Genomic DNA, 54,197 nt, shown 5'->3' with positions numbered 1-54,197 from the left:
TACGATTTGAAACTGTACCACTTTTCGCTTAAATCATTACTCTTTCCGCAACGCCAAAATATCTATTATCCATTACCCGAGCGTAAAAAGTGTGATATCTAATTATGCCGATCCTACTTATATTCTCAGTTTAGTTCTAATTCCCGAATCTGTGCACAAAGCTCAAACACCTTGCTATCTTAATGAGAAGTTTTTAACCAGATGTGATATTATTTAACCACTCGGCGATCGCTGCATTTACCAACTGTGGAAGTTCTGCTAACACCAAATGTCCTGCATCTGCAAAGTGCAAGTGTGCCCCATTGTTAAAATGCGCAGCTAATTCATCGCCCATTTTGGCAGTAAACATCGGGTCTTTCCCCGCAGTTATCACTAATGCTGGAATGTGCAATTGAGGTAATTGATGACGGTGAAAAAAGTTATAATCCCAAAAGATTTCTAACGCTGTGTATGAATCGAAGTTAGTTGGTGCTGGGTTTTCGGCAAAAAACTGCTGAATGACACGATGGCGATATGAGCTAGAAACAAAGTTACTTAGTGTTTGTACTCCATGAAAGTGGTAAAGATATCTACCACCCCAAGCCATAAATTTCATCAATAGAATTTCCCACAAAGGAGCGAGGTTATGCGTACCACCCGCGATCGCAATCATACCGCTGACTGGTTCGTACTGTGCATATTCTAAACCAATGGGAACTCCATAGCTATGGCAACATAATACCGGAGAATTGATATCAAAATGGTGTAATAAACGCTTTAAATCGCGGCAATGACGTCCAACAGAATAGCGTGAATACGTACTCGATTGTCCGTGTCCACCCAAATCATACGCGAGAACTTGCCAACCTTGACGAAGCGCAAACTCGTATTGCGATCGCCAGTTAAAACGATTTCCCAACCCTCCATGGAGAAAAACAAAAGTTGGGTTAGCTCCTCGATTAAAGCAAACTTGCAAATCAACTCCACAACGCAGATGAATTTTTTCACCAGCTAAAGCGTCCACAGAAGTGTCACCCATTCGACAATCCTCAGTGATAGAAATCGCAATCAGAATGCGACACAATACATTCAGTTCTGCTTGTGAGTGTATAAAAGTGGCGTGTCAGTACTGTGTCAACTTGATAGATATTTTGTACAAACAAACAAGTTGGTGCTTCCACCGTGTTGCAATATGCGATTTATGAACAATATCAAACCCAAGCTAAGTGTGTTGTTTGGCTTAATAGTAGCAGCTATAGCACTTTGGGCGATCGCTAACGAACTGCGCGCATATAATTACCGTGATGTCTTGCATAGTCTAGCAACAATTCCGATGCGTCGCTTACGGCTTGGGATTGGATTAACCGCGTTAGGTTATCTGACGATGACAGGTTACGATGTGCTGGCACTGCGTTACATTCACTTATCGCTTGCTTACCCAAAAGTTGCTTTTACTTCGTTTATTAGTTACGCGGCTAGTAATACGATTGGTTTTGCGCTGCTTACAGGTAGCGCGGTACGTTATCGGTTCTATTCCAAGTGGGGATTATCATTGCAAGCAATTGCTCAAATCGTTGCTTTTGTCAATTTTAGTTTTTGGTTAGGAATATTGAGCGTTGGTGGTATTGCGTTTGTGTTGCATACATTTGCAATTCCTGCACAGTTGAATTTACCGTGGTTTTCCGTGCGTCCCTTGGGGATAATTTTCCTGCTACTGATTGCTAGTTATCTGTTGGGAAGTTGGCTTAACAGGCGATCTCTGAGCGTGCGCGGACATCAATTTCGCTTTCCGTCTTTATCGCTTGCGATCGCTCAAATCGGCCTTTCTAGCTTAGACTGGAGTTTGGCTGCGGCGGTTGTTTATAGCCTGCTTCCGACTGCGGTATCGTATCCAGAGTTTCTTGGAATCTACTTACTCGCAATGACTGCAGGCGTGATCAGCAATATTCCTGGAGGATTAGGAGTCTTTGAAAGTGTGATTGTGTTGATTCTTGCACCGCAAGTTTCCGCCGCTGCTGTATTAGGATCGCTGTTAGTGTATCGTGCCGTGTACTATTTGTTACCTTTAGCGGTAGCAATTATATTGTTCGGAGTTTATGAGGTCAGAATGCGATTTCAGCATTCTTAATCAGCAATTTCTTCAACTAACAACCACTTACCTGCATAATTTAAGCGTCCGTATACGCTAATCTGTTTAGCATGAGTGTAATTTTGCAATTGTTGATCGATATGCGATCGCAACGTCACTAACACCCAACTACCGCAAGATTCCGTAGGTGAATCAATTAAAATGGTATAATTTTGTATATTATGTCTGTAAAAAGTTCCCGAAAAGTTGGTTGTGGTATCTGGCGGCATATCTTGATACACAACACACGGACAATTACCATCAATTGGGTATTTCTCTGGATTATCTAAGTAATATTTTTGCCAATATAACCACTCAGGATGTTGTGGTGGAAGATTAAATAAAGGAGCGATCGCCGCTTTTTCGACAAGTAATGCTTCTTGTAAAGTTCTCACAGCTAAATCGCGGGGTTGACACCTCTGTTCCACGCACAAAGCAGCCGCCATACCCGCCGCTTGTCCAATTCCCATGACAACAGGTTGTAAGCGAGTCGCTCCGTTGGCAATATGCGATACAGAAATATTCTTTTCACACACCATTAATCCATCAATAGTTGCAGGAATCAAACAACCGTAAGGAATTGTAAACGGTGTTCCCGTCCAACGCCCGCCCCAACGCAATGATTTTGGCGCAAGCGGAAACTCAAAGCCTGGATAATGGTGATCGTTAGGGTAGTTACCGAAGGCGATCGCATCAGGTTTTAAAGCGGCAACTTGTCCTGTTGGTATTGGTAAGATATCTTGTTCGCATAAAGTCTCTAACCCGATAACACGGCGACTTTCTCGGTAGTAAGGATGCATCGCCAAACCTGTATCAAAAACATCCGCCAAACCATAACGGCGACTCATTTGCGATTGAATAAAATAAGCGAAATTTTGACTATGCCAAAAACACTCTTGCAGAAACTCGTTTCGCTTTGTTTCTGAGGTAATTAAACGTTCTACTTCTACACCGTAATCGTTACCATGAACGGGCCAGTTAATCATAAATCGATTTTCTGGCAAGCGCCCGTAGTTTAAAAATTGCTCTACACTGTAGTTTTCCCACGCACGAGTAAACTTTGATGCATCGTAATTCGGTGCGGGTGCAATTTCTGGTGCTATATCTGTACCATAATCTTGCATAACGATAACCCAAGTCGGTGCTTGAACGGGGTATTGTGCAGTTAAAGCGTTAGGTTCTACTGGCGCACTTAGTTCGTTCCACGCTGACTGAAATTCCCAACCCCAGCGATAAGGAACATCCGCTAAAGCAAGGAGATCTCCCAATTCGGTAGCATCGAGAGTTATTTTTGCTGTCACTGCGAACTTACGAAAACGAATGCCAGTAATACAACCGCCTTGGCGATAAACTTCTAAAGGAACGTCGCCACGAATCCAATGCAGATTGGGTAATGCTTGCACCCACTCTGCAAAAATCCGCGCCCCGATACGAGGATCGTAGCTGAAAAAACTTACCCAACTATTATCTAATCCTCCAGGTTGTCGCAGCTGTAAATCCTTTAAGAACGCACCCCAAAGACCTGTTTGAAAGGATTCTAACTCATTACCATCCGGTGCACATACCCCAGCCGATGTCAACATTCCGCCTAACCAGGGAAATTCACTCACTAAGATTGTTTTTGCACCGCGTCGCGCTGAAGCGATCGCCGCAACGGTTCCACCCGTACTACCCCCAACCACCAACACATCTGCTGTTAATATTTGCATTGCTATTTCGGATATTGCGTTTATGTATTACAATCGGCGACAACAACTCTACACGCGATTTCACACAAATTATCATGTTAAGCTACAACGTTCCAACAGATGTAGTTGTACACTCTCAGCAGCTAAATCATACACCCACAGCCAAGCTTGTCAGTCCTAAAGGAGAAGAAATTCTTGTTTCCGAATCGACTTATCAAGTCTTACGCCAAGTCATCGAAGCGATAAAAGCAGGTCGAGCGATTACGATAGCTTCTCAAGAGCAAGAATTGACAACGCAACAAGCCGCAGATCTGCTCAATGTTTCACGACCATATCTTATCAAACTCTTAGAACAAGGAGAAATTCCACATATCAAAGTCGGAACGCATCGTCGGGTACGGTTTCAAGATTTAATGCAATATAAGGAACAGCGAGACAGTAAGCGCCGAAAAGCCATGAAACAATTAACTCAATTTTTACAAGATGAGGGATTTTACGACGCAAAGATGATTGAAGCTCAACACCCATTAGTGCTTCAGCTGATTCAGCAGCAGTCTGAAGATTTAAAGAATCCGCCAGTAAGTTAAGTATTGATGAACTCCTGGTAAAACTATACAAGTAAGTACCTAACTTTGTAAGCCAAGTACGACTAACACTACAAAGTATTGATTGATGAATTATGAACTGCTCAGTCATGTTAAATCTAAAATCATCGAGTGGTGAAGCGAAATGAAAGCACAGGTGTATCGCGGTGTCAAGCAGCTAAGTTACGAAGAGTTGCCAATACCGACTCTCGAAGCTGATGAAGTGTTGGTACGAGTGCGCGTTGTCGGTTTGTGTCAATCGGATATTAAAAAAATTCTTTATCCTTTACATGAACCGCCGCGCATTTTTGGACATGAAACAGCAGGAGTCATTGCCGCAATTGGAAAAGATGTGAAAAACTGGCAAGTAGGAACTCGCGTCGTTGTGATGCACCACATTCCTTGTATGCGCTGCGGCTACTGTCTCAACGACAATTTCTCAATGTGTGATGTGTATAAAAACATTTGTACAACAGCGGGATTTGCACCCAGCGGTGGTGGTTTTGCTGAGTACGTTAAGGTTCCTGGTCATATTGTACGTAACGGTGGGTTAATTCCGATTCCAGAACATGTGAGTTTTGAAATCGCTAGTTTTGTCGAACCAACGAATTGCTGTCTCAAAGCGGTGAAAAAAGCTCAAATTGCCCCAGGACAAACTGTATTGGTGGCAGGTGCAGGACCAATTGGGTTAATGTTTATTATGTTGGTAAAGTATTTTGGCGCGCGGGCGATCGCAACTGACTTACTTCCTTCCCGAATTGCCAAAGCCTTAAGTGTTGGTGCCCAAGCTGCGTTTGACGCACGTGATGCAGATTTAGTCGCAAAAATTCATGCGATGACCGAGAGGATGGGTGTTGATACGACACTCCTTGCAGTTCCTAGCGAAAAAGCTTTTTTTCAAGCTTTAGACTGTACGCGCAAAGGTGGTAAAGTTCTATTCTTTGCAGAATTCGCTGAGGAAGTTGAAATTCCCTTAAATCCAAATATTCTTTACCGTCGCGAAATTGACTTGATCGGTAGCTACAGTTCCTCGTTTCGGTTGCAAAGTCTCGCTGCAGATATTGTGTTCAATTCGCGCATCGATGTCGCTGCTTTGATTAGCGATCGCTTTCCTTTACAAGAATTATCGGCGGCGGTAGAACGCGCGATCGCTCCTACTCAAGAGACTTACAAAATCTTGATTTATCCCCAAGGCGATGATTGACGACTACACTAATTTTTCACCCAAAGTTCTTCCATTAGGAGTATAGTTGAATTTGTGCAATCTATTATGTCAGGTGATATCAACCCACCAAGGGTAGAAAACTGCTTCATCTGATCAACTACTTTCTTCATCTGATCAACTATGGATTCTTCTACTCCTACGCGTGGGCAAATTGAACGTGCTTTGTCACAGCGAATTCAGGCACTATATCGCAATCAATTGGAGCATCAACCGAGCCGCATATCTTGCCAAATTTTTGATGAAAAGGTGGCGATTATTTTAGAAGATTCTATTACGCAACCTGAGCAACTTCTCGTAAATACTGGTCAAGAAGAATTAGCTCAAGAAGTTCGTTCCGAGATTGATGAGGCGTTAAAGCCGCAAATTCAATCAATCATAGAAGAAGTCGTTGGAGTGGGTGTTGTCGATCTACTAAGTAATGCAAAACTCGATACAGGTCGTACTGCTACTGTAGCGATCTTGGCAGAAACACCAAAACTTCGTAATATGTCTTAAATTATACATTATCAACTGTCCACTGTATTACCTTGTTATAAAAACATTCATTAACCAAGACAGCGGCGAATTGTTGCTTCTAGTTCTTCAATAATATAGGGCTTCTTGATGTATTCCTTACATCCTGCACGCAAAAAGCGTTGCTGATCTTCTTCTCTTGCCATTGCTGTCACCGCCACAATAGGAATTTCCATTGTTTCTGGGTTTTGTTTTAAGCGCGATACTACCTCAATTCCATCCAAATCGGGCAGCATCATATCTAATAAAATCAAGTTTGGTTGATAATTTTGTGCCATGATCACTGCTGTTTGACCATCAGTTGCCGTAATGTGAGAACACTCAATCAATATGAGTAACTGTGCCAATAGCTGCAAATTGTCTTCATTGTCATCTACAGCTAAGACTAACGGTTGTCTTAGCTGATCCTGCTGAGGACTATTAGAAGAACTTTGCAAATTCATATTCATACTTAGGAGAAGCCGCAAAAGCGTATGACTAATTTTTGTAGCCGTTGCGGCGAGGCATTCCCCAAGTGGTGCATAAAACAGCACTTGCAATGGACTGGCTCGCAGTCTATCCACCAATTTCGCAATGGTCTGTTGTTGGCGGAGAACATAGCAACCTAGTAAAAGGACTATATAGTCTTTCTAATTTTACAATATTGTTATAAATAAATACATCTTTAGACAGAAAAATTTACGACTCTAGATAGATTGACATTGCCTCAAAAGCCACATTATTAAATGATGTCTTAGATTTCTATCACTCGATGCAATTATCTGTCTTTAGGCTGTTTGAGTATGCGAATAGAATTTGATAATTTATTGAGGCGTTATTCCTATTAATATATCTTTCTTAATTGATAAGTTTATGGAGGAAAATATTCCCACCAATTGCATTCAGCTAGAGGCGATTTTAGCGCAACAGATTCAGGCTTTATATTTTAATCTGCTAGGACATTTACCTGAAAAAGTTGTCTGCAATTTATCAAACCAAAATTTAACTGTTATAGTTGAACATCCAACAACTCCACCTGAAAGGCTCCTTTTAGAAAATCGTAAAAACGATTTAGCGCAAGAAGTTGGTTGGAATTTATATAAAGCTATTGAACCACAACTCAAACAATTAATCGAGGAAGTTCTTGACGTCTCTGCAGTAGATATGCTTGGCAGTTCTAATATCGACTCGGATCGGACTAGTATCATTGTCGTTTTAGCTGCTAAGCCAGTTTAACCACAACTAAGCTGTGGCGGCGGTGAAGCACAAGTAGCGGAAAATCAGATCTTCTAAGTCGTCTAGCATATAGGGCTTAGTGAGGTAACCGTCGCAACCAGCCGCCATGACGCGATCGCAATCTTCTTCTTTTGCTAGCGCTGTCACTGCAATCACAGGGATATCTTGAGTTTGCGGATTTCTTCTCAAATGATATAACACTTCGACGCCATTCAAATCTGGTAGCAAAATATCCAATAGAATTAAATTCGGCTGATACAGCTGCGCTAATGATAAAGCCGTTTTACCATCTGTGGCAGTCATGCACGATAAATTACTACCTTTTACTACTTCAGTTACTAAATATAAGCTATCTTCGTCGTCATCAACTGCGAGAACCAGTGGCTGATTCACTATCTGTTTGTTGCTTGTTAAGAGTACTTCCAACTTTACTACTCCCTAAACGGAAGGTCTTCAATCTATGAGGCAGTCCTCACAAAATCACGTTTGAGGCACTCCCTAAGCGGCGAGAGACGGCGCTTACAGTGGACTGGCTCGTAGATAACTAACCCACTCATTTACATTCTGTGCATGGGGTCGAGTGAAAAGCGGGACAAGCTAACACGATTTGAATTTATTTTGTCTTCTTTAGTTCAGTTTAGACTGAATCGATGTCTAAAATGAGAATCCCTTAAACTTATGCAACATAATAAACTGTTGCACTAAAGTTCTTACACGTGAACAGATACAAGGATTTTGAGTTACATAATTTCCTACCTTTACAACTTGTTACTCTATTTAATATTTTTTTAATATCTTACCCGCTACTAAACATTTTGGCAACCGTAAAAGCATAAGTTTGAAATATCTTATATGTAGGCTGCGATCACCACTTGATAATGGTTACGCTCGATACATTAGGCAAATTTACTCAGAAATAATCAATGAGCTTTTACACGATCTTTTTATAATTAAGATGACAAAAAAAAGCGATAATTTAATCAGAAAAAGCGATTATGGGAGCAAAATAAAAATTTTCTGTAATGAATTTATCAAAGAGGTCAGGTAATGGGTATCGCTACAATTAATCCCGCAACAGGGGAAACGCTGAAAACGTTTCAGCCGCTGACCGATGCCGAAATTGCAGATAGACTGAAGCAAGCACAAACAGCCTTTGAGCAGTATCGTTGGTTGTCAATTGCCGAGCGATCGCATTATATGCAGGCTGCGGCAGAGATTCTAGAACAACACAAAGCGGAATACGCGAAGTTAATAACCCTAGAGATGGGGAAACCGTTACAAAGCGCGATCGCCGAAGTTGAAAAATGCGCGTTGGTATGTCGCTATTACGCAGAACACGCCGCCGAGTTTCTCGCAGATGTCGCAGTTAAAACAGACGCAAGTCAGAGTTTCATCCGCTATCAACCGTTAGGAATCATTTTAGCAGTTATGCCGTGGAATTTTCCCTTTTGGCAAGTTTTTCGGTTTGCAGCACCCGCGTTGATGGCAGGAAACGTAGGCGTACTCAAACACGCGTCTAACGTACCGCAGTGCGCATTAGCCATTGAAGATATTATCCAACGTGCGGGTTTTCCCCTAGGAGTTTTTCAAACGTTGTTAGTAGGCGCTGACAAAGTACCCGCGTTGATTGAAGATGAACGCGTCAAAGCCGCAACGTTAACCGGAAGCGAACCCGCAGGCGCAAGTTTAGCCGCCCATGCTGGCAAACAAATAAAGAAAACGGTACTCGAATTAGGCGGTAGCGATCCCTTTATTGTGTTAGCAAGTGCTGACATTGAAACAGCTGCGACAACGGCTACTACCGCAAGAATGCTTAATAATGGTCAATCGTGTATTGCTGCTAAACGATTTATCGTTGAAGATGCGATCGCCGACAAATTTGAGAAATTATTGATAGAACACTTTCAAGCGCTCAAAGTGGGCGATCCGATGCATCCTGATACCCATATTGGACCATTGGCAACGCCAGGAATTTTGCAAGATTTAGATCAGCAAGTGCAAAATTGTATTGAAAGTGGCGCAAAAGTTCTCGTAGGGGGAAAACCGTTATCGCGTCCAGGAAACTACTATCCACCAACGATTTTAAGCGAGATCTCTGCGGGTTCGGCGGCATACAACGAAGAATTTTTTGGGCCAGTGGCACTTTTATTTCGCGTTTCCGATATCGACGCAGCGATTCAACTTGCCAATAATACGCCGTTTGGGTTGGGTGCTAGTGCTTGGACTAGCGACGCACACCAACGGGATCGCCTAATTTCCGAATTAGACGCTGGTGCAGTTTTTATTAATGATTTAGTGAAATCCGATCCGCGTATGCCCTTTGGTGGAATTAAACGTTCCGGCTATGGTAGAGAATTGGGCATTCAAGGTATCCATGAGTTTGTCAATGTTAAAACAGTGTGGGTAAGGTAGGAGCGAGGGGTGAGAGGCTAGGGATGAGTTTTGAGTTAAAGACTTTCTTAGTTTCCCTGTTCTCAAATTTGTCCCCTGATCCCCATCCTCTGACCTCTTTCTAAGGAGAAATGTATGAATACAGCAGAATTATTAGTGCAATGCCTAGAAAACGAAGGCGTGCGCTACGTTTTTGGCTTGCCAGGAGAAGAGAATTTACACGTCCTCGAAGCGCTGAAAAATTCTTCAATCCAATTTATCACAACGCGGCACGAACAAGGTGCAGCGTTTATGGCAGACGTCTACGGACGCTTAACTGGAAAAGCGGGAGTGTGTCTTTCGACATTAGGTCCTGGGGCGACGAATTTGATGACAGGAGTTGCTGACGCGAATTTAGATGGTGCGCCCTTGGTAGCAATTACAGGACAAGTGGGAACGGATCAAATGCACATCGAAGCCCACCAGTATTTAGATTTAGTGGCAATGTTCGCCCCTGTAACAAAGTGGAATACGCAAATTGTTCGTCCTAGTAATACACCCGAAATTGTCCGGAAAGCTTTTAAGCGATCGCAAAGTGAAAAACCTGGTGCGGTTCATATTGATTTACCAGAAAATATTGCCGCAATGCCCGCTACAGGTAATCCTTTAAAGACGGACAAATTAGAAAGAACATACGCGGCGTTTCATAGTATTACTGAGGCAGCAACAGCGATTTCCAATGCACATAACCCGATTATTCTCGTTGGTAACGGCGCGATTCGTGCTGATGCAAGTGAAGCTGTCACTGAGTTTGCTACACAACTAAATATTCCGGTTGCTAATACTTTTATGGGGAAAGGCGTGATTCCTTATAAGCACCCACTAGCACTATGGTCAGTGGGTTTGCAACAACGCGATTATATTAATTGTGGTTTTGATAATACTGATTTAGTTATTGCAATTGGCTATGATTTAATCGAGTATTCCCCGAAAAAATGGAATCCTGATGGTAAAATCCCAATTGTTCATATTGGTGAAACTCCCGCAGAAATTGATAGTAGTTATATTCCTCTGGTTGAAGTTGTTGGCGATATTTCGGATTCGTTATACGAAATTTTAAAACGCGCAGACCGCGACGATAAACCCGATCCTTATGCCTTAGAATTACGCGCAGATATCCGCGCTGATTACGAACAATATGCTAACGATGATGGCTTTCCAATTAAACCCCAAAAACTCATCTATGACTTGCGCCAAGTGATGGGACCGGAAGATGTTGTGATTTCAGATGTCGGGGCGCATAAGATGTGGATTGCACGACATTATCATTGCGATCGCCCAAATACGTGTTTAATTTCTAATGGCTTTGCGGCGATGGGAATCGCCATTCCTGGCGCGGTAGCGGCGAAACTTATTTATCCTCATCGCAAAATTGTTGCAGCGACAGGTGATGGTGGTTTTATGATGAACTGCCAAGAGTTAGAAACTGCTTTGCGCGTTGGTACGCCATTTGTCACTTTAATTTTTAATGACGGTGGTTATGGCTTAATTGAATGGAAGCAGCGCAATCAATTTGGCAGTTCTTCTTTTGTCCATTTTGGTAATCCTGATTTTGTAAAATTAGCGGAAAGCATGGGACTCAAAGGCTATCGCGTTGAAGCGACAATTGATTTTATTCCTATTTTGAAAACAGCGTTGGCGCAAGATGTTCCGGCGGTGATTGATTGTCCTGTTGACTATCAAGAAAATTATCGCTTTACGCAACGCGCGGGAGAATTGAATTGTATTGTGTAAATTGAATTTTTTGTAATCACTAAAAAGTTAAATTTGTTACTGATTGTTTAACTCAGCGAGTGTCTTAATCAGAAAGCGTACAAGTTACAATCTGATAAAGGAGACTCCATTGAACTTACTGAGTAAAAAAATCACAGCTGTTTTAACTAGTACATATATTTCAGCTGTTTTTACTCCAACAGTAGCAAGCATATCAAGTCTCTCAGTGACATCTGTCGCAAATGCAGCTAGACCAACAACCATGTCTACCAATGGCATGGTTACAACTCCACACTACCATGCTTCTCAAGCTGCCCTCGAAGTGCTTAAAAGCGGTGGTAATGCAGTAGATGCGGCCATCGCTGCAGCTTCGACTTTAGCTGTCGTCTATCCGCATATGAATAGCATTGGCGGCGACAATTTCTGGCTAGTTTATAACGCCAAAACCAATGAACTAAGGGCGCTCAATGCTAGTGGTCGTGCAGGAGAAAAAGTCACAATTGCATTTTATCAAAAACAGGGTTACGAAAAGATTCCCTCTAGAGGATACTTAGCAGCAAATACCGTACCTGGAGTGGTTTCAGGGTGGCAAGAAGCCTATAATTATGCTCAAAAGACGATGGATAATTCTCTGCCTTGGAATCAGCTATTTACTGCTGCTATTAGTTATGCCGAATCAGGTGTTCCCGTAACGCCAAGTCAAGAAATTTGGACAAAGCGAAATATTGATGAAAAAGATCAAGAATTTCGTGCATTACAACGTTTTCCAGCTTTTCGCCAGACGTATTTAAAAGCTAATGGAGAAGTTTATCAAGCTGGAGAAATCTTTAGACAACCACAACTTGCACAAACTTTAAAGCTTATTGCAAGTCAAGGAGCAGATGTATTTTATCGAGGTGAAATTGCTCAGCGCATTGTCACCGATCTCCAAAAAAATGGTGGACTTTTAACGTTGCAAGATTTTGCGCAGCACACTTCCGACTGGGTTAAACCAATCTCTACAAATTATCGTGGATATCAAGCTTATAATTTCCCTCCCCCTACTCAAGGAATAGCCTCACTATCAATTCTCAATATCCTGAACAACTTTGATTTGCGAAAAATTGGAGAAGGAACAGCAGACTACTATCACCTCATTGTTGAAGCTACCAAACAAGCTTTTGCCGATCGCGATAAATATGTTACTGACCCTGCATTTGTGAAGATCCCTGTTGATTCGCTGTTATCCGTAAACCACGGTAGACAATTAGCAGCCCGAATCAATATGAATCAAACGTTAAAAGAAGCAAAGCCGCTCGATCCTAAAGGCGATACTGTGTGGTTAGGAGTCGTAGATAAAGATGGAAATGCTGTTTCTTTAATTCAAAGTATTTATCATGATTTCGGTTCAGGAATTGTTGCTGGAAATACTGGAGTATTATTGCAGAATCGTGGTAGTTTCTTCTCGTTAGATAAGAACCACATTAATCGTTTAGAACCAAGAAAACGGACTTTTCACACTTTAAATCCAGCAATGCTATTTAGAAATGGAAAACCATATTTAATATATGGCACAATGGGCGGTGAAGGTCAACCACAAACCCAAGCAGCATTAGTAACTCGTATTGTTGATTACGGCTTTAGTGTTCAAGAGGCAATTGATGCACCAAGATGGTTACATGGACGTACTTGGGGAGCATCTTCTAATGACCTAAAAATTGAAGGACGAGTTCCAGAAAATGTGACTGCGGAATTAGCTAAACGCGGGCATCCTGTGAATGTGGTTGATGATTATACTGACACAATGGGACACGCTGGCGCTATTTTGGTTGATCCGACAACGAACGTACTACATGGTGGGGCTGATTCTAGAGGTGATGGATCAGCCGTAGGCTACTAACACGATTTGGCTTCTAGAATAATTTGGGGTAGAGTGAGCATTGTTCACTCTACTTTTTCATATTAACTAGCTACATAACTCGTAGGCTTTCTTATCTTGTAATTTTGGGAACTTTGAAGTTGAAGTTCGCTCGTTGTGGGAAATTTAGAGGGCGATCGCAGCACAGAGTCAACTTTAGCGCTACTTTTTTTGAATGAGATACTTTTAATGCATAAACTAAAGATGTGCTTTCTTGTATGGTTTTGTCAGAATTAATAAGGAGGATAAGTGTGTCTGACAACAAAGAACTAGACGTTATCGATGCAACGTCACCCGTAAGTGATGCAACTAAAGAGATTTTCGTTGAAATCTTACTCAATGGCGGTTTTCGCTACCAAATTAAAGTTAAATCGGATAATCCATTACTGCGTAGCTTGATTGCGGCTTTTTTGGCGCGAACTCAGGGAAAACAAGATAGCTATTTATTCCAAATTCCCATTGACGAAAATAAATCAAGCCTCTGCTTTACCAGCGATCATCTTGTCGGACTAGTGACACAACCGCCAATCTTACTACGCAGAAAGCAAGAGTTCGACACTGAGTAATTTTGCGGTACATACTATCGCGGGCGTAGGAAATGTCATCAAGTTCCGCTGATGTGGCAGACTAATAAGCTAAAGATAGCTCGTGCTGATTGCCAATTACTTGATGCAAATTGCCACTTGGAACGTTAATTCAATTCGGACTCGCCAAGAACACGTTGTTGCTTGGTTACAGCAAAATTCCGTTGATGTGTTGTGTTTGCAAGAAACCAAAGTTGTCGATGCAGATTTTCCGCGATCGCCTTTTGAACAACTTGGCTATCATGTCTATGCTTCTGGACAAAAATCATACAATGGTGTGGCAATTCTCAGTCGTTCGCCGTTAACAGATGTCAGTACAGGATTTACACCAATATTAGGCGAGGCGATCGCCGACTTATCCGAACTTGATGCGCAAAAACGTCTGATTACGGGGGTAATAGCAAATGTGCGGATTGTGAATCTTTATGTCCCAAATGGCGCAGCAGTTGGTAGTGATAAGTATGAATATAAATTGCGGTGGTTGCAAGTTTTACGCGAATACCTGCGATCGCTTTTAGTTTTATCCGCTAACATTTGTATCTGTGGTGACTTTAATATTGCACTCGAAGACCGCGATCTACACGATCCCGCAATTCTTACAGGGCACATTATGGCATCAGAACTTGAGCGACAAGCACTGCGTGAAATCGTAGAATTAGGCTTTAGCGATGCTTTTCGTAAATTTACTTCTGAAGCAGGACACTACAGCTGGTGGGACTATCGCGGTGGCGCTTTTCGCCGTAACCTAGGTTGGAGAATTGACCATCATTATCTCACGCAGGATCTATACAAACAAGTAAAAAGCTGCTTTATTGATATCACTCCCCGAAAGTTACCAAAACCAAGCGATCATGCTCCTGTTGTTGTCGAATTTTAGCTTTTAAACTTGGCATTAGGAATTATTGGCGACTATCTAATATCAAACTTCAGGGACAATGCTGCTATGTTTCTAGTCACAGGTGCAACAGGACAAATTGGGCGGAGAGTAGTCAGATTGCTGCGACAGCAGGAATTACCTGTACGCGCTTTTGTTCGGCTTAATTCTCGCTATGGAGAGTTGGAACACCGAGGCGCAGAAATTTTTATTGGTGATTTGCGCCAAGAAAAGGATATTCACAAAGCTTGTCAAGGAGTGCAGTACATCATTAGTACGCATGGTTCGGATGGCGATGCTTTAGCACTAGATTACCGCGCCAACATCGAATTAATTGACCACGCGCAAGCACAACAGGTGCGACACTTTGTCTTTATTTCGGTATTGGGTGCAGATCGTGGCTATGAAGATGCTCCCACATTCAAAGCCAAACGCGCAGTCGAACAATATCTCCAAGCGAGTGGTTTGAATTATACGATTTTTCGCCCTGCTGGATTATCATCGAATCTGCTATCACTTGCTGAACGATTTCGCCAAACACGAATGTATTTATTGATAGGCGATCCCAAAAATCGTACTTCAATTGTCAGTACAGACGATTTAGCGCAAATGGTGGTGAAGTCGGTTTCGGTTGGCGGCGCAAAAAACCAAATCTTACCCGTAGGAGGACCAGAAATTTTACAGCGTGAAGACGTTCCCCACATTTTTGGTCGCGTTTTTAATCAAGAACCAATCATTATTAATCCACCCTTATTTGTTATCGATGGTTTTCGTACTGTATTAGGGTTACTAAATCCTCCAGTTCAGAAGACTTTAGGAACTTTTCGCACTTTGCTTGCTAATGAGTTTTTCTGTACGCATGATGAAATTGCACACCTAGAGTCAGTGTTTAATTTGAAATTAGAAACTTTAGAGAGTTTTCTCCGCCGCTATTTGGCGGTTTAGGTTAATCAGTGTGTAAACGTAATTAAATGGGTAACGAGAAAGCATTTAGCAATTCCCTCATAAGCTAATCGCTACTGATTACCATTTACCAATGACCAACTTTTTAGTGATGTTCATTTTTACCCACTTACTGAGTAGATACAAATGACATTTTCAAACGCGATACACTCGCTTAGTGCGATAGTCTTAGCTGGTGGGAAAAGTTCGCGGATGGGCGAAGATAAAGCTTTGCTACCAGTCCAAGGAGTCCCACTGTTAAAACGCGTGTGTGATGTCGCTAGCAGCTTATGCAATTTAGTTTACATTATCACGCCTACACCTGAGAAATATCAACACTTATCTCTGAACAATTGCCAATTTGTGCGTGAAGTTCCACTTTCGCAAGAAAATCTAAGTACACCAACTTCAACCAAGGTCACTTTACCTTTACCACATGGTCCATTAGTTGGTTTTGCGCAAGGACTTGCGGTGGTGCAAACCGATTGGGTATTATTACTTGCTTGCGATTTACCAAAACTGCAAATAGAGGTACTGCAAAATTGGGTAGAAGAGTTAGAAAATGTTCCTGAAGATGCGATCGCTGCTTTACCGTGTCACGACAAGGGTTGGGACCCGTTGTGTGGCTTCTACCCCCGTAGTTGTTTCCCTGTATTGAATGCTTTTATTACCCAAGGCGGGCGGTCGTTTCAATCTTGGCTTGCACAACACCCCGTACACATTTTATCGTTACCAAGTACAGAAATGCTTTTCAACTGCAATACACCTGAGGATTTGGCTTTGGTAGATGATACTCGCTAACAAGAAATTAGGAGTGGTCAAATTGCCCCAACTAGCGTTTATCCCTGACCTCTGCTATCAATTAACGGTTTGGGTTTAGCAATTCCGTATCCTTGCGCATAATCTACGGGCAATTTTCGCAGCTTTTCTTGAATAGCTTCGTTTTCAACAAATTCTGCGATTGTTTGTAGTTCCATGACTGTCGCAATGCGGCTAATTGCTTCTACCATACTGTAGGCGATCGCATCTTGGACAATATCTTTTACTAAAGAACCATCAATCTTTAGGTAATCAACTGGTAAGCTTTTTAAATACGCAAACGAAGACATTCCGCTTCCAAAATCATCTAAGGCAAAATAGCATCCAAGATTTTTCAGTTTTTGAATAAATCCCACTGCTTGACTTAAATTAGCGATCGCTAATGTTTCGGTTATTTCAAAACAAATACTTGATGGTGGAATTTGATAGTATGCAAATTGAGCTTGCACAAAATCAACAAAACTGTCATCATTGATACTTGCACCCGAAAGATTCACCGCGTAAATTGTATTCTCTTCGGCTTGCGATCGTGCTAGGTGTGCAAACAACGTAGAAATTACCCAACGATCAATCAGATGCATTAAGTTATAACGTTCAGCCGCTGGAATGAAAGCCATTGGCGGGACAATTTGACCATTCTCATCTTTTAAACGCAATAGAATTTCGTAATGTTGTTGATGGTTTTCCCCGATTAATGAGGCAATTTCTTGATAAAATAAACAGAAGCGATTTTCTTCCAATGCTTTAGGAATTTGCGATACCCATTGCATCTCGCCTCGTTGCTGGGCTATTTCGCGATCGTTCTGTCGATAAACATTAATTCGATTGCGCCCTTTATTTTTCGCTGCATAACAAGCCGCATCCGCAGCGCTTAAAACGCTACCTAAGTCAGGAGTATCTGCATTAATAGCAACAAGCCCAATACTCGCACTAACTGAAAAAACTTTCTCTTTCCATACAAATGGGAAATCATTCAGTTGTTGTCGTAGGGCTTCGGTAATTCGAGTAGCTTGTTCCAAAGAACATTGATAAAAAATGATGCCAAACTCATCGCCGCCTAAACGTGCTAAAATATCCGTTTTACGTAATCGATTTTGAAATAAAGTACTGACTTGGCGTAGCAAGTGATCTCCCGCTACATGACCACAAGTATCATTAATAATTTTAAATTGATCGACATCTAAATAACACAATACATGGTTTATACCTTTATTTTTTGCACTATTTAAAGCATTTACCAAACATTGCTCAAATTCGCGACGATTGACTAGCCCAGTTAGCGAATCATGACTTGCTTGCCAAGATAGACGTTGTTCGCTTTCGCGCAGGGCTATCTCAACTTTCTTACGGTCAGTAATATTTCTTACTACAATACAAAAAGCATCTTTTTCGTTATAAAAAATTTGAATTGCACTTGCTTCAACATCAACTAAAGAACCATCCTGGCGCTGATATTTGTATTCGCGCGTGACATTATGGTCTTTTGCTAAAATTTGTTGAAGATCGGTATCAATCTGCTCGCGATCGCCAACTATAATATCATACAGTGTAAGTTGTAAAATTTCATTTTCACTATAATCCAATAAAGCTTGTAACGCTACATTGGCTTCTAGTATAATTTTACTTTGGGCATCTACTAAAAAAATACCTTCAAAAGCTTGCGTTACAACTGCGCGATAACGTTCTTCGCGTTCTTGTCGTTCAAATCTTAATAAAATTAAGCGGTCTAATAAGGGTAATGTTACGCCAGTAAAAATGAATCCAATTAACACTAATAATACTAAAAGATAGTGTAAACTGTTAACGCCTTGCTGGTAGATCGTGCGAGATTTATCTGTACGTAAAATTGCTACAGGCTTATTGTCGATATCTGTCAGTAGAATATAACCAGCAATTAGGCGATCGCTAAGGGGGCGAATAAAAACTCTTTGCGTTGGCGAGAGTGATGCTAAAGCTATCTGAAAATCTGGCGGTAGTGTCTGACTTAGGCTATGTAATGTGAGGTTTAAACGGCTTTTTTTCGCTAAGGTTGCAATTTTTGTTGTATCAAGATAGCGCCCAAAGATTAATGTTCCGCGAATTGGTTCTTCACCTTTACTATTGATAACCGGTCGCGAAGCAATCAGCATTGGGCCTTGAGGTAGAGCAACGACTCCCGATATACTACTATTAACGTTAGAGTGTTGTAACAAGTGCTGGTGACTTGCAATATACTGATTTAATGTTTTTGGTATGCCTATTTTTTGATTTGTTGTTAAATCAAATTCTGCGCTATAAACAATGTGATTTTTAGAATTAAGAAAGACTGCGGCGTTAATCTGAACATTTTGGATTGATTCTGGAGTGATATTAACTTCAATGTATTCTCTATTACTATCTTGCACGAATTGATACGTGTCATCCCACATTGCCCAGTCGGTTACGCGTAGGCTAAAATCTGCCTGCGATTGCGCAAAAGTATCTAAAAATCCTTCAACGTTTTGGTAGGTATCTTCAATTTCAACATTCTCCAAGCTTCTCAGTAAAATAGTGGCGGCAGTAGCATATAATACAGTTGCTAAAGTTGTGATCGCACTACAAAATAAGATTCTTGCTTGCCACCGTAAACTACAAGATTTACGTTGTACAGGCTTATTTAAGCCACTCTTGTTATCATCTGCCCGTTTTGCTTGCGTCCCTAATTGATTCAAACAATTTTTCGATTGAGGACTTGAATTCGCTTGTGTTGTCGAGGAATGCCAGCGAGAAGAGGACATGATATAAACTCAGTTTCTCTACTTTAGAGTTGAAAGCTGAAAATTGCTTGTTCTTACTGTTCCCGTAAAATTACTAATACACACTTTGAATAAGTATTTTTTATATGAAATACATAGTTAATAAAGTGAGCTAGTATTTTTCACTGATTAACCGTAAGTTTACTGAGAAAACCTCTTACAGATTTCATCTCTAAGCACGTTTTTTTATTCAGCTACGAAAAATATAACTAATGAGAGATGCCAATCTTCAGTAAATACTGTAAGCTAATAATCGAATAAATCAAGGCAATTTTAAGGAGATAATTATGAGTATTGAAAACCGCGCCGAAGCTGTTGCTAAAAATGTAGAAGGCAAGCTTCAAGAAGCTGTCAGTGAAATTACGGGTAGTACAAAAGATAAAGCTGAAGGTCAAGCAAAGCAAGAAAAAGCCGCAGCAATGCACGCAATCGAAGACGCTAAAGATGCGGTAAAGGATACGATGTAATTCGATTACAAATAAAAAATTGTATCCAGCAGACATTTCGCTTGCTGGATTTTGTTATTTGGATGCTGTACTACAAATTTAAAGGTTGCAAGCGATCGCCAATCGCGATTGTACCGCTAGTAATGACTTTGGCAAGAACTCCTGTTTGCTTGTGATGAAAATGCTGTTGTAGTAAAGAAAGTAGTTGTAAATCTTGCTGTCCTGTTTTAGGATTTACATTAATATTTAAACAGCGATTGATTGGGGCAGTCACTTCGATTTGTGCAGAACCTATTTGAAAATGTTGTCCTATCCAATCAAATTCTGTCCAGGCTGGTATACCTTCAAAGACAATATTAGGACGAAAACGTTTTACCTCTACTTGCTGTTTAGCGATGTCGCTGAGTTGGTCTAACGTTGCTTGATTGATGAGTGATATGTGTACTGTATTGCGATCTGGGTAGCGCGTTTTTCCATCGTTTTCACCAACTAACCGTAACGGTGATTTCACATCAGTTGCAAGATAGCCAGTAAAAAATGAACTGATTAAGTTGCGTTCATCCAAATTATTTGTTTTAGCTGCGAGTAATTCGCTATCTTTGTGCTTAATCGTTAATAATGTACTTTGAAAATCGTAGTGACAACTCAAAGCGGCTAATGCAGGAAGATCGCATTGCATTGCAAAATTACGCTTATGCATCCACGGAACAACATAATCGGAAGATGCAGAATTATCATACATCAATGCAAAAGCGCGATCGCCAATGACACCATGTCCCGCTTGCAAGTTCACCTGAGTTTCAGCTTGCGGCGTTAGCCCTTTGACTGGATGAACGAATAACTCTGTAATAATACTTGACATTTTGCTTTTACAAAACTTTATAAAGAATACTTTATATAAATCTCTATCCCACTACTCTTAACAGAGTACTGCTAAACCGTGTAAGCTTAATTTCGACTTCAAGAACTATAGTGGAGGGTCTCAATGAAGCGATCGTGGTTGCAAAGAATAAAACTGCGGCAGATTGTTACTGTTTTTCTCGTTGCATTGACGTTTATGGTGAGTACAGCGATGCAAGTACAAGCTGAACCTGTGACACCAGAAGCGACTGCGTATCAAGTTGACCGTGTAGATAGTCAGGGACGTCCTAAAGCTGAAAAACTAAAAGAAGAGGCTGAAAAAGCCGAAAAACTTTTAGAAGAAGAAGGCTACAAATCAGCAACTAAAACTGCGGCGGAAAAAGCCCAAGATAATAACAAAGGTTTCTTTGAAAATGTCAAAGAGAAACTTAACCTCGATGAACCAATTGACCCTGGTACAAAGCAAGCTGCTGAACAACTTAAAGAAGCTGTCACTGGAGATTAATCGCGTTATCTGTGGCTAAATTTTAGGATCTTATATATTTTATATTGGTAGTAGTCTGAATTTTCATCAGGGCTACTACCTTATTTTTTTAATTCATAATTTGGCATGAAAATTAATTTTAATGATTTAAGTAATCAACTTATAGAAGCAACGTCAATCGAGCTTGCAAAAAGTATTAAAATTCAAGCGATCGCCACTCCATTTGCCCAAGCAATTACTACAGCTTATGTTCAAAAAGGTCACGGTGGTCAACCCATTTTACTTATGCATGGCTTTGATAGTTCTGTTCTAGAATTCCGGCGTTTACTACCGTTATTAGCAGTTAAAAATGAAACTTGGGCTGTTGATTTATTAGGGTTTGGCTTTACTGAAAGAATTGAAAATTTAGCTTTAAGTCCGAATACGATTAAAACACATCTACATTGTTTCTGGGAAGCTTTAATTGCTCAACCTGTAATTTTAGTGGGTGCGTCGATGGGGGGTGCAGCCGCGATTGATTTTACGCTGACTTACCCAGAAGTTGTGCAAAAATTAGTCTTGATAGATAGTGCAGGCTTTAGTGCTGGTTTTGCAATGGGAAAACTGATGTTTCCTCCGTTTGATCGACTTGCAACCGAGTTTTTACGCAATCCTAAAGTTCGTAATAGTATTAGTCGGGCAGCGTATAAAAACAAAAATTTAGCTTCAGTTGACGCACAATTATGTGCAGCACTACATTTAAATATGCCAGGATGGAATCAAGCTTTAATTGCTTTTACAAAAAGTGGTGGTTACACTTCTTTTAAAGATAAATTAGCGCAAATCGAGCAACCAACGCTGATTTTGTGGGGAGAAGACGATCGCATTTTAGGAATTAAAGATGCTGATAAATTTCAGCAGGCGATTTCTGATAGTAAACTTGTTTGGATTAAAGACTGCGGTCATGTACCGCATCTCGAACAACCCCAAATTGCTGCTGAATATATTCTTAGATTTTGTCAATCTGAATAATTATGATGTCAGCTTTGCGAATGAATTCGCGCCTAGATAGACAAAGCCCACCTCCGTGTACTAGCTAGAAGACAAAGTTTATTAATTACTAACCATGTCGCAAATAGTTAGCCGGACTATGGAAGAACTATTTACCCTTAAGGAATTGTTATTACAAGGTGAGATCAAAGGCGCATTAGCAATTATTGAAGAACTCGAAGAAATAAGCCGTGATGATAAAATTAGTGCTATTAGCAGTTATGCAGTTATCCTTTTGATTCATCCTATCAAACAATACGCTGAAAACCGTTCTACGCGCTTGTGGGAAGTGTCAATTCGTAATTCCATTCGGATAATTCAAAAAAAGAATAAACGTCGTCAAGCAGGCAGTTATTACCTACCACCAGAAGATTTACGTATTGCTTTAGAAGAAGCTTATCCAGAAGCAATTGACCGCGCTGCGTTAGAAGTTGAACAAGGACGCTAACAACCGGATGAATTAACCCGAAAAGTCAATCAAGAAGAGATTTTACAGCAAGCAATGACGCTTATATTAACTCAAGATTTATGATTTTTTGCTTAAAAGATTAACAATTGTTGCTAACAATTTAGCAGGTTCGACGGGTTTTGCTAAATGTCGGTTGAATCCAGCGGCGATCGCAGCTTGTTGATCGGTTTCGCCTGCATAAGCTGTTAGCGTGATCGCGAGTATCGCTCCTCCTTGATCCGGTGGTAAAGTTCTAATTTGCCGCATTAATGTATAGCCATCAACATTAGGCATTCCGATATCGCTAATTAGAAGCTGATATTGCGGTAACTTTTCTAAAACTTCGCTTGCTGATGCAGCAGCAGTGACTTGCGCACCGTATTGTTCTAGAGTTACAACGAGTAACTCGCGCATATCTGCTTCGTCATCAACGATTAAGGCGCGTATTCCCAATAGTGGTAAATCAGAGTTCTGGTAATGAATGCGATCGCCTGAATTTTCATCAACAATTTCAGATTCGGGAAGTGGTAGTGTAACGCTAAACGTTGCGCCTTTACTTTCGCCTTGACTATCAGCTTTCACTGTACCGCCGTGTAATTCGACTAAATGACGGACAATGGCAAGTCCTAATCCTAATCCACCAAATTTTCGCGTAATACTACTATCAGCTTGGCGGAAGTAATCAAACACGTGAGGAAGAAATTCTGGTGCAATTCCTTTACCAGTGTCGCTAACTTGAATTTGCACAGAAGAAGATGCTAATTTTTCCAACTTGACCTCTACGTGCCCGCCATGAGGAGTAAACTTGACTGCATTCGTGAGCAGATTCCACACAATTTGCTGTAACCGTGCTGCATCTCCAGCGATCTGAAATTCAGAATAACGCGCGGAATCTTCAATAATCAGTTGTAAGTGAATCGCTTTTTCCTCCGCTGTGAGTCGTACCGTTTCCAGGGCGGCTTCGGCAATTGTCACTAAGTTGACTTGCGTAATATTTAAACTCAGCTTACCGCGTAAAATGCGCGAGATATCTAGTAAATCTTCAATGAGGCGTGTTTGTAATTGGGCGTTGCGCTCGATTGTTTGTAAAGCCTTGCGCGTTGTATTTTCATCAAATTGACGAGTGAGAAGAAGTTTTGCCCAACCCAAAATCGGATTGAGAGGCGATCGCAATTCGTGTGAGAGTACCGCTAGAAATTCATCTTTAATGCGATTCGCGGCTTCGGCTTGCGATCTTGCTGTACGTTCGCGTTCGACGGCGCGATCACGTTCTTCTAAAGCAATTTTTTGATCGTGGATATCAGTACACGAACCAAACCAGCGAATAATTTGTCCCGTGTCATCGTGTAAAGGAAACGCCCTACCCAAAAACCAGCGGTATTCGCCATCAAAGCGGCGCAAGCGATATTCAATTTCGTAATTTTTCCCTGTTTGCAAAGACTTATGCCAAACTTCCCAACTGCGTTGTTGATCGTCAGGATGCAAGACATGATTCCAGCCAGCACCTTTCGTTTCTTCCAACGTCAAACCTGTGTAATCGTACCAGCGTTGGTTGTAGTATTCATGGTAGCCATCAGGGAGTGTTGTCCAAAATAATTGTGGCATTGTATCTGCCAGCATCCGATAATTTAGTTCGCTTTCGCGGAGTGCAACTTCTGTATGTTTGCGATCGCTGATATCCAGATTCACGCCAATCATGCGGATTAGTTGACCAAGACTGTTGTAGAAAAAGCGACTTTTCGCCGCAATCCAGCGGATTTCCCCCGTTTGGGCGTGAAAAATCCGAAAATCGCCTTGCCACTCTTCGTCGCGAGTTTGCATTTTCTTTTGCCAACTTTGCTCAATCTGTACAATATCTTCTGGGTGAACCTGTTGTCGCCAGTGTTCGTAGGTACCGCCAAAACTACCAGGAGTTAACCCATAGAGAATTTCTAGCTGTTGTGTCCAAACAATATCTCCATTTACAGTGTCCCAAACAAAAACACCAATTTGCCCTGCTTGTTGTGACAGTTGCAACCAATCTTGACTTTTCGCTAAAGATTCTTCAGCTTGACGGCGTTCGGTAATATCGCGACTGACAACAAGTACCGATTCAACTGAACCGTCTGGTGCAAACTCTGGAATGAATATCGAGTAAAAGTACCATGTTTTAGAAGCAAGAGGAAAGTTAAATTCTAATATTTGTTGCTTGCTTGTCTTCAAAACTTCGGTGATCACATTTTTCCAATTCTGAGTATACATTTCTGGCATCCCGATTTCAGCATTGGTTTTGCCGATAAATTGGTGCGTAGGAATACCCGTAATTCGTTCAGCAGCTGGACTAATATAAAGATAGCGAAAGTCGTTGCTGTAGCGGCAAATCACATCAGGAGTATTCGACAAAATTGTTGTTAGCTGTGTTTCGCGTTCTGCGAGTGCAGCTGCTTGTTGCTTGCGTTGCGTAATTTCCTGAACAACAATATTGATCCCTAGAATGCGATCGTTAATATCGCGTAGTGGGTAGTAACTCACTAGCCAATCGCGCTCAATTCCTGGCTGCGCTGGGGTAGTACCACGTACTTCAGCATCTAAAATCGGTACTCCCGTTTGAAGTACTTGCGCAAACAACTTTGCTTGCACTTCACCTATTTCGGGTAAAAGTTCCTCAACAGATTTACCGATATGTTCTGCTGCTGGAATACCATTAATTTCTGCTAGGCGATCGTTGACACGTACATAGCATAGATTTGTATCTAAAAAGCAAAGTCCAACCGGCGCAGAGGTGTAAATTGCTTCAATTTCTTTAAGTTGTTGTTGTACTGTTTCCTCACTTTGATCTAACGCTTCTTCGGTTTGCTTGCGTTCATCAATATTTTCGAGAAGCATCATTCCTGCGACAATTTCCTGCTGTTCATTACGCACAGGTACGATTTGCACAGCGTAAACATGACTGCAAAAAACCATTTCGGTAATGAATTCTTGTCCTGCAAGCGTTGCACGATACAACGGCTCAATTTCTGCACAAGTTTTTGGCGGTAATACATCCCAAATCGTTTTACCTTCCAATGTTTCTTGATTAAAGCCCATGCTGGCTATTTCTTGACCCTCGCATAGCTCGTAACGTAAATTATCGTCAAATAAGAAGACAGCTGCTTTGGGGAGATTGCGTGCTAGAGTGCGATAGAGTGTCGTATCTTTAATGGACTTTATCAAAGTAAGTTCGCGGGCGATCGCATAAAATAATCCTGGTTCTGCCTCAAAACAAACAGTCCATCCTAACTTTTTGTATGAACTGTCACGACAAAGGTAGCGATTCTCAAAGTAACGTGTACGTTGATCGCTTGTTTGAATTTGAGCGATCGCCGCCTTTGTCACAGCACGATCTTCAGGATGAACCAATTCTATAAATTTTTGCTCTAGCAGTTCCCCATTTGCATACCCCAATGTCTTATTAAAAGCTGGATTTACCTGTTTAAAAATCCCATCCTTGCTAATGACACACAGTGAATCTAGAGAAAGTTCAAAGAAAACTGCTGTATCTACAGCTACAGAACTTTCCTGTTCGCTTGCTTGATTTTGCTGTGTTGATGGGACAGGCTGCATTCTGCCGAATTGTCCTTTAGAGTCAATGGATACTTAGTATAGCGATCTTAAATCATTATTTCTTTTTTAGGTATTTTCCGATTTGTTTTTTCAAAGCCTGACAACTTCAATAAGTTTGCGACCTATGATTTTATTAGCTTCACTTATATAAACAGACTATTTGCAACTATAGAAAATGCCATATTAAAGGATAGCGATACGGCTTATTTACATTTTTCACTGCATAAATAGTAGCAATCAATGGCATAATAAAGCTGATAATAGCAAGGAAAAAGAGCAAGAAAACACCAATACCTTCTACTAAGATAAGTATTGAGCTAATAACACCACAAATAATTATATTAATCGTAAAGTTGATGGCTTCTTTAGCATTGCCGCGCACAATTGAGTCATGAGTTGCTAGCAAAATTACAATCGGGACAAGAACTGGAATGACAACAGCGTTAAGCATCAAAGCAGCGTGACTTAATCCAGAAAGAAGTTTTCTTTTATCGGTGTCATTCATAATATTTTAAGGCGCTCAGTTTTAGGATATTTGTTTAGATAAATCTTGCTCCAGTCGCTCTAATAAAGTATTAACATCAGTTGCTAATTGGGCGTAACAAATAGGTGGTGCAGGCTCTGGTTCATAATGTATTAGCTTAAGTTGTTCGCTACCGATGCCAATAATTAAAACTTCTTTTTCAGGTTGATGATTATCAACAATACCTAGAATTTCTTGAATTTGATTTTCTACATTATCATTTAAAGTTTCAATTGCTGACTTTGGACAATAGACAAAATGCGGTTGTGGCTTTAAATTAATTCCTAACGTTCCTTGACTATCGCCATTTTCTAGCCATAATCCCCAAGACAAAGCTGCGAGTTCTTGCTGATTGACCTTGGCAAATTGATCTAGTTGACGTCGCCAAGTGTTTTCTTGAGAATGAGGTCGAGGGCTACCAAAAAACATAAGCAATTCAAAATTTAAAGACTGGTAATAAGAGCAAATCTGGTTAATTATTGATGATACAAGTGATAAGTGATTAGTGACTAGCAACTAACCACTAGCAACGGTTAAACCTGATTGTACCCGCCAAAGGCTCGCATAGATTCCTTGTTGGGCAACGAGTTGTTCGTGAGTACCTTTCTCAACTAGTTTGCCGTATTCCATAACGTAGATGCAATCCGCATTACGCACAGTAGATAGCCGATGCGCGATCGCAATCGTTGTACGATTCATCGTAATTTTCTCAAGTGATCGTTGAATGGCAGCTTCAGTTTCATTATCAACTGCGGAAGTTGCTTCATCCAAAATCAAAATTGGAGGATTTTTCAGAACCGCGCGGGCGATCGCAATTCTTTGCCTTTGTCCTCCCGATAACTTTTGTCCGCGTTCGCCAACGATGGTATCGTAATCTTGAGGAAGTTGCATAATAAACTCATGTGCTTCTGCAATGGTAGCAGCATGGACAATTTCGGCTGGTGTTGCGTCAAAACTACCATAGGCAATATTTTCGGCAACTGTGCCGTGAAACAAAAACACATCTTGGCTAACCAAACCAATTGCGCGACGCAAATCGTCAAATCTCAAATCGCGTAACTCAATACCATCAAGCGTAATACTCCCCGATTGCACTTCATACAACCGCAATAAGAGTTTTACCAAAGTACTTTTACCCGAACCTGTAGAACCGACAATTGCGACCGTTTTTCCCGCCGGAACCGACAACGATAAGTTTTCAATAACCGGATCGTGTCCATTATTATAAGCAAAGGTAACATGGTGCAATTCAATCTCACCCCGTACCTTCTCCACACGAAGCGATACATTTCCAGTATGAATCGCCACTGGAGTATCGAGTAAATTCATCACGCGACTTGTGGAAGCCATCGCGCGTTGATACTGATCAAACGTCTCGCCTAATCGCGTTAAAGGCCATAATAACCGCTGAATCAAAAATACCAATACGCTGTAAGTTCCAACAGTGATTGTCCCTTGCACCGCTGCCAAACCACCATAAAGTAACAATGCGATAAAACCTGCCAAAATAATCATGCGAATCAGTGGTACAAACGCCGCAGAAAGTGCGATTGCCTTTCTATTACTTTGACGATAAGCATGACTTTCTTCTTGTACCCGTTGGGCTTCGTAGTCTTCTGCAACAAAGCTTTTAATTGTCAACATTCCTGACAAATTATTTGAAAGACGCGAATTGAGAAAACCCACTTTCTCACGCACATCTGCATAACGCGGCGCTAACAATCGTTGAAATGCCACCGAACCCCAAAGAATAAATGGCATAGGAAGCATTGCCATCCAAGCTACACTTGGGGCCATAATAAAGAAAGCACCCGCAATCACAACTACCGTTGTTGTAACTTGAATTAAATCATTCGCACCAATATCTAAAAAGCGTTCTAACTGGTTGATATCATCACTCAAGATTGACATCAAACCGCCTGTACTGCGTTCTTCAAAATAAGCTAATTCTAATTCTTGTAAATGTTGATAAGTATCTAAACGTAAATCGTGTTGAATTGTTTGAGCTAAATTTCGCCATTGTCGGGAATGAGCATATTCAAAAAGCGACTCAAAAATCCAAAGAATAACAGTTAGAATGGAAAGAACAATAAATTGTGCATAAACATCTTGTACACCCCAACGAGCAATGATTGAATCTTGCTGATTGACAACAACATCAACGGCAATACCAATTAAAGCAGGTGGTGCTAAATCAAATACTTTATTTAACACTGAATACAGCGATGCCAACCAAATTTGACCGCGATATTGACGAGTGTATTCGAGTAAGCGATAGAGAGGATAGGGACGATGATTTCTTTTACTGTACTTTTGTTTCGACACTAAACCCACCTTGCTAGTACACAGATTAATTTGATAATTTATTCTTAAATTATTACGTATTGCCTGATTAACTCGGCTTTGCTGCTCTTTTAACTATGCGGTTTATTTCTTCTTACCAAAGCCAATTGAGAAGAACACTAAAAAATCATGCTAACGGTTGATTGCCATTCGCATCAAACACCCCCAAAATTGTCATGCCTTTACTTTAAAAGAGCATCTTTTTTGCACAAATGTCCTCATTCTTGCTGTACGGTGCTAACGGCTACACTGGAGAACTCATCACGCGATTAGCAGTACAAAAAGCGCTAACGCCAATTCTTGCAGGGCGTAATCCTCAAAAAATAGCACCATTAGCGACCGAATTAGGCTTAGAGTATCGTACATTCACCCTAGAAGATACCGCCGCTGTTGACGAAGCGTTAGCTGATGTACCAGTTGTTTTAAACTGTGCAGGTCCTTTTTCGCAAACAGCAAAACCTCTCGTTGCCGGATGTTTACGCACAAAGACGCATTATCTAGATATTACCGGAGAAGTTGCTGTATTTGAAGCGATCGCCTCTCAAACTTTCCCAGCCCAAGCCGCAGAGGTTATGCTACTTCCTGGTGTCGGTTTTGATGTTGTTCCTTCTGATTGTCTCGCTGCGCATCTCAAAACTCGACTTCCCAACGCAACACAACTCACCCTTGCATTTCAAGCACTAGGCAAAATTTCACGCGGAACAGCAACAACAATGGTCGAAGCCCAAGGTAAAGGTGGTTTAGTACGTCGTAATGGAGTTCTCACTTCTGTTCCCGCAGCCTGGAACACGCGAACAATTGATTTTGGTAAAGGCGTAGTTACCGCTGTAACAATTCCCTGGGGAGATGTATCTACTGCTTTTTACAGTACAGGTATTCCTAACATTGAAGTTTACGCCGCCTTTCCCACCCCGGTGCGCATCGGAATGGTTGCAACGCGCTATCTCGGTGGATTACTAAGCCTACCACCCGTGCAAAACCTACAAAAACGTTTGATTCAAAATCAGTTACCAGGACCTAGTGAAATAGAACGCACTCAAGGAGCAAGTATACTGTGGGGAGAAGTTACAGACGACGCTGGTAAAACTGCAACATCACGTCTGCAATGTCCTGAAGGTTACACGTTAACAACAATGACAGCCGTAGAAGTTGTTTCGAGAGTTCTTGCAGGACAATTTTACCCTGGATTTCAAACACCATCGCTAGTTTATGGTGCAGACTTCATTTTAGATTTTGAGGGAGTTGTGCGTGAAGATTTAAATTAACTTGGTAATTGGTAATTGGTAATTAACTCAACAATCAAAACTTATTTTTTAGCTTATTTAATACTCGCTGGATTCTTAGTTGTACTATACGTGTAGTTGTTAAGTCCTGAATATTACTAGATAAGTGTTTTTTACAATTAAAAAACTCATTGATATCCTCTAAAATAGTTTGCAAGCGTTTTAGAATATTTTCAGTTCGATATTCTGCAAAAAATGATTCAGGTAGTGTAACTGCTGCTGATGTTCCTATTACTTTTAAAATCCTTTTAATATCATAATCTTGCGCATAACCAGCAATCTTATAGCAGTTGAAACCTGGATCTAAGTAATCAGAAAGCCCACCATTGATACTAGAGAAAACTTGACAACCACACGCCATAGCTTCCATTGGTTGCAGTCCAAATCCTTCGCTAACACCTTGTGTTGCCCAATATTCAGCCGAGTCGTAAAGATAAACCTTAGCACAATTGAACAGTCTTGCTAAATCTTCTACATAAGAATCAACAACAACAACATTACATTGTTTTTTTAAAGCGGGAATTAATTGTTGTAAGAGATAATACGAAGATTTTCTTGCTTGAACTAAGACATCAATATCGCGTTCGAGGTGTAAATTCTGAAATTCATCAGATATTTGATTGGGTAAATAGTAAATTAACGAATTCGGTGCATATTGTCCCCAATACCCCATCGTGTTACGACTAACAGTAATAATTGGAATACTTGCAGGTAAGTTGAATCCGTAACCTGTACTATGAGCATGATAAACAACGTTATAAGCTGCTAGTTTACGCGCAAGTTTTGGAACATCAAATCCCCAACTAATCACAAAAATCACATCATCTAAGTTTTTTTGTAATAAATCATCGAGAAACAGCGTATCTTTTTCCTTTTGGCGGTATGTGACAACTTCTGCATGACACACCTGCTTTACCAAGTGCAAGGTTTTTAACTCTGCCCAAAGTCCACCACACGCAAATTTATCACCTGTCCCTGGAACCAAAAAATAAAGCTTTCTCATATCCTTCCTCACCTCTCACCTCTCACCTCTCGCCCCTCTATGATAATTGGCAGTAAGCTATTCTACGGTATTCAAGGCGATTCTACATGGCAACGATTAACGATAACTATCTCAAACTTAAAGCAGGCTACCTATTTCCAGAAATTGCCCGACGGGTGAATGCTTTTGCTGACGCGAATCCAGAAGCTAATATTATTCGATTGGGGATTGGAGATGTTACTGAACCATTACCACAAGCGTGTCGTAATGCAATGATCAAAGCGGTGGAAGAAATGGGCGATCGCGCGACGTTTAAAGGCTACGGTCCGGAACAAGGTTATGCTTGGTTAAGGGAAAAAATTGCTAAGCATGACTTTCAAGCACGCGGATGTGACATCGATGCTTCAGAAATTTTTATCTCGGACGGTTCTAAGTGCGATACAGGCAATATTCTCGATATTTTTGGTGATGATAATGCGATCGCTGTCACCGATCCCGTTTATCCTGTGTACGTAGATACCAATGTTATGGCAGGGCATACGGGTGAAATTAATGATAAAGGCGAATATGCAGGTTTAGTCTATCTGCCAATTACCGCAGACAATAACTTTACTGCTGAAATTCCCACGCAAAAAGTTGATTTAATTTATCTGTGCTTCCCCAATAACCCTACAGGTGCAACCGCGACGAAAGAACACCTCAAATCCTGGGTAGACTACGCCAAGGCGCATAACTCAATTATCTTCTTTGATGCCGCCTACGAAGCTTATATCACCGATCCAGAATTACCGCATTCGATTTATGAAATTGACGGGGCGCGAGATTGTGCGATCGAATTTCGTTCTTTTTCTAAAAATGCAGGTTTTACAGGAACTCGTTGTGCATTAACAGTTGTTCCCAGAACACTCACCGCCAAAGCTGCGGATGGTTCGGATGTAGAATTGTGGAAACTGTGGAACCGCCGTCAATCGACAAAGTTCAATGGGGTTTCTTATATCGTGCAACGCGGTGCGGAAGCGGTATATTCTGATGCAGGACAAGCGCAAATTAAAGCCTTGGTAAGCTTTTATCTCGAAAATGCTAAAATTATCCGCGAACAACTCACCGCCGCTGGAATCGCCGTGTATGGTGGTGTAAATGCGCCTTATGTTTGGTTACAAACACCGAATAATCTTTCAAGTTGGGATTTCTTTGATAAATTGCTGCATACTTGCAATGTAGTCGGAACTCCTGGTTCGGGTTTTGGTGCAGCAGGTGAAGGGTATTTCCGTATTTCTGCATTCAATAGTCGCGAGAATGTCGAAGAAGCTATGAAGCGGATTACTGAGAAGTTTAAAGTCTAAGATTTCTCGGTTTTTAAATGACAATTAGGGTAGATTAGTCTACCCTATTGACTAATTCTTATTTTTTATTGGCCTGTAGAAGCTCAATTTCGTTTTGTACACAAATCTGTTTGTATTTCACCATAAGCACGGCGATCGCGCTTACTCTTTACAGCAATTGTGTGGATGCGATTGATCGACATCCCAGGCGATGGGGTTCATTTGGATATAATGACGTACCTTTGGCACAGATGATTTATCGCGAATAATGCGTTCGTAATAATTGTGTTGCCAAACAGGGGTTTTGGGGGCATTACGGATAATGTTGATGCGTTTGGTGGCGGCAGATTTGAATGAACCAACGATGGTGGGTAATGATCCTGGAATTGGTTTGCCGAATTTACCCTGGTAGGGACATGGCAATGCTACCGTCATCGGATATTGCCATGTCCCTACCGTTATTGGTTATCATCAAAATTCCATGAACGTGATTGGGCATTACCACAAATGCATCTAATTGAACCCTGGGAAAATGTTGCGGGATTTGTTGCCAACATTCTGCTACAATTTGTCCATACGCATTTAACTCCATGACCCCGTTTCTAATTACTCCAAACAAACATCTTCGTTGATGTGTACAGATTGTAATGAAATAGGCACCTGCTGAAGAGTAATCGTATCCTTTGAGGCGAATCGATCGGCGATGGTGTTTTTCAGGATCGTATTTCATGCAATGACTAGCTAAATCTTTATAGATTCAGATTGCCCAAGCATTGTAAAATACTAACTGCAAATCAATTTCCAAGGAGATTAAGCTGATTTGTGGCGATCGCACCTTACCTTCACAATTCTCTACCTATTTAGGGTTTAAGAAATGTGCAAGTATCCTTTACCCTAAGTTAATATACTTACTCTTAGGAGGTGCGCGATGCCCATACCAAAGAGAAATGAGGATGAAGCTAATGAAATTGATGTTGATGCAGGGACTCTCCTTGTTATTGTGTCTGCATTAATTTTCATACCTCTTTTGCTGGTTGGTTTTTTCTCTCAATAAGCTTGCAGTTTGGAATTGATAGATAAAATGAGATACAGGCGAAGATGCTTTTACGCCTGTATTCAACCTGTGAATCTTAATTTGGCAAAACTTGCCGTAAAGCCCCTAAAAGTTGGTCGACGCTTTCTTTGCGGCTATTAATGCCCATCAATCCTACACGCCAAACTTTACCAGCTAATTCACCCAAACCACCGCCAATCTCAATATTGTACTCATTTAATAACTGTCGAGCCACTGCCTTACCATCAACACCTTCGGGAATACACACAGTCGTAAGAGTGGGTAATCGAAACTCGCGTTCGACGTGTAGCTTTAGTCCTAGATCTTCTAATCCTTCCCAGAGGTACTCAACATTTTTTTGATGGCGTTGCCAACAGTTTGCTAATCCTTCTTCGGCAACTAAACGCAAAGCCTCCCGCAAGGCGTAGTATAAATTAATCGGCGCAGTGTGGTGATAAAAGCGTTCTTGACCCCAATACTTACTCAACAAGGTCATATCGAGATACCAGTTTGCTACCTTATTCTGACGCTGCTGCAACTTCTCCATTGCCCTTGCACTCATTGTAAAAGGCGAAGCCCCTGGCGGACATCCTAAACCTTTCTGGCTACAACTATACGCGAGGTCAACACCCCAAGCATCTAAAAAAATTGGTACGCCACCAAGACTTGTGACAGTATCTACGAGTAATAAACAGTTGAACTCGCGACACAACTCGCCAACGCCTTCTAAAGGTTGCCTTGCACCTGTAGATGTTTCGGCATGAACGAGTGCTAAAATTGCTGGGCGATACGTTTCTACAGCAGTTCGCAATTCTTCTAAGGAGAAAACTTGTCCCCAAGGTTTGGTTATTGTGCGGACATCTGCACCATAGCGCCCTGCCATATCGACCAAACGATTGCCAAAATAACCACTGACACCGATTAAAACGACATCACCAGGTTCTACTGAATTTGCAATTGTGGCTTCCATCGCCGCAGTTCCCGTTCCACTGATCGCGATCGTCAAGGGATTTTCTGTTTGCCACACATAACGTAGTAGCGACTGAATTTCATCCATCAGCGCCAAAAAGGTGGGATCGAGATGTCCTACAGGCTTTTTATTCATCGCTTGCAACACATCAGGATGCGCGTTTGATGGTCCTGGTCCTAATAGCAGGCGATTCGGCATCTCTAAGGGGGCAAGTTGCAGACGCTGCTTGTCGTTGATTGAAATCGTTTGTGTCATTATTTGGTATCAGCCTATACTGCAATTAATTTAATCAATAAATAAAAGTCTAAACTGAGCAGGAAGCAAAACGTTATACAATCTGTAATTCAACCCATCTTAGTGTCAGTAGTTAGTGGTTAGTGAACTAGACAATACTTATTTATAAAGTTAAAAATACCAACAGATTTCTTGTATGAATCACAAACGCCTCTGACTGAAGTCAGGGGGTATTTAAGCAAAGTGTACTTTCTTACACTGAAGCAAGACTTTTATCAATAAGTTCACATTGGTAGATTGTCTGATGTTGCTGAAGCTGAATAGGAGTATGATTTGTTCCCTTATCTCAATTCTGGGGGAATCAAATTTTTCAAAGTCCCTCACTTGTAGGGGATTTAGGAAACTTATACAAGTGCGGTTGCTTAACGATTCATACATTGATTCAGCGATGCCAGATTGTCTTTTGTTTGGCTGCGAATTTATTCGTCAAGCATTCATGCAGGAGGTTTAATTACCAGTTACCAATTACCTATCATCTTTGTGTGACCAACTTTTTTGCGACTATGTGGTTCTAAAAGACTCACTTCAGGACCACAAGGAATAATGCCACCAGGATTGAGGGGAAATAAATTACCGTAGTAGTCTTGCTTGACTGCTTCTATATCACACGTTTCAGCCACGCCTGGTAACTGATACAAGTCGCGCAAGTAAGGTCCTAGATTGGGATAATCTTGAATTCGGCGACGGTTGCACTTAAATAAACCGTGGTAAACGACATCAAAGCGAAACAATGTTGTAAATAGACGCACATCCGCGAGGGATACACTTTCACCACAAAGATATCGATTTGAATCTAATGCGGTATCAATTTCATTCAGGGTAGCAAATAGCTCATTGCACGCTTGTTCATAAGCTTCCTGCGTTTGTGCAAAACCACAACGGTACACGCCGTTATTAACTGCATGATAAATTTTCTCATTCCACCAATCAATTTTTTCGCGCAGTTGTTCAGGGTAAAGATCGCGTGTGGGATGCTTTGCAAATTGATTGAATTGTGAGTTCAACATCGCAATAATTTCAGAACTCTCGTTATTCACAATCGTCTTCGTATTTTTATCCCACAATACAGGCACGGTAGAACGTCCAGCATATCCAGGTTGTGCTAGCTGATACACTTGCGCTAGGGTGCGACAGCCGTTTTCTTCTTTGTCAAGTATCCAACCGCCTTCTAGCGGTGAAGGAGACACGGTAGAGACTGAGATCGCATCTTCCAATCCTTTCAACGCCCGTACAACCAGCGTCCGATGCGCCCACGGACAACTCATCCCAACATAAAGTTGATAGCGCCCTATTGCTGGTGGATAAGAACTTCCTTGTGCTAAACTTACAAAGTTGCGAAACTCGCTGTTAGGACGAATGTAAGCACCTGAGCGATCGCGTGGCGCTAGCTTTGACATCATCATATGCCAAAGATTTGTCCAAACAAACTTGCCTAACCAAACAATCCACTTCGATGGTAATTTACCGCGCTTGGTGGCGATCGCCTTCTTATTTTCGTCTTGTGTAGAGGACATAACACTCACTCCTACGAACGTAGGAACAATTAATTCAACAGTGCAGCAGCATGATGACGAATGTGGTCTTCTATAAAAGTAGCAATAAAGTAATAACTATGGTCGTAACCAGGTTGCATCCGTAAGTTTAGCGGTTGGTTAGCTTTGGCGCACGCGCTTGCAAATAATTCTAGCTTGAGTTGATCGACTAAAAATTTATCTACAGTACCTTGATCGATCAGTATCGGACGTTGATAATTTGCATTCAGTACTAATTCCGTTGCATCATAGGTACGCCAACTATCGCGATCTGTACCCAAATAACGCGAAAAAGCTTTTTCACCCCAAGGACACTGCATCGGTGCAACAATTGGCGCAAACGCAGAAACAGACTGGTATTGATCGGGGTTACGCAACGCGCATACAAGCGCCCCATGTCCCCCCATTGAATGACCGAAAATTCCTTGTTCTGGTTGTACTGAGAAATTCTCGGCAATTAGTGCAGGTAATTCGCGCACGATGTAGCTGTACATTTGATAGTGAGATCGCCACGGGACTTCTGTCGCATCAACATAAAAACCTGCACCTGTCCCAATGTCCCATTCCTCATCTTCGCCTGCAATTCCTGTATTCCTGGGGCTAGTATCAGGGACAACTAACATTAATCCATATTCAGCTGCGTAACGCTGCGCCCCTGCTTTGACGATAAAGTTTTCTTCGGTGCAAGTTAACCCTGAAAGAAAATACAATACTGGAACTCGTTCCGACTTTGCTTGCGGCGGTTGGTATACAGCAAAACGCATTTCAATGTTGCAAGTTTCCGACTGATGGCAATAAAAGCCGACAGTACCATCAAAACAGCGATATTCACTTGTTAGTTTGAGCGATGCAGCCATGTCAAACAGGTTGAGATAAGCGTCGATCTGATTTTAGACTAAGCGGCGATCGCGCTTTCTTTTCCACCGACTTCAATAACGACGCTTTCCTTGCTTGCGTTGCTTGTGCTTGGTAAGTTCTTTGCGCTTGCGTTTTTCAATTGGTGTTTCAAAGTGACGGTTTTTCCGCATATCTGGGAAAATCCCTGCTTTAGATACTTGTCGTTTAAAACGACGCAAGGCTGAGTCAATGCCTTCGTTTTCACCTAGAATTATTTGGGTCATTCTCTTTTCCAATAGATAATAAAAAAGGCAGACTCTTTGTCTGCCCCTAAGACCTTAGAGTAAAATTTGTTGGTCGCGAACCCTAGTAGCGGCGCGAGTATCCGCCACCACCGTTGCCTCGCCTTCCACCACCAGAAGATCTATCTTCTCTGGGTTTAGCTTTATTTACTTTAAGATTGCGCCCCATCCACTCAGCACCATCGAGTGCTTCAATTGCCGCAGCTTCTTCGGCTTCTGTCCCCATTTCAACAAAAGCAAAACCTCTTACGCGCCCTGTCTCGCGGTCTGTAGGTAGTTGTACGCTCTTAACGTCTCCATATTCAAGAAATACTTGCTTGAGGTCTTCTTGCTCTACCTGGTAAGATAGATTACCGACATAAATCGACATAAAAGTCTCCAGAATCAAAGATGTAGAGAATTAGATTCGGAGAGAGGTCTGTGATGTGAAAACAACAAACTGCACAACCGAATGTAATCTGTAATTGACACTTTAACACAAGTCGCAAGGTTGTGTTAGTCAAGAATAGCAAACGGTAACGTTAATTCAAGTTAACTTTTTCCAGGATTGACGTTCATGCGTCTTGCAAATGACTTTGGACTAAATACTAGCAGTAAAGGCGTATTGCTAGTACACCTACTATCCTTTACTAGCTTGCCAACATTAAAAAATTTAACAACTTAGGAGGAATATTAATTAGTCCTCCTAAATTTTTTAGCTTTTAACTAAAATGTTACCACACTGCGGATCGATTCGCCTTTATGCATTAAATCAAACGCGTCATTAATCCGTTCTAATGGCATAGTGTGCGTAATCAAGTCATCAATGTTGATTTTGCCTTCCATATACCAATCAACTATTTTGGGGACATCGGTGCGCCCTCTAGCGCCGCCAAATGCCGAACCTTTCCAAACACGTCCCGTCACTAATTGAAAAGGACGAGTACAAATTTCTTGACCAGCAGCAGCGACACCAATAATCACACTGACGCCCCAGCCTTTGTGACAGCACTCTAATGCTTGACGCATGACATTCACGTTGCCAATGCATTCAAAAGTATAATCAGCACCACCCTTTGTGAGATCAACTAGATAGGGTACCAAATCACCTTCAACTTCTTTCGGATTAACAAAGTGCGTCATCCCGAATTTTTCAGCTAAGGCTCGCTTACTCGGATTAATATCCACGCCGACAATCATTTCGGCTCCCACCATGCGAGCACCTTGAATGACATTCAAACCAATGCCCCCTAGTCCAAAAACGATGACTTTTGCCCCTGGCTCAACTTTGGCAGTATAAATCACCGCTCCAATACCAGTCGTCACCCCGCAACCGATGTAACACACTTTATCAAAGGGAGCATCTTCGCGAATTTTAGCTACCGCAATTTCTGGCAAAATTGTATAATTAGCAAAAGTGGAGGTTCCCATGTAGTGGTGGAGCATCGTGCCATCAAGCGAAAAGCGGCTTGTCCCATCTGGCATCACACCACGCCCTTGCGTTGGGCGGATAGCTTGACAAAGATTTGTTTTGCGACTGAGACAATATTCGCACTGGCGGCACTCTGGAGTATAGAGCGGAATAACGCGATCGCCACCTTTGAGGCTAGTCACTCCTGCACCCACCTCAACAACAACACCCGCACCTTCATGCCCTAAAATTGCTGGAAATAAACCTTCAGGATCGGCGCCAGAAAGCGTGAAAGCATCAGTATGACATATTCCAGTCGCTTTGATCTCGACTAAGACTTCTCCTGCTTTGGGTCCTTCAAGTTGTACCGTTTCAATCGACAATGGTTTATCAGCTTCAAAAGCAACTGCTGCTTTAACATCCATGTTGTAGTGTTCTCCGTGTTTTGCTGCTCAAAAAAATCTGCAATTTGTATTAATGCTTCTTGCCGTCATTTATTAACTTCAGGACTTACGCAGCAGCTACCCAGAACAATCAATGCTTCATGAGTAGCCGCTTTTTTGGAGGGGGTTTGGGGGAAGCCCCCTAAGTCTTGGTTCTGATTAAACCACTAAGATTGCGCAAGTTATAAACTTGTTATTTGCAATTCTCTTGGTCTATCAAAAGAGTGAACTTGCATAACAACCTATTATAGGAAAACCTCTATCTAGAGCGCGATTTAGGCGACGAGCCAAATGAAGTAAAACTAGGATGCCAAATTTAATGGAATTGTATTCTATGAAACTAAGTTACTTCACAAAACAGCTTGCTGCAGTAGGACGCACAATAGCAACCTTGCTATTTCTCGCTGCGATCACCTTTGTTTGGCAGGGTGCTTTCTTAAATACTGATGCGATCGCGGCTCCTCATGCAACCTTAATCGCAGCCGATCTAGGAGATCAAGCACAAGAAAAAGTACAAGAAGATGCTGGACGTGCTAAGGGCTTCATTCGAGATACCGCAGATCGCGTTGAAGAAACAGCAAAGAAAAATGCTAAGCGTGTAGAAGAAGCAACCGACGGTGATGGTAATTTCGTTGAACGCAGAGCAAAAAAAGACGCGGCTCGTATTGAGAAAAGAGCAGAAGAAGACGCGGCTCGCACTCAAAAAGCAGTAGATAACACTAAAAATGCTGTTGAACGTACTATCGATAGTATCAAAGAAGCTTTCAGCGATTAAATAATTTGTGATTATTTGATTCAAGGCGGCCTCTTAATTCAGTACTTTAAGCTTGATAAATTCACTGCTAGACAAATAAAGCTTTCTGCGTATAAATACGGAAACTTCAGTATTTTTAAGTGCGTGAAATTACATAATAGGTTCTGGGCGGAGGTTTTCCGCTCTTTAGTCAATTTTGCCTAACTCTGAGTTTCAAAGGGTATCTGCAATTCATACACAAGGTTTGTTAGACTTCCTACATAGATCCCTTACGCCCCTGCTCCCAATTCTGGGGGATTCTGAAGTTTAAGTCCCCCACTTATGGGGGATTTGCAACCGATCTACTGAGTAATAACAATCATGCTGAGCCAGGCTTAGTTAGCTGGCGGTGCTACTCAGCCGCGATATTATCCGGTAAGACTTTACTGACATTGCCTTGAATCTTGGTCATCACTGCACCAGCGATAATAGAATCCTTACCCGCCATTAGTGCCTCAAACCCTTGCTTAGCAATCTCAGCCGGATCGTCCTTTTTGCTCGCACCTGCTCTAGTGTCATCCATACCAGCGCGATGGAAGAAGTTAGTATCAGTTGGTTCAGGCATGAGGGAAGTTACAGTAACGCCTGTGTCTTTTAGCTCGTTGCGCAATCCCTCAGTAAACGAATGCACAAACGCTTTAGATGCCGCATAAACTGCCTCAAAAGGTTCAGGCATCAGCGCTGCGATTGATGAGGTAAACAAAATTCTTCCTTTGCCACGCTCCACCATATCTTTTACTACTCGCTTAGCAAGATGAACGGACGATACAACATTGAGGTTGATTAAATTAAGTTCGTCTTGCAAGTTAGTCTCGCGGGCGAAATCGCCACCAACATCTGTGTTAATTGCGATCGCTTCCACAGGTTCTGTTGCCTTAATTTGGCTGTAAAGCGCCTCAACACCATCACAAGTAGCAAAATCAGCTTTGAACTGTCTTGACCTTAGCACCTAGCTTTTCAAAGGCTAAGCTGCTTCATTGATACTTTCTCCTGTAGCTGTGAGGAAAAGATCGAAGCCGTTTTGAGCAAACTGCTTTGCAAGCTCATAAGCAATGCCATTAGAAGCACCAGTTACAACAGCTAAAGGTCGAGTTAACGAATTCATCAATGCACTCCCAGGATGGTTAACACAGATTGTGTACAAATTCCCACCATCCTGAAAAAGTAACAGTAGGTTTGCGTCTTTCCCGCGACAAATCGCGGACGCTAGCAAGTCATACTAATGCAGGACAGGTAAAGACATGGTATAATGATAGATTGTGTCGAATTAATAAAAACTCATGCCAAAACTTAAAACTAGAAAAGCAGCGGCAAAAAGGTTTCGTGCAACTGGTAGCGGAAAAATTGTTCGCCGCAAAGCGTTCAAAAACCACTTACTACAGCACAAATCTTCTGCCAGAAAGCGTCGCCTCTCTCAAATGGAAGTCGTTAACGAACGTGACGAGCAAAACGTTCGTTTCATGTTGCCATACTTGTAATTTAACTTTTAGGAAAAAACTATGACACGCGTCAAACGTGGTAATGTCGCGCGCAAGCGCCGTAAGAAAATTCTCAAACTAGCGAAAGGTTTTCGCGGTTCGCACTCTACTCTATTTCGCACCGCAAATCAGCAAGTGATGAAGGCACTGCGAAGCGCCTATCGCGATCGCAAAAAACGCAAGCGCGATTTCCGTCGGTTGTGGATTACCCGCATCAATGCTGCGGCTAGACAGCACGATATGAGCTATAGCCAACTGATTGGAAACCTGAAGAAAGCCAATGTTCAACTCAATCGTAAAATGTTGGCACAAATGGCAATACTCGATCCAGCCAGTTTCGCCAAAGTCGCAGAGATGGCACAATCGCAAGGATAAAGTAAAATATCAGCTGCTGATTCTTATTTGTTCGTTTCTGACGGTTAGCATGAACATTAGGGCAGGCACAGCGATTGCACGCTGGGAAATTCCATTTGCAATCGCTACCCATGCTGCTAATTTACCAGAAATTCAACAACGCGGCTATTTTCTCGTTGCGGTGAAAGACAATTTACGTCCACTCAGTTATCGCGATGTCCAAGGAAACCTCCAAGGGCTAGAAATTGATATAGCACAGCGTATAGCTCAAGACTTGCTAGGAAATGCTAATGCGGTTCGATTTCAACCTGTTGCCAACCGCGATCGCTTAACAGCAGTGATAGACAATAAAGTCGATTTTGCGATCGCCAATATAACAGTGACACAATCGCGTGCGCGGTTGGTGGATTTTAGTCTTCCTTATTATTTTGATGGAACAGCGATCGTGACAAAAGTTCCGTCTGTACAGAACCTGAGTGATTTTGCGAGTCGCAAAATACTCGTTTTAAACGGTTCAAGTACGATTCCTACGATTCGTTATTTAATGCCTTCTGCACAATTAGTCGGTGTTGACTCTTATAGACAAGCCCACTCACTTTTAGAAGCTAATACCGCCGATGCATTCGCCGCTGATGCTAGTGTTTTGAGCGGCTGGATACAAGATTATCCACAATATCGTCTTTTACCAACACTACTCTCTACAGAACCACTGGCGATCGCAATGCCCAAAGGCTTGCAATATAATGCTTTGCGACAACAGGTAAACGCTGCGATTGCGCGTTACTTCGCTCAAGGGTGGTTACAACAACGCGCCAGCTATTGGGGATTACCAATTAATCAGAAAATCAAAGAACAAAGTAAAAGTAGGAACTCTTAGTGTTTACCACTAGCTCCTAGTCACCTTCTCTCTAATAATAAAGACAGAACAAAAACGTTTAATATCTGTATTTACAGACAATGGATAACACTTTAGCTATTGTTTATCTGGCTATCTTACTCGTGTTATTGTCAGCAGCTGGCTTCACGATTTTCCGTCAGATCTTTAAAACCCGCAAAATTGAAAATGCGCTCTCGCGGCTCCAAAAAAAGCTCAATAAGGAAAAGGGAACAACGCAAGAATATTATGAGTTGGCAAGCATTTATTTAGACAAGAAAGTTTACGCTCAAGCAATCTCGCTGTTTCAAAAAGCACTCAAAGCAGCCGAACAAGAAGCAGAAGACAATATTGCTCCCATATATAACGGGTTAGGTTATGCTTACTTTGCTCAAGAGCAGTATGATTTAGCAATTCGTAACTACAAAGAAGCTATCAAACATCAACCTCAATACATTACCGCACTCAACAATTTAGGTCATGCTTACGAACGCAAAAGTTTAACGGCTCAAGCACTACAAACCTATGAGCAAGCGCTAGAATTTGAACCTAACAATTCCACAGCTAAGCGCAGATCGGAAAAGCTACGCAGGAGATTAGTCACTTCATAATCGAAGCTACGGTATCTACGACAAGTGTGGAATCTAACTCAGCCTCTGGTGAACCGCCCTTAGCCTACATCAGTGCGATGCCACCCCTTCATGACACTCTATCCCCAGTTGGTAGGGGAACTGAGCCGTTCAAAGTCTCCCAAATTTGGAGGATTTAGGGAGCTAAAAAAAACTTTGAACAGAACCTATCAGATTTATGAGGGAGGGAGCGAGAAACGATTGGTTAACAAAAGTAGAATCATCAACAAACCATCTTTCTACGCTTCCCTTGTCTTTATCCCCAGTTACCTAAGCTTCTTTGTTCAAAAAAGCTTGAATTTGCTTGATAGCAGCAGGCGCAATATTGAAGACTGCCCAACTGGCTGCGGCAATTACAGGAAGTAACACAAAAGCAACACGCATATCGATGTCCATATCTTTACCTCTTGAAAGTAGAAATTAAAGATTTTTAAATTTTCTCATCTTTTATTGTTAGCCGAAATTGGTAAAATTTCTAGATCCCCGCACTGTTATCTTAGCGAGTAAGTTCTTTGTGTAAAGATTGTTGTAAACGCATTGTGCATAAAGCATTTTTATGCATAAAAAACACTTTCTACGGCAAGAATCCTAAATCAGTGCCTTTACCTGCATGAACGAGCGCTAACTTTTGGTAGTGATGAGCGTGAGCGATTAAATCGGCGGCTTCAGTTTCAGAAACTTCACGAATGCATTTGCCAGGAACTCCAACAACGAGCGATCGCGGCGGAACATCTTTAGTCACAACAGCACCAGCACCAATAATACTCCCTGCGCCCACCCTAACTCCATCCAAGATGACTGCGCCTATTCCGATCAAGCTACCGCGTTCAATATACGCTGAATGCACAACTGCTCGATGTCCTACAGTTACGTAATCTTCTAAAATCGTGGGCTTGCCAGGATCGCCATGCAGAATCGCGCCATCCTGAATATTTGTATACTCGCCAATTTCAATCCGCTCAACATCACCGCGAATGACAGCGTTATACCAAACGCTTACCCCAGCGCCAAGTGTCACTTTACCGACAACGGTAGCATTGGCAGCAACAAAAGCCGCCGTAGAAAGGTCAGGATCGCTCCAGTAGGATATAACAGACACAGTAGAATAGATATTATTCTCACAGTTCAACCAAAATTTATCCGCGAACGTGGATAAAAGAATCAAAACTTGGTTGTTTTATGAGCATATCATGATGTAAAAACTGATAGAAAGACAATGCAAGCAAAAAAGTATGACAGCTTTTTAGAGCAATGTCAAAATAAAACTACTGGCGCTGGTGTACAGAGACTTATGCTGCTTTGCTCTACATGATTAACCCAGGCTTACAATACCCAATTTTTGGTCCCGAAATTCAGTGTCCTCACTGTCGCCAGACGATTCCGGCACTGACTTTGACTGATACGTATTTGTGTCCGCGTCACGGCGCGTTTGAAGCTGATCCCAAAACGGGCGAACTTATTCACCTCCAATCAGGGCGTCACTGGCGACGTTGGAATAGCGAGTGGTATCGACAGCACACCCATCCTGATGGCATTCGCTTTGAAATTCACGAGGCGCTCGATCGCCTGTACACGCAAGGATATCGCGCAACTCGCGTGATCATAGCCCGTCGCTATCAAGAACTCATTAGTGGCTATTTAGAGCGAAGTACACCCTGGCGAGGACAATCAGAAGCTTCTAAACCAAGACTCTACGGTTTACCCGTAGAATTTAGCCCCGATCCTCAAGAGGAACCATGTTGGGAAGTGATCAATTTTGACTTAGAGAAAGAGCCTGGTGTCCCTGTACGCTATCCTTATTTCCGATTGTTTGAATAGCACGCGGGTGAGACACCTGCGTTACTTCCATGCATCACGCTTCAATTCGCACTGCTGATATTCATCGCGCGATTGCCTTTTACGAACTTTTAGGGTTTACCGTGTGTGATCGCTTTACCACAGGCTATACCTTAGCTTGCTGGATGGAAGGACTCAACGGCAGAATTGAACTGATTCAAATTCCCCAACCCCGCCCCGCACCAGATGCTTTCAACGACGAGCATTATGTCGGGTACTATCACTTATCGTTTGATCTAAGTACTGTCACTAGCGATCTCCCCAGTTGGTTAACTGCGTTACAACAGCGCTTTGCCCAAGCCCAGCAGTCGCAACCCGAACAATACCAAGCTTTGAAAGTACTTCTCGAACCGACTCAACAACAAATTGGCGATCGCTGTTACGAAGTCGCCTTTATTGCCGATGCGGATGGATTACCATTAGAATTCATTCGCGTTCTCGGCTAAGTTTACTGACGTTCGGCGCTATAAGTGTAAAAATTATGGAAAACTCCCACAGTTTCAAATTGATAAGACGGCAGTAAAGGATTCACCGATAGATTTGTCCGGTAAATACTAAATAAAATAAAATTTTGCTGCTGTGTTGCTTGGGTAATAATCAACCGCATCTGTGCTTGGCTCGAATCAACAATTTTAGAGCAATTGCGCTGTAAGAAATCACCAAAAACCTCTGGTACTTGCGGACAAACGTCACTTTTGAGATATTCTGTCAGCCGCTGTACTGCATAAGCTTCGTAGGCTGGCAAGCTTGGGTTAGTCACAGCCATGGTGATTCCTATCCCTGCGAGGGCTGCAACTCCGACGTAGGTAATAATAGGCAAATTTTTCATATTTTTTGTTTGAGCAACCAAGCTACAAATAAAAAGTGGTATAATCAATAATGCAATGGCGAGCGTAGCCAAGTGGTTAAGGCAGAGGATTGTGGTTCCTCCATTCGTGGGTTCGAGTCCCATCGTTCGCCCTGTTAAATATACAAGCTAAAGCCTTTGTCTCTTAGGCTAAGGTTATGTTCCTGAGATTCTAATAGATTTAGAAAAATTGGTAATAAATAATTTTATAGCTCTTTGTTGCTTGTTGCTGTATAAAATTCTTGGCGCTCGATTCGCTGAGCCTCAAGTTAAGCAAATAATTGAATCATCCGCTATATATTTGGAGTGAGGAATATAGGACATGGTAAAAATCTCAATTACCTGTTAGCAACGAGAGCTATACTGTAGTTTAATCGTGTCATGGACACCAAATTATCTTCCCATATTCCGCTTTAACTGGTCTAGCTCCTCTTGGGTTTCCCATCGTTGAAACGTTGCTTCGAGATCGTCTGCACCCTGCGATCGTGCCCGACGATTCCAACCGTCTGTTTCCCAAAGTTGCTGCGTTTGATAGTTAGCACGGTTCGTTTGTGCTTCTGTGGCTTTAGTTTGAACTTCTTGACGTCGTTGTTGAATTTGGCGGAGTAATTCTTTTGCTTGGGTGATGCGTTCTTTTAAACCCTGCATGTGACCCCAACGCTGATTACCTTCGCGTAATAGTGCGGCTTCGCGCTCTTGTGCTGGTTGCGCAAGATCGAGTCGATTTGCAGCTTTTGCTTTTTCTACACGAACGTGCCAGCGCTGGATTTCTTGCGCAGTTGCTAGAATTTCATCTTGTGCGCGTTTCTCTTGTAATTGCAAATCCGCAATTAACTTTAAAGTATCTTCTTCTTGTTCGCGTAGTTGTTCTAAAAGCGCTTCAAACTCCAAATGCGGGTTGTTGCGCAAAAATTCTTCTAAGCGGTTTTCTAAAAAGCGGTTGAAATCGTCGAATAAGCCCACTATGAGAACTCCATTGATGAGGGGTCAGAGGTCAGGGGTCAGAGGTCGGGGGAGAATTACATATAACTTTTTCACTCATTACAAGCTACTAGATACACTCGCTCCTCGTTTCTCACCCTTTTCCCCTACGATACTAAAACGGAAGGTTGTGCGATCGCTCCACTACGAGAACGTATTTCTAGATAGACGAGCAACGCATTGACATCTGCAGGGTTTACACCACCAATCCGCGCTGCTTGACCGATTGTTAGCGGTTTGACTTTGGCAAGCTTCTCGCGTGCTTCTTTCGATAAGGTTTCGATCACAGCATAATTTAGATCTGATGGTAGTAGACGGTGTGCTTGTCGTGAAATTTGGTCGATCTGGTTTTGCTGGCGTTGTAGATAGCCTGAATATTTAATTTCAATTTCAGCACCTTCTTTTTCCACAACATCAAGATCCGAGTTACCTAAACCATGATGTTCGAGATCTTCGTAATGAAAGCCAGGACGTCGCAGTAAGTCAGCAAGTGTAATCGAGCCTTTGATTGCTTGTTTTGTAGAAGATGCGATCGCTTGTCCTACGGGTTCGTGTTCTTTCACGCGTGTGGTGTAGAGTCGTTCTTTTTCCGCTGCAATGTTTGCTTGTTTGCGGGTAAACAGTTCCCACCTGCGGTCATCAATCAACCCAATCTCGCGCCCTAATGGTGTTAACCGCTGATCGGCATTATCGGAGCGCAGTAACAACCGATACTCAGAACGGCTAGTCAGCATTCGATAAGGTTCGCGGAGGTCTTTGGTACACAAATCGTCTACTAACGTCCCGATATAACTTTGTTCGCGGGCAAAGACAATCATTTCTTGATGCCGTACATAACGCGCCGCATTGATCCCAGCGACAATTCCTTGGGCTGCGGCTTCTTCATAACCTGTTGTGCCGTTGATTTGCCCCGCACAGAATAACCCTGCAATTTTTTTTGTCATCAGTGTTGGGTAACATTGCGTCGCAGGCAAGTAGTCGTATTCCACTGCATACGCTGGACGTAGCATCACGCAGTTTTCCAGTCCTGGAAGCGTGCGTAGCATCTGAAGTTGCAGCGCTTCGGGTAAACCTGTCGAAAACCCCTGAATATAAAGTTCAGGAATATCACGCCCTTCGGGTTCAATAAATATCTGATGACTTTCTTTATCAGCAAAACGGACAATTTTATCTTCAATACTGGGACAGTAGCGCGGTCCTTTAGCATCGATCCAGCCGCCGTAGACTGGAGATAAATGAAGATTATCGCGAATCAACTGATGTGTTGCAGCGGTCGTACGCGTTAGATAACAAGGCATTTGCTCGCGTTCTACCCACACATTTGGGTCAAAGCTGAACCAACGTATCTCCGAGTCGCCTGGTTGGGGTTCTAGTTGGGTGTAATCAAGCGATCGCTTGTCAACTCGTGCTGGCGTTCCTGTTTTTAATCGTCCAGTTTCAAACCCTAGCTGATTGAGTGTTTCTGTCAATCCTTCCGCGGCAAATTCTCCGGCGCGTCCGGCGGGCATTGATTTATTACCAACCCAAATGCGACCACCGAGAAATGTCCCCGTCGTTAAAATCACTGTAGGAGATTTGAATCCGACGCCGAAGTAAGTTTCGACACCAATAACTTCATCGTTTGCGCCCAATACCAAATCTGTGACCATCGCTTCGCGAATTGTCAAGTTTTCTTGGTTCTCGACAATTCCTTTCATAACGGCTGCGTATTCCCGCTTATCCGTTTGCGCGCGTAATGCCCACACCGCAGGACCTCTCGACGAGTTAAGTATCCGCTTTTGTAGGTAGGTACGGTCTGCCATTTTGCCGATTTCCCCACCCAAGGCATCAACTTCGTGCGTCAACTGCGATTTTGCTGGACCTCCGACCGCAGGATTACACGGTTGCCAAGCAATTTTATCCAAGTTGAGCGTCAGGAGTAGCGTCCGACAGCCCAAGCGTGCGGTAGCAAGAGCAGCTTCACAACCAGCATGACCTGCTCCGACAACGATGACATCAAACGCGTCGATAAATTCTACATTCGTGGGCGATCGCATAAGCTATGGCTTCAAGCAGCAGCAACGACTCAGTATTTTAATTCTAATTGTTATACCAAAGAAGGAGTCAGAGGTCGGAGATTGGAGTTTTTCAAGCTGATTGCCAAGGCGGATGATTCTCATTTTGCAACAATTACAGATTACAGAAGCTCGTGATACTATTTCACAAAAAGCGTGATTGAGAAGGACGGCTCTTAATTCTTTTTCTTTGCCCTTGCTCTTTATTCGGGTCAGCCTTACGGAAATACGGTATATGAAATACTTCTTTCTCACTGATGGCTGGATAGTGTGCCGAGTCTGGGCATCGGATGGGTTGTGGAACGAAACTGCGTGGCGACGTCAACCAGATATTAACCGGTTAAATATTTGTCTTGTAGAAGCTAACGAAAAGTTGTGGTTGTACGCTGTAGAAGACATTGTGTTGACCGTAGAGGTCAAACCAATCGTCAGCCTTCAAAATAACTCCACCGCCCAAGGCATCGGTCAAGTTGTCCTCAAACGCTTAATAAGTGCCGAACAGGTGATTGAGCGCTTAGGTGCAGCCGAAGCGATGTGTCAGTTGACAAATATTCAATCAGTTGTGCAATAACCCGATGGGATCGCTCTTGCAATCGGCACAGGACATAGTTACACTTTTTTAATAATTCTCATTTTTGTTTGTCCTTCAGTTGCTTAGCTGTGAAGACAATTTGTTACTCCAACACAGTTGTGTTTCTTGGCAAGCACCTGGTAATAACAAAAAGTTGAAAAATTGCATTGTAGACATAATTCACCCTTGGAGGATCGTAGTCAATGGGACTACCCTGGTACCGAGTACATACAGTCGTCTTGAATGATCCAGGGCGACTGATTTCTGTACACCTAATGCATACTGCGCTTGTTGCAGGTTGGGCTGGTTCTATGGCCCTGTATGAATTAGCAATTTTTGACTCCAGCGATCCGGTTCTCAACCCCATGTGGCGGCAAGGAATGTACGTACTGCCGTTCATGGCGCGCTTAGGCGTTACTGGTTCCTGGGGGGGCTGGAACGTTACAGGAAGTGCTGTAACTGACCCAGGTATTTGGTCATTTGAGGGCGTTGCTGCTGCTCATATTGTCCTTTCTGGGCTGTTATTCTTAGCGGCTGTTTGGCACTGGGTTTATTGGGATTTAGAACTTTTCAGAGACCCTCGTACTGGCGAACCCGCGCTTGATTTGCCAAAAATGTTTGGCATCCACTTGTTTCTATCTGGTCTGTTGTGCTTCGGTTTTGGTGCGTTCCACCTTACCGGATTATTTGGTCCAGGAATGTGGGTGTCTGACCCTTATGGTCTAACAGGTAGCGTTCAACCTGTCGCACCAGAGTGGGGACCTGCTGGGTTTAACCCCTTTAACCCTGGAGGCGTTGTCGCCCACCATATCGCGGCGGGTGTTGTTGGTATTATTGCTGGTTTATTTCACCTTTCCGTGCGACCACCCGAACGGCTGTACAAAGCTCTACGGATGGGTAACATTGAAACGGTACTTTCTAGCAGTATTGCGGCAGTCTTCTTTGCTGCGTTTGTTGTTGCTGGCACCATGTGGTACGGCAGCGCGACCACGCCAATCGAATTGTTTGGTCCTACCCGTTATCAATGGGATGATGGTTATTTCAAACAAGAAATTCAGCGTCGCGTACAAGCAAGTGTAGCCGAAGGAGCGTCTTTATCTGAGGCTTGGTCGGAAATTCCTGAAAAGCTTGCATTCTATGACTACATCGGTAACAACCCAGCTAAAGGTGGTTTGTTCCGTGTAGGTCCAATGAATAAAACTAACGGCGTTGCTTTGGCTTGGTTGGGTCATCCGGTGTTTCAAGATGCTGAAGGACGCGAATTGTTTGTGCGTCGGATGCCTGCGTTCTTTGAAACATTTCCAGTAATCTTGACCGATGCCGATGGTGTTGTCCGCGCGGATATTCCTTTCCGTCGGGCAGAATCTAAATATAGCTTTGAGCAAGCAGGTGTCACTGTTAGCTTCTACGGCGGTGAGTTGGACGGGCAAACTTTTACCGATCCAACTGATGTGAAGAAGTACGCACGTCAAGCTCAATTAGGCGAACCCTTCTTATTTGATGGCGACCAAAGTACGCGATTTGGCGATTTGGCGATCGCGAAACCGGACGGTGTATTCCGTACCTCTCCTCGCGGTTGGTTTACTTTCGCACACGCTACGTTTGCGTTGTTATTCTTCTTTGGTCATCTCTGGCACGGTTCACGGACAATCTTCCGCGACGTATTTGCCGGAATTGAGGCCGATCTAGAAGAACAAGTCGAGTTTGGTTTGTTCCAAAAATTAGGCGACAAGACAACCAGAAAGAAAGAAGCCGTTTAGTGCTTTTTCTTAATTTGTAAAGAACGGTAACAAATTGCTGCGGCAACTATAGCCTTAGTAGTTTTTTAAACCGTTCTTTTCTTTTGCTTGGTAAACTATCAATATTAGCTCAGCTTGTAATTAGAACATTGTCTTATGGAAAGCGTTGCTTACATCTTAATTCTTGCTTTGGCAATCGGAACTCTATTCTTTGCGATCGCCTTTCGCGAACCTCCCCGTATCCAAAAGAAATAGCAATTCAAGCTAGTTTTAGCAAGAAATGCGATTAGACAACCGCTGCTACCGATTGTGGTAGTGGCGGATTGTTTGCATTTTTACCTGCTTTAAGGTAAATAGAGTTTTATAGCAAGGTTAATAGAGTTAGAACATTATTGAGGCTAATATTTAGCTCTAACCTCTAACCTCTGACCTCTGCTGTTGAAAGTAAATCCTTTAAAGATGCGTTTTTTATGCGCTGTCCTTTCTGCCAACATCCTAATCATCGGGTGTTGGAATCACGAGTAACAGAAGCAGGACAAAGTATCCGCAGGCGACGTGATTGCCTCAATTGTCAACGTCGCTTTACAACCTATGAGCGTATTGAGTTTTTACCCATTACCGTTTTAAAACAAAACGGCGATCGCGAGTGTTTTGACCGCTCAAAACTACTTCGAGGCATTGTCCAAGCTTGTCATAAAACAGGCATTTCTACAGTACGGCTCGAAGCATTAGTAGACGAAATTGAATCGGAACTTCAACAACGCACCTCGCGCGAAGTCACAAGTTTAGAAATTGGCGAATTAGTTTTGCATCACCTCAAATCACTTAGCGAAGTAGCTTATGTGCGTTTTGCTTCGGTGTACCGCCAATTTCAGAGCATCCGTGATTTTGTAGATACTTTAGAAGATTTGGCACAGCGCAGCAGCCCCGCAGCAACAGACATCGCCGCCGAAACCATTAATGATTATGAATTTACTCATTCATGATAATCAGGTATAATGGAGGGTCTGAATACTTGTGCGTATAGATTTGGCTTTCCTACGCTAGGATTAATTAAAGATGTATGGAAATGGTCTTGATGGTTAGGACACTATAAAAGCTCAGAACCATTGCCCTAACTAGGGTAAGGCAATACCTAGCTGCTGTTTTAACACTGACCTCTGACCTCTGACCCCTAAGAAGTTAGGAGGCAAAAACTTACGGAGACTAAATACCAGGAACACATTAGCATGGTCAATCAGAAACAAACTGTCGCAGAAATTGGTTTTACTCACGAAGATTTCGCTGCTCTACTCGATAAATACGATTATCACTTTAGTCCTGGAGATACGGTAGCTGGGACAGTATTCAGTATCGAGCCTAGAGGCGCTCTGATTGACATTGGTGCGAAAACAGCGGCGTACATCCCGATTCAGGAGATGTCCATTAACCGCGTGGATTCCCCAGAAGAAGTTTTACAATCGAACGAAACACGGGAATTCTTCATTCTTACCGATGAAAATGAAGATGGTCAGCTAACGCTGTCGATTCGCCGGATCGAGTATATGCGGGCGTGGGAACGAGTACGCCAATTGCAAACCGAAGATGCTACAGTGCGCTCTAATGTCTTTGCGACCAATCGTGGTGGCGCGTTAGTCCGCATTGAAGGTCTGCGGGGCTTCATTCCAGGATCGCATATTAGTACTCGTAAACCCAAGGAAGACTTAGTCGGCGAAGAACTACCGCTAAAATTTTTAGAAGTAGATGAAGACCGCAACCGCTTGGTTCTCTCGCACCGCCGCGCCTTAGTTGAGCGCAAGATGAACCGTCTAGAAGTCGGTGAGGTTGTGATTGGTACTGTACGCGGAATTAAGCCTTACGGTGCCTTTATTGATATTGGTGGCGTTAGCGGTTTGCTGCACATCTCCGAAATCTCGCACGATCACATTGATACGCCTCATAGCGTGTTTAACGTCAATGATGAAGTGAAAGTGATGATCATTGATTTAGACGCGGAACGCGGTCGAATCTCGTTGTCTACGAAGCAGCTAGAACCTGAACCAGGCGATATGATTAAAAATCGCGACCTGGTGTACGATAAAGCAGAAGAAATGGCCGCTAAGTATCGAGAGCAGATGCTTGCTAAACAGCAAGGAATCCCTCTAGAAGAAACTGAAGCAGTCGAGGAAGAAATTCCTGCTGCTACGGAAGAAGAAATTCCTGCTGCTATTGACGAGGAGTAAGTTTATTTTTGCGGAGAAAGTAACAGTAATTCATACTTCATAACAAGAGGGTTTATCCCTCTTTTTTTATTTCTCAAGCCATAAATTTTAATCTGTGAGTTACACAAATCAAATGTGTATGCACACTTCGTGCAATGAGCCGCAAATTGAGTTTTAGACAAGTTTTAATCAAAATAATAACAGCAGCATTATCAGCGAGGTATCTTATTTGGTTACAATTCAGTGTAAACATATAACTTTTCAAAACATCCAAGCAATCATCTTTGATAAAGACGGCACGCTAGAAGATTCTGAAGAATATTTGCGTTCCTTAGGGCAAAAGCGATCGC

At 42.3% G+C, this 54,197-nt stretch carries 58 protein-coding genes and 1 tRNA gene (1 of these 59 cut by a window edge); 33 read left to right on the top strand and 26 right to left on the bottom strand.

Annotated features, from left to right (window positions below; translation table 11 throughout):
- Positions 1 to 193: 193 nt before the first annotated feature.
- Entirely contained in the window at positions 194 to 1,018 is an 825-nt protein-coding gene (locus NIES1031_RS09465) for an alpha/beta fold hydrolase (RefSeq protein WP_073549153.1), read from the bottom strand.
- A gap of 162 nt (positions 1,019 to 1,180) precedes the next feature.
- On the opposite strand from NIES1031_RS09465, the gene NIES1031_RS09460 reads away from it, so the two are divergent.
- Entirely contained in the window at positions 1,181 to 2,107 is a 927-nt protein-coding gene (locus tag NIES1031_RS09460; protein WP_073549152.1) for a lysylphosphatidylglycerol synthase domain-containing protein, read from the top strand.
- On the opposite strand, the gene NIES1031_RS09455 is transcribed toward NIES1031_RS09460, so the two are convergent.
- Positions 2,104 to 3,816, bottom strand: coding sequence for an FAD-dependent oxidoreductase (locus NIES1031_RS09455; RefSeq protein ID WP_073549151.1), 1,713 nt, complete (start codon positions 3,814 to 3,816; stop codon positions 2,104 to 2,106). The two genes, NIES1031_RS09460 and NIES1031_RS09455, sit on opposite strands and share 4 nt — an antisense overlap.
- A 74-nt stretch (positions 3,817 to 3,890) precedes the next feature.
- On the opposite strand from NIES1031_RS09455, the gene NIES1031_RS09450 reads away from it, so the two are divergent.
- The 3 genes from NIES1031_RS09450 to NIES1031_RS09440 all read left to right on the top strand — a co-directional run bounded on the left by NIES1031_RS09450 (position 3,891) and on the right by NIES1031_RS09440 (position 6,099).
- Complete coding sequence (locus NIES1031_RS09450) at positions 3,891 to 4,382, top strand: helix-turn-helix domain-containing protein (RefSeq protein ID WP_236738775.1); 492 nt, start codon at positions 3,891 to 3,893, stop codon at positions 4,380 to 4,382.
- A gap of 142 nt (positions 4,383 to 4,524) precedes the next feature.
- Complete coding sequence (locus tag NIES1031_RS09445) at positions 4,525 to 5,583, top strand: alcohol dehydrogenase catalytic domain-containing protein (protein ID WP_073549150.1); 1,059 nt, start codon at positions 4,525 to 4,527, stop codon at positions 5,581 to 5,583.
- 141 nt (positions 5,584 to 5,724) lie between these two features.
- Positions 5,725 to 6,099, top strand: a complete 375-nt coding sequence (locus NIES1031_RS09440; RefSeq protein ID WP_073549149.1) for a Na-translocating system protein MpsC family protein — start codon at positions 5,725 to 5,727, stop codon at positions 6,097 to 6,099.
- 50 nt (positions 6,100 to 6,149) lie between these two features.
- Here the strand turns inward: NIES1031_RS09440 and NIES1031_RS09435 are convergent, their stop codons facing one another.
- Positions 6,150 to 6,680: a response regulator gene (locus NIES1031_RS09435; RefSeq protein WP_236738774.1), complete on the bottom strand. Its 531-nt coding sequence runs from the start codon at positions 6,678 to 6,680 to the stop codon at positions 6,150 to 6,152.
- Between the two features lie 289 nt (positions 6,681 to 6,969).
- Here NIES1031_RS09435 and NIES1031_RS09430 point away from each other — a divergent pair, with 289 nt between their 5' ends.
- The gene (locus NIES1031_RS09430; RefSeq protein WP_073549147.1) at positions 6,970 to 7,332 is read left to right on the top strand and encodes a Na-translocating system protein MpsC family protein; all 363 of its coding nucleotides are present in this window, start codon (positions 6,970 to 6,972) and stop codon (positions 7,330 to 7,332) included.
- Positions 7,333 to 7,338: 6 nt separating this feature from the next.
- On the opposite strand, the gene NIES1031_RS09425 is transcribed toward NIES1031_RS09430, so the two are convergent.
- A complete protein-coding gene (locus tag NIES1031_RS09425; RefSeq protein ID WP_236738773.1) occupies positions 7,339 to 7,725 on the bottom strand; it encodes a response regulator in 387 nt (128 codons plus the stop codon).
- A gap of 654 nt (positions 7,726 to 8,379) precedes the next feature.
- Between NIES1031_RS09425 and NIES1031_RS09420 the strand changes: the two genes are divergently transcribed.
- From NIES1031_RS09420 to NIES1031_RS09390, 7 genes are all read left to right on the top strand, one after another.
- On the top strand, positions 8,380 to 9,744 hold the full coding sequence (locus tag NIES1031_RS09420) for an NAD-dependent succinate-semialdehyde dehydrogenase (RefSeq protein WP_073549145.1): 1,365 nt from the start codon (positions 8,380 to 8,382) through the stop codon (positions 9,742 to 9,744).
- A gap of 114 nt (positions 9,745 to 9,858) precedes the next feature.
- Positions 9,859 to 11,496, top strand: coding sequence for an acetolactate synthase large subunit (locus tag NIES1031_RS09415; protein ID WP_073549144.1), 1,638 nt, complete (start codon positions 9,859 to 9,861; stop codon positions 11,494 to 11,496).
- A gap of 205 nt (positions 11,497 to 11,701) precedes the next feature.
- Positions 11,702 to 13,354 carry a gamma-glutamyltransferase gene (gene ggt, locus NIES1031_RS09410; RefSeq protein WP_218596718.1) on the top strand — a complete coding sequence of 551 codons (1,653 nt, stop codon included), beginning with the start codon at positions 11,702 to 11,704 and terminating at the stop codon, positions 13,352 to 13,354.
- A gap of 269 nt (positions 13,355 to 13,623) precedes the next feature.
- The gene (locus tag NIES1031_RS09405) at positions 13,624 to 13,938 is read left to right on the top strand and encodes a hypothetical protein (protein WP_073549143.1); all 315 of its coding nucleotides are present in this window, start codon (positions 13,624 to 13,626) and stop codon (positions 13,936 to 13,938) included.
- A gap of 103 nt (positions 13,939 to 14,041) precedes the next feature.
- A complete protein-coding gene (gene xth, locus NIES1031_RS09400; protein WP_073549177.1) occupies positions 14,042 to 14,833 on the top strand; it encodes an exodeoxyribonuclease III in 792 nt (263 codons plus the stop codon).
- 66 nt (positions 14,834 to 14,899) lie between these two features.
- Positions 14,900 to 15,775, top strand: a complete 876-nt coding sequence (locus NIES1031_RS09395; protein ID WP_073549142.1) for an SDR family oxidoreductase — start codon at positions 14,900 to 14,902, stop codon at positions 15,773 to 15,775.
- Positions 15,776 to 15,919: 144 nt separating this feature from the next.
- A complete protein-coding gene (locus NIES1031_RS09390) occupies positions 15,920 to 16,573 on the top strand; it encodes a molybdenum cofactor guanylyltransferase (protein ID WP_218596717.1) in 654 nt (217 codons plus the stop codon).
- Positions 16,574 to 16,611: 38 nt separating this feature from the next.
- On the opposite strand, the gene NIES1031_RS09385 is transcribed toward NIES1031_RS09390, so the two are convergent.
- Positions 16,612 to 19,347, bottom strand: coding sequence for an EAL domain-containing protein (locus tag NIES1031_RS09385; RefSeq protein ID WP_073549141.1), 2,736 nt, complete (start codon positions 19,345 to 19,347; stop codon positions 16,612 to 16,614).
- Positions 19,348 to 19,652: 305 nt separating this feature from the next.
- Here NIES1031_RS09385 and NIES1031_RS09380 point away from each other — a divergent pair, with 305 nt between their 5' ends.
- Positions 19,653 to 19,832: a CsbD family protein gene (locus NIES1031_RS09380; RefSeq protein WP_073549140.1), complete on the top strand. Its 180-nt coding sequence runs from the start codon at positions 19,653 to 19,655 to the stop codon at positions 19,830 to 19,832.
- 70 nt (positions 19,833 to 19,902) lie between these two features.
- Here NIES1031_RS09380 and NIES1031_RS09375 read toward each other — a convergent pair whose 3' ends face one another.
- Positions 19,903 to 20,673 carry an MOSC domain-containing protein gene (locus NIES1031_RS09375; RefSeq protein ID WP_073549139.1) on the bottom strand — a complete coding sequence of 257 codons (771 nt, stop codon included), beginning with the start codon at positions 20,671 to 20,673 and terminating at the stop codon, positions 19,903 to 19,905.
- A gap of 123 nt (positions 20,674 to 20,796) precedes the next feature.
- Here NIES1031_RS09375 and NIES1031_RS09370 point away from each other — a divergent pair, with 123 nt between their 5' ends.
- From NIES1031_RS09370 to NIES1031_RS09360, 3 genes are all read left to right on the top strand, one after another.
- A complete protein-coding gene (locus tag NIES1031_RS09370; protein ID WP_073549138.1) occupies positions 20,797 to 21,177 on the top strand; it encodes a hypothetical protein in 381 nt (126 codons plus the stop codon).
- 105 nt (positions 21,178 to 21,282) lie between these two features.
- Positions 21,283 to 22,167 (top strand): alpha/beta fold hydrolase, encoded by an 885-nt coding sequence (locus NIES1031_RS09365; protein ID WP_073549137.1) that lies wholly within the window; start codon positions 21,283 to 21,285, stop codon positions 22,165 to 22,167.
- Positions 22,168 to 22,261: 94 nt separating this feature from the next.
- Entirely contained in the window at positions 22,262 to 22,633 is a 372-nt protein-coding gene (locus NIES1031_RS09360) for a DUF29 family protein (RefSeq protein ID WP_407919489.1), read from the top strand.
- A gap of 78 nt (positions 22,634 to 22,711) precedes the next feature.
- On the opposite strand, the gene NIES1031_RS09355 is transcribed toward NIES1031_RS09360, so the two are convergent.
- The 4 genes from NIES1031_RS09355 to NIES1031_RS09340 form a co-directional block, all read right to left on the bottom strand.
- Positions 22,712 to 26,215 (bottom strand): PAS domain S-box protein, encoded by a 3,504-nt coding sequence (locus NIES1031_RS09355; protein ID WP_073549136.1) that lies wholly within the window; start codon positions 26,213 to 26,215, stop codon positions 22,712 to 22,714.
- A 166-nt stretch (positions 26,216 to 26,381) separates the two neighbouring features.
- Positions 26,382 to 26,720 carry a DUF4870 domain-containing protein gene (locus tag NIES1031_RS09350; RefSeq protein ID WP_073549135.1) on the bottom strand — a complete coding sequence of 113 codons (339 nt, stop codon included), beginning with the start codon at positions 26,718 to 26,720 and terminating at the stop codon, positions 26,382 to 26,384.
- Between the two features lie 21 nt (positions 26,721 to 26,741).
- Positions 26,742 to 27,167, bottom strand: coding sequence for a beta-carboxysome assembly chaperone CcmS (ccmS, locus tag NIES1031_RS09345; protein WP_073549134.1), 426 nt, complete (start codon positions 27,165 to 27,167; stop codon positions 26,742 to 26,744).
- Between the two features lie 87 nt (positions 27,168 to 27,254).
- Positions 27,255 to 29,063, bottom strand: a complete 1,809-nt coding sequence (locus tag NIES1031_RS09340) for an ABC transporter ATP-binding protein (protein ID WP_218596716.1) — start codon at positions 29,061 to 29,063, stop codon at positions 27,255 to 27,257.
- A gap of 230 nt (positions 29,064 to 29,293) precedes the next feature.
- Between NIES1031_RS09340 and NIES1031_RS09335 the strand changes: the two genes are divergently transcribed.
- Positions 29,294 to 30,346 carry a saccharopine dehydrogenase family protein gene (locus NIES1031_RS09335; RefSeq protein WP_073549132.1) on the top strand — a complete coding sequence of 351 codons (1,053 nt, stop codon included), beginning with the start codon at positions 29,294 to 29,296 and terminating at the stop codon, positions 30,344 to 30,346.
- 34 nt (positions 30,347 to 30,380) lie between these two features.
- Here NIES1031_RS09335 and NIES1031_RS09330 read toward each other — a convergent pair whose 3' ends face one another.
- Positions 30,381 to 31,367: a glycosyltransferase gene (locus NIES1031_RS09330; protein ID WP_073549131.1), complete on the bottom strand. Its 987-nt coding sequence runs from the start codon at positions 31,365 to 31,367 to the stop codon at positions 30,381 to 30,383.
- A gap of 86 nt (positions 31,368 to 31,453) precedes the next feature.
- On the opposite strand from NIES1031_RS09330, the gene NIES1031_RS09325 reads away from it, so the two are divergent.
- Positions 31,454 to 32,689: an LL-diaminopimelate aminotransferase gene (locus NIES1031_RS09325; RefSeq protein ID WP_073549130.1), complete on the top strand. Its 1,236-nt coding sequence runs from the start codon at positions 31,454 to 31,456 to the stop codon at positions 32,687 to 32,689.
- Positions 32,690 to 32,830: 141 nt separating this feature from the next.
- On the opposite strand, the gene NIES1031_RS25565 is transcribed toward NIES1031_RS09325, so the two are convergent.
- Together NIES1031_RS25565 and NIES1031_RS25560 are read right to left on the bottom strand one after the other, a co-directional pair.
- Positions 32,831 to 33,103 carry a transposase gene (locus NIES1031_RS25565; protein WP_236738772.1) on the bottom strand — a complete coding sequence of 91 codons (273 nt, stop codon included), beginning with the start codon at positions 33,101 to 33,103 and terminating at the stop codon, positions 32,831 to 32,833.
- Positions 33,069 to 33,260: a hypothetical protein gene (locus NIES1031_RS25560; RefSeq protein WP_236738771.1), complete on the bottom strand. Its 192-nt coding sequence runs from the start codon at positions 33,258 to 33,260 to the stop codon at positions 33,069 to 33,071. Before NIES1031_RS25560 ends, NIES1031_RS25565 begins: the two co-directional genes overlap by 35 nt.
- Positions 33,261 to 33,596: 336 nt before the next feature.
- Here NIES1031_RS25560 and NIES1031_RS25980 point away from each other — a divergent pair, with 336 nt between their 5' ends.
- Positions 33,597 to 33,722: a hypothetical protein gene (locus NIES1031_RS25980; protein WP_269085998.1), complete on the top strand. Its 126-nt coding sequence runs from the start codon at positions 33,597 to 33,599 to the stop codon at positions 33,720 to 33,722.
- A 76-nt stretch (positions 33,723 to 33,798) separates the two neighbouring features.
- Here the strand turns inward: NIES1031_RS25980 and NIES1031_RS09315 are convergent, their stop codons facing one another.
- The 6 genes from NIES1031_RS09315 to NIES1031_RS09290 form a co-directional block, all read right to left on the bottom strand.
- Positions 33,799 to 34,947 (bottom strand): alanine--glyoxylate aminotransferase family protein, encoded by a 1,149-nt coding sequence (locus tag NIES1031_RS09315; RefSeq protein WP_073549129.1) that lies wholly within the window; start codon positions 34,945 to 34,947, stop codon positions 33,799 to 33,801.
- A 497-nt stretch (positions 34,948 to 35,444) separates the two neighbouring features.
- A complete protein-coding gene (locus tag NIES1031_RS09310; protein WP_073549128.1) occupies positions 35,445 to 36,500 on the bottom strand; it encodes a glutathione S-transferase family protein in 1,056 nt (351 codons plus the stop codon).
- A 29-nt stretch (positions 36,501 to 36,529) separates the two neighbouring features.
- On the bottom strand, positions 36,530 to 37,375 hold the full coding sequence (gene fghA / locus NIES1031_RS09305; RefSeq protein WP_073549127.1) for an S-formylglutathione hydrolase: 846 nt from the start codon (positions 37,373 to 37,375) through the stop codon (positions 36,530 to 36,532).
- 72 nt (positions 37,376 to 37,447) lie between these two features.
- Positions 37,448 to 37,639, bottom strand: coding sequence for a 30S ribosomal protein S21 (rpsU, locus tag NIES1031_RS09300; protein ID WP_015188459.1), 192 nt, complete (start codon positions 37,637 to 37,639; stop codon positions 37,448 to 37,450).
- Between the two features lie 82 nt (positions 37,640 to 37,721).
- Positions 37,722 to 38,027, bottom strand: coding sequence for an RNA recognition motif domain-containing protein (locus NIES1031_RS09295; RefSeq protein ID WP_073549126.1), 306 nt, complete (start codon positions 38,025 to 38,027; stop codon positions 37,722 to 37,724).
- Between the two features lie 335 nt (positions 38,028 to 38,362).
- The gene (locus tag NIES1031_RS09290; RefSeq protein WP_073549125.1) at positions 38,363 to 39,472 is read right to left on the bottom strand and encodes an S-(hydroxymethyl)glutathione dehydrogenase/class III alcohol dehydrogenase; all 1,110 of its coding nucleotides are present in this window, start codon (positions 39,470 to 39,472) and stop codon (positions 38,363 to 38,365) included.
- A gap of 352 nt (positions 39,473 to 39,824) precedes the next feature.
- On the opposite strand from NIES1031_RS09290, the gene NIES1031_RS09285 reads away from it, so the two are divergent.
- Positions 39,825 to 40,265 carry a hypothetical protein gene (locus NIES1031_RS09285; RefSeq protein ID WP_073549124.1) on the top strand — a complete coding sequence of 147 codons (441 nt, stop codon included), beginning with the start codon at positions 39,825 to 39,827 and terminating at the stop codon, positions 40,263 to 40,265.
- Positions 40,266 to 40,635: 370 nt separating this feature from the next.
- Here the strand turns inward: NIES1031_RS09285 and NIES1031_RS09280 are convergent, their stop codons facing one another.
- Entirely contained in the window at positions 40,636 to 41,232 is a 597-nt protein-coding gene (locus tag NIES1031_RS09280) for an SDR family NAD(P)-dependent oxidoreductase (protein ID WP_218596714.1), read from the bottom strand.
- 15 nt (positions 41,233 to 41,247) lie between these two features.
- Positions 41,248 to 41,388, bottom strand: a complete 141-nt coding sequence (locus NIES1031_RS24830) for a hypothetical protein (RefSeq protein ID WP_218596713.1) — start codon at positions 41,386 to 41,388, stop codon at positions 41,248 to 41,250.
- Between the two features lie 175 nt (positions 41,389 to 41,563).
- Here NIES1031_RS24830 and rpmI point away from each other — a divergent pair, with 175 nt between their 5' ends.
- From rpmI to NIES1031_RS09260, 4 genes are all read left to right on the top strand, one after another.
- Complete coding sequence (gene rpmI, locus NIES1031_RS09275; protein ID WP_073549123.1) at positions 41,564 to 41,761, top strand: 50S ribosomal protein L35; 198 nt, start codon at positions 41,564 to 41,566, stop codon at positions 41,759 to 41,761.
- A 21-nt stretch (positions 41,762 to 41,782) separates the two neighbouring features.
- Positions 41,783 to 42,136 carry a 50S ribosomal protein L20 gene (gene rplT / locus NIES1031_RS09270; RefSeq protein ID WP_073549122.1) on the top strand — a complete coding sequence of 118 codons (354 nt, stop codon included), beginning with the start codon at positions 41,783 to 41,785 and terminating at the stop codon, positions 42,134 to 42,136.
- 49 nt (positions 42,137 to 42,185) lie between these two features.
- Complete coding sequence (locus tag NIES1031_RS09265; protein ID WP_178378093.1) at positions 42,186 to 42,992, top strand: transporter substrate-binding domain-containing protein; 807 nt, start codon at positions 42,186 to 42,188, stop codon at positions 42,990 to 42,992.
- An 80-nt stretch (positions 42,993 to 43,072) separates the two neighbouring features.
- Positions 43,073 to 43,600: a tetratricopeptide repeat protein gene (locus tag NIES1031_RS09260; protein WP_073549121.1), complete on the top strand. Its 528-nt coding sequence runs from the start codon at positions 43,073 to 43,075 to the stop codon at positions 43,598 to 43,600.
- A gap of 288 nt (positions 43,601 to 43,888) precedes the next feature.
- Here NIES1031_RS09260 and NIES1031_RS09255 read toward each other — a convergent pair whose 3' ends face one another.
- Together NIES1031_RS09255 and NIES1031_RS09250 are read right to left on the bottom strand one after the other, a co-directional pair.
- On the bottom strand, positions 43,889 to 44,008 hold the full coding sequence (locus NIES1031_RS09255) for a photosystem II protein Y (protein WP_196797575.1): 120 nt from the start codon (positions 44,006 to 44,008) through the stop codon (positions 43,889 to 43,891).
- A 184-nt stretch (positions 44,009 to 44,192) separates the two neighbouring features.
- On the bottom strand, positions 44,193 to 44,717 hold the full coding sequence (locus NIES1031_RS09250; protein WP_073549120.1) for a gamma carbonic anhydrase family protein: 525 nt from the start codon (positions 44,715 to 44,717) through the stop codon (positions 44,193 to 44,195).
- Between the two features lie 209 nt (positions 44,718 to 44,926).
- On the opposite strand from NIES1031_RS09250, the gene NIES1031_RS09245 reads away from it, so the two are divergent.
- On the top strand, positions 44,927 to 45,436 hold the full coding sequence (locus tag NIES1031_RS09245) for a TIGR02652 family protein (protein WP_015188469.1): 510 nt from the start codon (positions 44,927 to 44,929) through the stop codon (positions 45,434 to 45,436).
- 29 nt (positions 45,437 to 45,465) lie between these two features.
- Entirely contained in the window at positions 45,466 to 45,900 is a 435-nt protein-coding gene (locus tag NIES1031_RS09240; protein WP_073549119.1) for a VOC family protein, read from the top strand.
- A 2-nt stretch (positions 45,901 to 45,902) separates the two neighbouring features.
- On the opposite strand, the gene NIES1031_RS09235 is transcribed toward NIES1031_RS09240, so the two are convergent.
- The gene (locus NIES1031_RS09235) at positions 45,903 to 46,283 is read right to left on the bottom strand and encodes a DUF4359 domain-containing protein (protein WP_073549174.1); all 381 of its coding nucleotides are present in this window, start codon (positions 46,281 to 46,283) and stop codon (positions 45,903 to 45,905) included.
- 58 nt (positions 46,284 to 46,341) lie between these two features.
- Between NIES1031_RS09235 and NIES1031_RS09230 the strand changes: the two genes are divergently transcribed.
- A tRNA-His gene (locus NIES1031_RS09230) sits at positions 46,342 to 46,414 on the top strand.
- Between the two features lie 280 nt (positions 46,415 to 46,694).
- Here the strand turns inward: NIES1031_RS09230 and NIES1031_RS09225 are convergent.
- Entirely contained in the window at positions 46,695 to 47,267 is a 573-nt protein-coding gene (locus NIES1031_RS09225) for a TIGR04376 family protein (protein WP_218596725.1), read from the bottom strand.
- A 122-nt stretch (positions 47,268 to 47,389) separates the two neighbouring features.
- Complete coding sequence (gene mnmG, locus NIES1031_RS09220) at positions 47,390 to 49,318, bottom strand: tRNA uridine-5-carboxymethylaminomethyl(34) synthesis enzyme MnmG (protein ID WP_073549117.1); 1,929 nt, start codon at positions 49,316 to 49,318, stop codon at positions 47,390 to 47,392.
- A gap of 253 nt (positions 49,319 to 49,571) precedes the next feature.
- Here mnmG and NIES1031_RS09215 point away from each other — a divergent pair, with 253 nt between their 5' ends.
- The 6 genes from NIES1031_RS09215 to NIES1031_RS09190 form a co-directional block, all read left to right on the top strand.
- On the top strand, positions 49,572 to 49,907 hold the full coding sequence (locus NIES1031_RS09215; protein ID WP_073549116.1) for a hypothetical protein: 336 nt from the start codon (positions 49,572 to 49,574) through the stop codon (positions 49,905 to 49,907).
- A gap of 203 nt (positions 49,908 to 50,110) precedes the next feature.
- Positions 50,111 to 51,667 (top strand): photosystem II chlorophyll-binding protein CP47, encoded by a 1,557-nt coding sequence (psbB, locus tag NIES1031_RS09210; protein ID WP_073549115.1) that lies wholly within the window; start codon positions 50,111 to 50,113, stop codon positions 51,665 to 51,667.
- 135 nt (positions 51,668 to 51,802) lie between these two features.
- Positions 51,803 to 51,901 carry a photosystem II reaction center protein T gene (locus tag NIES1031_RS09205; RefSeq protein ID WP_015188476.1) on the top strand — a complete coding sequence of 33 codons (99 nt, stop codon included), beginning with the start codon at positions 51,803 to 51,805 and terminating at the stop codon, positions 51,899 to 51,901.
- Positions 51,902 to 52,116: 215 nt separating this feature from the next.
- Positions 52,117 to 52,632: a transcriptional regulator NrdR gene (gene nrdR / locus NIES1031_RS09200; RefSeq protein ID WP_015188477.1), complete on the top strand. Its 516-nt coding sequence runs from the start codon at positions 52,117 to 52,119 to the stop codon at positions 52,630 to 52,632.
- Positions 52,633 to 52,875: 243 nt separating this feature from the next.
- Positions 52,876 to 53,868 (top strand): 30S ribosomal protein S1, encoded by a 993-nt coding sequence (locus NIES1031_RS09195; protein WP_073549114.1) that lies wholly within the window; start codon positions 52,876 to 52,878, stop codon positions 53,866 to 53,868.
- A gap of 208 nt (positions 53,869 to 54,076) precedes the next feature.
- Positions 54,077 to 54,197 carry the beginning of an HAD family hydrolase gene (locus NIES1031_RS09190; RefSeq protein ID WP_073549113.1) on the top strand. 620 nt of this gene lie beyond the right edge of the window, so the window shows 121 of its 741 coding nt (coding positions 1–121); its start codon is at positions 54,077 to 54,079; the stop codon falls past the right edge of the window.

Origin of the sequence: Chroogloeocystis siderophila 5.2 s.c.1 (assembly GCF_001904655.1) — a bacterium.
Classification (GTDB): domain Bacteria; phylum Cyanobacteriota; class Cyanobacteriia; order Cyanobacteriales; family Chroococcidiopsidaceae; genus Chroogloeocystis; species Chroogloeocystis siderophila.
Note: the sequence above shows the minus strand (reverse complement) of the source record. Positions and strands in the feature narration are given on the sequence as shown.

What these genes read in the sequence shown, in the direction of transcription:
- NIES1031_RS09460 (WP_073549152.1), top strand. Translation starts at nt 1,181, where the DNA reads ATGAACAATATCAAACCCAAGCTAAGTGTGTTGTTTGGCTTAATAGTA.
- NIES1031_RS09325 (WP_073549130.1), top strand. Translation starts at nt 31,454, where the DNA reads ATGGCAACGATTAACGATAACTATCTCAAACTTAAAGCAGGCTACCTA.
- NIES1031_RS09465 (WP_073549153.1), bottom strand. Translation starts at nt 1,018, where the DNA reads ATGGGTGACACTTCTGTGGACGCTTTAGCTGGTGAAAAAATTCATCTG.
- NIES1031_RS25560 (WP_236738771.1), bottom strand. Translation starts at nt 33,260, where the DNA reads ATGGAGTTAAATGCGTATGGACAAATTGTAGCAGAATGTTGGCAACAA.
- xth (WP_073549177.1), top strand. Translation starts at nt 14,042, where the DNA reads ATGCAAATTGCCACTTGGAACGTTAATTCAATTCGGACTCGCCAAGAA.
- NIES1031_RS09440 (WP_073549149.1), top strand. Translation starts at nt 5,725, where the DNA reads ATGGATTCTTCTACTCCTACGCGTGGGCAAATTGAACGTGCTTTGTCA.
- NIES1031_RS25565 (WP_236738772.1), bottom strand. Translation starts at nt 33,103, where the DNA reads ATGACGGTAGCATTGCCATGTCCCTACCAGGGTAAATTCGGCAAACCA.
- NIES1031_RS09335 (WP_073549132.1), top strand. Translation starts at nt 29,294, where the DNA reads ATGTCCTCATTCTTGCTGTACGGTGCTAACGGCTACACTGGAGAACTC.
- rpmI (WP_073549123.1), top strand. Translation starts at nt 41,564, where the DNA reads ATGCCAAAACTTAAAACTAGAAAAGCAGCGGCAAAAAGGTTTCGTGCA.
- NIES1031_RS09295 (WP_073549126.1), bottom strand. Translation starts at nt 38,027, where the DNA reads ATGTCGATTTATGTCGGTAATCTATCTTACCAGGTAGAGCAAGAAGAC.
- NIES1031_RS09355 (WP_073549136.1), bottom strand. Translation starts at nt 26,215, where the DNA reads ATGCAGCCTGTCCCATCAACACAGCAAAATCAAGCAAGCGAACAGGAA.
- NIES1031_RS09390 (WP_218596717.1), top strand. Translation starts at nt 15,920, where the DNA reads ATGACATTTTCAAACGCGATACACTCGCTTAGTGCGATAGTCTTAGCT.
- NIES1031_RS09265 (WP_178378093.1), top strand. Translation starts at nt 42,186, where the DNA reads ATGAACATTAGGGCAGGCACAGCGATTGCACGCTGGGAAATTCCATTT.
- NIES1031_RS09240 (WP_073549119.1), top strand. Translation starts at nt 45,466, where the DNA reads ATGCATCACGCTTCAATTCGCACTGCTGATATTCATCGCGCGATTGCC.
- fghA (WP_073549127.1), bottom strand. Translation starts at nt 37,375, where the DNA reads ATGGCTGCATCGCTCAAACTAACAAGTGAATATCGCTGTTTTGATGGT.
- NIES1031_RS09420 (WP_073549145.1), top strand. Translation starts at nt 8,380, where the DNA reads ATGGGTATCGCTACAATTAATCCCGCAACAGGGGAAACGCTGAAAACG.
- NIES1031_RS09235 (WP_073549174.1), bottom strand. Translation starts at nt 46,283, where the DNA reads ATGAAAAATTTGCCTATTATTACCTACGTCGGAGTTGCAGCCCTCGCA.
- NIES1031_RS09385 (WP_073549141.1), bottom strand. Translation starts at nt 19,347, where the DNA reads ATGTCCTCTTCTCGCTGGCATTCCTCGACAACACAAGCGAATTCAAGT.
- NIES1031_RS09430 (WP_073549147.1), top strand. Translation starts at nt 6,970, where the DNA reads ATGGAGGAAAATATTCCCACCAATTGCATTCAGCTAGAGGCGATTTTA.
- NIES1031_RS09415 (WP_073549144.1), top strand. Translation starts at nt 9,859, where the DNA reads ATGAATACAGCAGAATTATTAGTGCAATGCCTAGAAAACGAAGGCGTG.
- NIES1031_RS09330 (WP_073549131.1), bottom strand. Translation starts at nt 31,367, where the DNA reads ATGAGAAAGCTTTATTTTTTGGTTCCAGGGACAGGTGATAAATTTGCG.
- NIES1031_RS09350 (WP_073549135.1), bottom strand. Translation starts at nt 26,720, where the DNA reads ATGAATGACACCGATAAAAGAAAACTTCTTTCTGGATTAAGTCACGCT.
- nrdR (WP_015188477.1), top strand. Translation starts at nt 52,117, where the DNA reads ATGCGCTGTCCTTTCTGCCAACATCCTAATCATCGGGTGTTGGAATCA.
- NIES1031_RS09455 (WP_073549151.1), bottom strand. Translation starts at nt 3,816, where the DNA reads ATGCAAATATTAACAGCAGATGTGTTGGTGGTTGGGGGTAGTACGGGT.
- NIES1031_RS09285 (WP_073549124.1), top strand. Translation starts at nt 39,825, where the DNA reads ATGAAACTAAGTTACTTCACAAAACAGCTTGCTGCAGTAGGACGCACA.
- mnmG (WP_073549117.1), bottom strand. Translation starts at nt 49,318, where the DNA reads ATGCGATCGCCCACGAATGTAGAATTTATCGACGCGTTTGATGTCATC.
- NIES1031_RS09445 (WP_073549150.1), top strand. Translation starts at nt 4,525, where the DNA reads ATGAAAGCACAGGTGTATCGCGGTGTCAAGCAGCTAAGTTACGAAGAG.
- NIES1031_RS24830 (WP_218596713.1), bottom strand. Translation starts at nt 41,388, where the DNA reads ATGAATTCGTTAACTCGACCTTTAGCTGTTGTAACTGGTGCTTCTAAT.
- NIES1031_RS09370 (WP_073549138.1), top strand. Translation starts at nt 20,797, where the DNA reads ATGAAGCGATCGTGGTTGCAAAGAATAAAACTGCGGCAGATTGTTACT.
- NIES1031_RS09215 (WP_073549116.1), top strand. Translation starts at nt 49,572, where the DNA reads ATGAAATACTTCTTTCTCACTGATGGCTGGATAGTGTGCCGAGTCTGG.
- NIES1031_RS09290 (WP_073549125.1), bottom strand. Translation starts at nt 39,472, where the DNA reads ATGGATGTTAAAGCAGCAGTTGCTTTTGAAGCTGATAAACCATTGTCG.
- NIES1031_RS09380 (WP_073549140.1), top strand. Translation starts at nt 19,653, where the DNA reads ATGAGTATTGAAAACCGCGCCGAAGCTGTTGCTAAAAATGTAGAAGGC.
- psbB (WP_073549115.1), top strand. Translation starts at nt 50,111, where the DNA reads ATGGGACTACCCTGGTACCGAGTACATACAGTCGTCTTGAATGATCCA.
- NIES1031_RS09310 (WP_073549128.1), bottom strand. Translation starts at nt 36,500, where the DNA reads ATGTCCTCTACACAAGACGAAAATAAGAAGGCGATCGCCACCAAGCGC.
- NIES1031_RS09365 (WP_073549137.1), top strand. Translation starts at nt 21,283, where the DNA reads ATGAAAATTAATTTTAATGATTTAAGTAATCAACTTATAGAAGCAACG.
- NIES1031_RS25980 (WP_269085998.1), top strand. Translation starts at nt 33,597, where the DNA reads ATGCCCATACCAAAGAGAAATGAGGATGAAGCTAATGAAATTGATGTT.
- rpsU (WP_015188459.1), bottom strand. Translation starts at nt 37,639, where the DNA reads ATGACCCAAATAATTCTAGGTGAAAACGAAGGCATTGACTCAGCCTTG.
- NIES1031_RS09450 (WP_236738775.1), top strand. Translation starts at nt 3,891, where the DNA reads ATGTTAAGCTACAACGTTCCAACAGATGTAGTTGTACACTCTCAGCAG.
- NIES1031_RS09375 (WP_073549139.1), bottom strand. Translation starts at nt 20,673, where the DNA reads ATGTCAAGTATTATTACAGAGTTATTCGTTCATCCAGTCAAAGGGCTA.
- rplT (WP_073549122.1), top strand. Translation starts at nt 41,783, where the DNA reads ATGACACGCGTCAAACGTGGTAATGTCGCGCGCAAGCGCCGTAAGAAA.
- NIES1031_RS09315 (WP_073549129.1), bottom strand. Translation starts at nt 34,947, where the DNA reads ATGACACAAACGATTTCAATCAACGACAAGCAGCGTCTGCAACTTGCC.
- NIES1031_RS09260 (WP_073549121.1), top strand. Translation starts at nt 43,073, where the DNA reads ATGGATAACACTTTAGCTATTGTTTATCTGGCTATCTTACTCGTGTTA.
- ccmS (WP_073549134.1), bottom strand. Translation starts at nt 27,167, where the DNA reads ATGTTTTTTGGTAGCCCTCGACCTCATTCTCAAGAAAACACTTGGCGA.
- NIES1031_RS09245 (WP_015188469.1), top strand. Translation starts at nt 44,927, where the DNA reads ATGATTAACCCAGGCTTACAATACCCAATTTTTGGTCCCGAAATTCAG.
- NIES1031_RS09395 (WP_073549142.1), top strand. Translation starts at nt 14,900, where the DNA reads ATGTTTCTAGTCACAGGTGCAACAGGACAAATTGGGCGGAGAGTAGTC.
- NIES1031_RS09205 (WP_015188476.1), top strand. Translation starts at nt 51,803, where the DNA reads ATGGAAAGCGTTGCTTACATCTTAATTCTTGCTTTGGCAATCGGAACT.
- NIES1031_RS09360 (WP_407919489.1), top strand. Translation starts at nt 22,262, where the DNA reads ATGTCGCAAATAGTTAGCCGGACTATGGAAGAACTATTTACCCTTAAG.
- NIES1031_RS09195 (WP_073549114.1), top strand. Translation starts at nt 52,876, where the DNA reads ATGGTCAATCAGAAACAAACTGTCGCAGAAATTGGTTTTACTCACGAA.